The 57,270-nt window shown below is 64.0% G+C and carries 50 protein-coding genes (2 of these 50 cut by a window edge); 22 read left to right on the top strand and 28 right to left on the bottom strand.

Annotated elements, in window-relative coordinates; genetic code table 11:
• From FQU74_RS11050 to fsa, 3 genes are all read right to left on the bottom strand, one after another.
• A protein-coding gene (locus FQU74_RS11050; protein WP_146286520.1) for a tyrosine recombinase XerC crosses the window boundary here: on the bottom strand, window positions 1-785 show its 5' portion. Its footprint begins 148 nt before the window's first position; the window shows 785 of its 933 coding nt (coding positions 1-785); it begins with the start codon at window positions 783-785; its stop codon lies beyond the left edge, outside the window.
• A gap of 24 nt (window positions 786-809) precedes the next feature.
• The gene (locus FQU74_RS11045) at window positions 810-1,511 is read right to left on the bottom strand and encodes a DUF484 family protein (protein ID WP_146286519.1); all 702 of its coding nucleotides are present in this window, start codon (window positions 1,509-1,511) and stop codon (window positions 810-812) included.
• A 127-nt stretch (window positions 1,512-1,638) separates the two neighbouring features.
• Window positions 1,639-2,292 carry a fructose-6-phosphate aldolase gene (fsa, locus tag FQU74_RS11040; protein ID WP_146286518.1) on the bottom strand — a complete coding sequence of 218 codons (654 nt, stop codon included), beginning with the start codon at window positions 2,290-2,292 and terminating at the stop codon, window positions 1,639-1,641.
• Between the two features lie 81 nt (window positions 2,293-2,373).
• Between fsa and FQU74_RS11035 the strand changes: the two genes are divergently transcribed.
• From FQU74_RS11035 to FQU74_RS11015, 5 genes are all read left to right on the top strand, one after another.
• A complete protein-coding gene (locus FQU74_RS11035) occupies window positions 2,374-4,575 on the top strand; it encodes a primosomal protein N' (RefSeq protein ID WP_146286652.1) in 2,202 nt (733 codons plus the stop codon).
• Window positions 4,576-4,815: 240 nt separating this feature from the next.
• Window positions 4,816-6,066, top strand: coding sequence for an MFS transporter (locus tag FQU74_RS11030; RefSeq protein ID WP_146286517.1), 1,251 nt, complete (start codon window positions 4,816-4,818; stop codon window positions 6,064-6,066).
• Between the two features lie 96 nt (window positions 6,067-6,162).
• Window positions 6,163-6,795, top strand: a complete 633-nt coding sequence (gene msrA / locus FQU74_RS11025) for a peptide-methionine (S)-S-oxide reductase MsrA (RefSeq protein WP_146286651.1) — start codon at window positions 6,163-6,165, stop codon at window positions 6,793-6,795.
• Window positions 6,796-6,885: 90 nt separating this feature from the next.
• Window positions 6,886-7,758 carry a 50S ribosomal protein L11 methyltransferase gene (locus tag FQU74_RS11020; protein WP_146286516.1) on the top strand — a complete coding sequence of 291 codons (873 nt, stop codon included), beginning with the start codon at window positions 6,886-6,888 and terminating at the stop codon, window positions 7,756-7,758.
• A 130-nt stretch (window positions 7,759-7,888) separates the two neighbouring features.
• Window positions 7,889-8,230: a hypothetical protein gene (locus FQU74_RS11015; protein WP_146286515.1), complete on the top strand. Its 342-nt coding sequence runs from the start codon at window positions 7,889-7,891 to the stop codon at window positions 8,228-8,230.
• Between the two features lie 87 nt (window positions 8,231-8,317).
• Here the strand turns inward: FQU74_RS11015 and FQU74_RS11010 are convergent, their stop codons facing one another.
• Window positions 8,318-8,527, bottom strand: a complete 210-nt coding sequence (locus tag FQU74_RS11010; protein WP_146286514.1) for a DUF1127 domain-containing protein — start codon at window positions 8,525-8,527, stop codon at window positions 8,318-8,320.
• A 323-nt stretch (window positions 8,528-8,850) separates the two neighbouring features.
• Here FQU74_RS11010 and ruvC point away from each other — a divergent pair, with 323 nt between their 5' ends.
• Genes ruvC through ruvB form a run of 4 tightly spaced genes read left to right on the top strand, consistent with a single transcriptional unit; the run spans window position 8,851 to window position 12,065 of the window.
• Window positions 8,851-9,363 carry a crossover junction endodeoxyribonuclease RuvC gene (gene ruvC, locus FQU74_RS11005; RefSeq protein WP_146286513.1) on the top strand — a complete coding sequence of 171 codons (513 nt, stop codon included), beginning with the start codon at window positions 8,851-8,853 and terminating at the stop codon, window positions 9,361-9,363.
• On the top strand, window positions 9,360-10,031 hold the full coding sequence (ruvA, locus tag FQU74_RS11000) for a Holliday junction branch migration protein RuvA (protein WP_146286512.1): 672 nt from the start codon (window positions 9,360-9,362) through the stop codon (window positions 10,029-10,031). Before ruvC ends, ruvA begins: the two co-directional genes overlap by 4 nt.
• Window positions 10,032-10,074: 43 nt before the next feature.
• On the top strand, window positions 10,075-10,992 hold the full coding sequence (gene htpX, locus FQU74_RS10995; RefSeq protein ID WP_146286511.1) for a zinc metalloprotease HtpX: 918 nt from the start codon (window positions 10,075-10,077) through the stop codon (window positions 10,990-10,992).
• A gap of 44 nt (window positions 10,993-11,036) precedes the next feature.
• Window positions 11,037-12,065, top strand: a complete 1,029-nt coding sequence (gene ruvB, locus FQU74_RS10990) for a Holliday junction branch migration DNA helicase RuvB (RefSeq protein WP_146286510.1) — start codon at window positions 11,037-11,039, stop codon at window positions 12,063-12,065.
• Here the strand turns inward: ruvB and FQU74_RS10985 are convergent.
• The 12 genes from FQU74_RS10985 to xdhA all read right to left on the bottom strand — a co-directional run bounded on the left by FQU74_RS10985 (window position 12,062) and on the right by xdhA (window position 27,736).
• Window positions 12,062-12,898 carry a DMT family transporter gene (locus tag FQU74_RS10985; protein ID WP_146286509.1) on the bottom strand — a complete coding sequence of 279 codons (837 nt, stop codon included), beginning with the start codon at window positions 12,896-12,898 and terminating at the stop codon, window positions 12,062-12,064. The genes ruvB and FQU74_RS10985 overlap by 4 nt on opposite strands.
• Before the next feature lie 82 nt (window positions 12,899-12,980).
• A complete protein-coding gene (locus FQU74_RS10980; protein ID WP_146286508.1) occupies window positions 12,981-13,427 on the bottom strand; it encodes a methylated-DNA--[protein]-cysteine S-methyltransferase in 447 nt (148 codons plus the stop codon).
• A gap of 81 nt (window positions 13,428-13,508) precedes the next feature.
• Complete coding sequence (ileS, locus tag FQU74_RS10975) at window positions 13,509-16,454, bottom strand: isoleucine--tRNA ligase (RefSeq protein ID WP_146286507.1); 2,946 nt, start codon at window positions 16,452-16,454, stop codon at window positions 13,509-13,511.
• Between the two features lie 344 nt (window positions 16,455-16,798).
• Complete coding sequence (locus tag FQU74_RS10970) at window positions 16,799-17,602, bottom strand: glycoside hydrolase family 25 protein (RefSeq protein WP_146286506.1); 804 nt, start codon at window positions 17,600-17,602, stop codon at window positions 16,799-16,801.
• 118 nt (window positions 17,603-17,720) lie between these two features.
• Window positions 17,721-18,059 (bottom strand): carboxymuconolactone decarboxylase family protein, encoded by a 339-nt coding sequence (locus tag FQU74_RS10965; RefSeq protein WP_146286505.1) that lies wholly within the window; start codon window positions 18,057-18,059, stop codon window positions 17,721-17,723.
• Between the two features lie 136 nt (window positions 18,060-18,195).
• Window positions 18,196-19,281 (bottom strand): BMP family ABC transporter substrate-binding protein, encoded by a 1,086-nt coding sequence (locus FQU74_RS10960; protein ID WP_146286504.1) that lies wholly within the window; start codon window positions 19,279-19,281, stop codon window positions 18,196-18,198.
• 51 nt (window positions 19,282-19,332) lie between these two features.
• Window positions 19,333-20,262 carry an ABC transporter permease gene (locus FQU74_RS10955; protein WP_146286503.1) on the bottom strand — a complete coding sequence of 310 codons (930 nt, stop codon included), beginning with the start codon at window positions 20,260-20,262 and terminating at the stop codon, window positions 19,333-19,335.
• A complete protein-coding gene (locus FQU74_RS10950) occupies window positions 20,262-21,344 on the bottom strand; it encodes an ABC transporter permease (RefSeq protein ID WP_146286502.1) in 1,083 nt (360 codons plus the stop codon). Before FQU74_RS10950 ends, FQU74_RS10955 begins: the two co-directional genes overlap by 1 nt.
• 96 nt (window positions 21,345-21,440) lie before the next feature.
• The gene (locus FQU74_RS10945) at window positions 21,441-22,976 is read right to left on the bottom strand and encodes an ABC transporter ATP-binding protein (RefSeq protein WP_146286501.1); all 1,536 of its coding nucleotides are present in this window, start codon (window positions 22,974-22,976) and stop codon (window positions 21,441-21,443) included.
• On the bottom strand, window positions 22,973-23,911 hold the full coding sequence (gene xdhC / locus FQU74_RS10940) for a xanthine dehydrogenase accessory protein XdhC (protein WP_146286500.1): 939 nt from the start codon (window positions 23,909-23,911) through the stop codon (window positions 22,973-22,975). Before xdhC ends, FQU74_RS10945 begins: the two co-directional genes overlap by 4 nt.
• Window positions 23,904-26,336: a xanthine dehydrogenase molybdopterin binding subunit gene (gene xdhB, locus FQU74_RS10935; RefSeq protein WP_146286499.1), complete on the bottom strand. Its 2,433-nt coding sequence runs from the start codon at window positions 26,334-26,336 to the stop codon at window positions 23,904-23,906. Before xdhB ends, xdhC begins: the two co-directional genes overlap by 8 nt.
• Window positions 26,333-27,736 carry a xanthine dehydrogenase small subunit gene (gene xdhA, locus FQU74_RS10930; RefSeq protein ID WP_146286498.1) on the bottom strand — a complete coding sequence of 468 codons (1,404 nt, stop codon included), beginning with the start codon at window positions 27,734-27,736 and terminating at the stop codon, window positions 26,333-26,335. The genes xdhB and xdhA overlap by 4 nt, the downstream gene beginning before the upstream one ends.
• 223 nt (window positions 27,737-27,959) lie before the next feature.
• Between xdhA and FQU74_RS10925 the strand changes: the two genes are divergently transcribed.
• From FQU74_RS10925 to FQU74_RS10910, 4 genes are all read left to right on the top strand, one after another.
• Window positions 27,960-28,652, top strand: a complete 693-nt coding sequence (locus FQU74_RS10925; protein WP_146286497.1) for a hypothetical protein — start codon at window positions 27,960-27,962, stop codon at window positions 28,650-28,652.
• A gap of 47 nt (window positions 28,653-28,699) precedes the next feature.
• Window positions 28,700-32,203, top strand: coding sequence for a DNA polymerase III subunit alpha (gene dnaE, locus FQU74_RS10920; protein WP_146286496.1), 3,504 nt, complete (start codon window positions 28,700-28,702; stop codon window positions 32,201-32,203).
• A gap of 72 nt (window positions 32,204-32,275) precedes the next feature.
• Window positions 32,276-33,280, top strand: a complete 1,005-nt coding sequence (locus FQU74_RS10915; RefSeq protein WP_146286495.1) for a hypothetical protein — start codon at window positions 32,276-32,278, stop codon at window positions 33,278-33,280.
• A gap of 84 nt (window positions 33,281-33,364) precedes the next feature.
• Window positions 33,365-34,654 (top strand): O-acetylhomoserine aminocarboxypropyltransferase/cysteine synthase family protein, encoded by a 1,290-nt coding sequence (locus FQU74_RS10910; RefSeq protein WP_146286494.1) that lies wholly within the window; start codon window positions 33,365-33,367, stop codon window positions 34,652-34,654.
• 42 nt (window positions 34,655-34,696) lie between these two features.
• Here the strand turns inward: FQU74_RS10910 and FQU74_RS10905 are convergent, their stop codons facing one another.
• A complete protein-coding gene (locus tag FQU74_RS10905) occupies window positions 34,697-35,440 on the bottom strand; it encodes an SIMPL domain-containing protein (protein WP_373289012.1) in 744 nt (247 codons plus the stop codon).
• Between the two features lie 176 nt (window positions 35,441-35,616).
• Between FQU74_RS10905 and FQU74_RS10900 the strand changes: the two genes are divergently transcribed.
• Complete coding sequence (locus tag FQU74_RS10900; RefSeq protein WP_146286493.1) at window positions 35,617-38,601, top strand: hypothetical protein; 2,985 nt, start codon at window positions 35,617-35,619, stop codon at window positions 38,599-38,601.
• Window positions 38,602-38,694: 93 nt separating this feature from the next.
• Window positions 38,695-40,551, top strand: coding sequence for a cation:proton antiporter domain-containing protein (locus tag FQU74_RS10895; RefSeq protein WP_146286492.1), 1,857 nt, complete (start codon window positions 38,695-38,697; stop codon window positions 40,549-40,551).
• Window position 40,552: 1 nt separating this feature from the next.
• On the opposite strand, the gene cobT is transcribed toward FQU74_RS10895, so the two are convergent.
• On the bottom strand, window positions 40,553-41,563 hold the full coding sequence (gene cobT / locus FQU74_RS10890; protein WP_146286491.1) for a nicotinate-nucleotide--dimethylbenzimidazole phosphoribosyltransferase: 1,011 nt from the start codon (window positions 41,561-41,563) through the stop codon (window positions 40,553-40,555).
• Between the two features lie 80 nt (window positions 41,564-41,643).
• Between cobT and cobS the strand changes: the two genes are divergently transcribed.
• Entirely contained in the window at window positions 41,644-42,435 is a 792-nt protein-coding gene (gene cobS, locus FQU74_RS10885) for an adenosylcobinamide-GDP ribazoletransferase (RefSeq protein WP_146286490.1), read from the top strand.
• Window positions 42,436-42,499: 64 nt separating this feature from the next.
• On the opposite strand, the gene FQU74_RS10880 is transcribed toward cobS, so the two are convergent.
• From FQU74_RS10880 to FQU74_RS10860, 5 genes are all read right to left on the bottom strand, one after another.
• Complete coding sequence (locus FQU74_RS10880; RefSeq protein WP_146286489.1) at window positions 42,500-43,009, bottom strand: CarD family transcriptional regulator; 510 nt, start codon at window positions 43,007-43,009, stop codon at window positions 42,500-42,502.
• A gap of 264 nt (window positions 43,010-43,273) precedes the next feature.
• Window positions 43,274-43,612, bottom strand: a complete 339-nt coding sequence (gene fdxA / locus FQU74_RS10875) for a ferredoxin FdxA (RefSeq protein WP_146286488.1) — start codon at window positions 43,610-43,612, stop codon at window positions 43,274-43,276.
• 73 nt (window positions 43,613-43,685) lie between these two features.
• Window positions 43,686-44,105: an RNA-binding S4 domain-containing protein gene (locus FQU74_RS10870; RefSeq protein WP_146286487.1), complete on the bottom strand. Its 420-nt coding sequence runs from the start codon at window positions 44,103-44,105 to the stop codon at window positions 43,686-43,688.
• Window positions 44,106-47,009, bottom strand: coding sequence for a helicase-related protein (locus tag FQU74_RS10865; RefSeq protein ID WP_146286486.1), 2,904 nt, complete (start codon window positions 47,007-47,009; stop codon window positions 44,106-44,108).
• A 12-nt stretch (window positions 47,010-47,021) separates the two neighbouring features.
• Window positions 47,022-47,594 (bottom strand): tetratricopeptide repeat protein, encoded by a 573-nt coding sequence (locus FQU74_RS10860; protein WP_229704365.1) that lies wholly within the window; start codon window positions 47,592-47,594, stop codon window positions 47,022-47,024.
• Window positions 47,595-47,678: 84 nt separating this feature from the next.
• On the opposite strand from FQU74_RS10860, the gene FQU74_RS10855 reads away from it, so the two are divergent.
• Window positions 47,679-47,963, top strand: a complete 285-nt coding sequence (locus tag FQU74_RS10855) for an SCP2 sterol-binding domain-containing protein (RefSeq protein ID WP_146286485.1) — start codon at window positions 47,679-47,681, stop codon at window positions 47,961-47,963.
• On the top strand, window positions 47,963-48,919 hold the full coding sequence (locus FQU74_RS10850; protein WP_146286484.1) for an alpha/beta fold hydrolase: 957 nt from the start codon (window positions 47,963-47,965) through the stop codon (window positions 48,917-48,919). The genes FQU74_RS10855 and FQU74_RS10850 overlap by 1 nt, the downstream gene beginning before the upstream one ends.
• A gap of 6 nt (window positions 48,920-48,925) precedes the next feature.
• On the opposite strand, the gene FQU74_RS10845 is transcribed toward FQU74_RS10850, so the two are convergent.
• From FQU74_RS10845 to FQU74_RS10830, 4 genes are all read right to left on the bottom strand, one after another.
• Window positions 48,926-49,651, bottom strand: a complete 726-nt coding sequence (locus tag FQU74_RS10845; RefSeq protein ID WP_146286648.1) for a proteasome-type protease — start codon at window positions 49,649-49,651, stop codon at window positions 48,926-48,928.
• 76 nt (window positions 49,652-49,727) lie between these two features.
• Window positions 49,728-50,555, bottom strand: coding sequence for a transglutaminase family protein (locus FQU74_RS10840; protein ID WP_146286483.1), 828 nt, complete (start codon window positions 50,553-50,555; stop codon window positions 49,728-49,730).
• Window positions 50,555-51,505 carry an alpha-E domain-containing protein gene (locus tag FQU74_RS10835; protein WP_146286482.1) on the bottom strand — a complete coding sequence of 317 codons (951 nt, stop codon included), beginning with the start codon at window positions 51,503-51,505 and terminating at the stop codon, window positions 50,555-50,557. Before FQU74_RS10835 ends, FQU74_RS10840 begins: the two co-directional genes overlap by 1 nt.
• A 4-nt stretch (window positions 51,506-51,509) precedes the next feature.
• Entirely contained in the window at window positions 51,510-52,901 is a 1,392-nt protein-coding gene (locus FQU74_RS10830; protein ID WP_170246235.1) for a circularly permuted type 2 ATP-grasp protein, read from the bottom strand.
• A gap of 346 nt (window positions 52,902-53,247) precedes the next feature.
• Here FQU74_RS10830 and FQU74_RS10825 point away from each other — a divergent pair, with 346 nt between their 5' ends.
• Together FQU74_RS10825 and FQU74_RS10820 are read left to right on the top strand one after the other, a co-directional pair.
• Complete coding sequence (locus FQU74_RS10825) at window positions 53,248-55,074, top strand: M3 family oligoendopeptidase (RefSeq protein WP_146286480.1); 1,827 nt, start codon at window positions 53,248-53,250, stop codon at window positions 55,072-55,074.
• A gap of 43 nt (window positions 55,075-55,117) precedes the next feature.
• Window positions 55,118-55,546, top strand: a complete 429-nt coding sequence (locus tag FQU74_RS10820) for a CBS domain-containing protein (RefSeq protein ID WP_146286479.1) — start codon at window positions 55,118-55,120, stop codon at window positions 55,544-55,546.
• A 4-nt stretch (window positions 55,547-55,550) separates the two neighbouring features.
• Here the strand turns inward: FQU74_RS10820 and FQU74_RS10815 are convergent, their stop codons facing one another.
• The gene (locus FQU74_RS10815; RefSeq protein WP_146286478.1) at window positions 55,551-56,213 is read right to left on the bottom strand and encodes a TerC family protein; all 663 of its coding nucleotides are present in this window, start codon (window positions 56,211-56,213) and stop codon (window positions 55,551-55,553) included.
• A 100-nt stretch (window positions 56,214-56,313) separates the two neighbouring features.
• Here FQU74_RS10815 and FQU74_RS10810 point away from each other — a divergent pair, with 100 nt between their 5' ends.
• Window positions 56,314-57,093, top strand: a complete 780-nt coding sequence (locus FQU74_RS10810) for a 23S rRNA (adenine(2030)-N(6))-methyltransferase RlmJ (protein WP_146286477.1) — start codon at window positions 56,314-56,316, stop codon at window positions 57,091-57,093.
• A 55-nt stretch (window positions 57,094-57,148) separates the two neighbouring features.
• Window positions 57,149-57,270 carry the 5' end (the start) of a tellurite resistance TerB family protein gene (locus FQU74_RS10805; protein WP_146286476.1) on the top strand. 319 nt of this gene lie beyond the right edge of the window, so 122 of the gene's 441 nt are visible here — the first part of the coding sequence; its start codon is at window positions 57,149-57,151; the stop codon falls past the right edge of the window.

Below are 57,270 nucleotides of genomic sequence, written 5' to 3'. Positions count from 1 at the left end.
GTCGCAAAGCTGTGGCGCAGGGCATGTGGCGTTGCAGTCGCGGGCAGACCCAGCCGGTTGCGCGTCCGCTCCATCGCGGCCGCGATGATGCGCGGGTTCAGCGCGCCACCGCGCGCGCCCCGGAAGAGCGCGCCGTCGGACGCAAGATCAAAGGGGCACAGCGCAACATAGCGCGCCACGGCCTCACGCGCGACAGGAAGCGCGGGCACAAGCCGCTCTTTCCCGCCCTTGCCGCGAATGCGCAGCACTTCGGGCAGCGGATGGTCGGCCCCTGTCAGGCCAAGCGCCTCGGATATCCGCAGACCGCACCCATAGAGCAGCGTCACCACAGCTGTATCACGTGCTGCGATCCAGGGCTCGCGCGCGTCGTCGCCCACGCTGTCGAGCACATCTGCAGCACCCTCCACCGTAAGCGGGCGGGGCAGCTTTTTCTGAAAGCGCGGGGCACGGGCCGAAAGGACCGCCGTCGCATCGCCCCCCTGCCGATCCGAGAGCCAGGCGGTAAACCCCTTGACTGCCGACAGCGCCCGCGCCACCGACCGGGGCTGCACGCCGCGCGCCCGTTCATGCGCCATCCATGCGCGCAGATCGGACACAGGCACCTCGGCCAATGCGCGCAACCCTTCGGTTCCACCGCGATGGTTTGACAGAAAGGCCAGCCATCCGCGCACGTCGGTTGCATAGGCGTCGATCGTCTTCTGCGCCCGCCCGTCCAGTGCCCGCAGATGCGAGAGCCATTCCGCCAGCGCCGCGCGCGCGGCCGGAGAAATCGCCAGATCGCTCATGCAAAAACGCTCATGCCAGATCGCTTACGAAAGCCAGCGCCGCATGGTGCGTTCGAACACCCCGGCGAAGAAAGACAAAAGATCGGTGCCATGCGTGGGCTTGAAATGCCAAGGATCGGTCGACCCCATCGCCAGCAGCCCCGGCAAGCGCCCCTGCCCGAAATCGAGCCGCATCAGTGCCTCGGAGCGGATTGCGTCAGCCTCGCCGAACACCAGGACCGACGGGGCGATGGTCTGGCGCAGCGTCACCTGCCGCAGGCTGATGTTGCGACCGCCGCTGATGTATTCCGCGATGAACCCCGGCTCGGCCACACACAGCACCTCACCCAGCCGGCGCAACGCGGGATCGGCCGCCCCTTGCACCGACTCCAGCACAAGGCGGATACTGTCCACCCGCAGGGTCTGCGCCACCTCGCCCGAAAGGCTGGTCAGGAAATCCTCAAACCCCAGCGGATCCAGCATCTGCAGGATCGCGCGATGCACCTGATTGGTGCCGGCGAGATTTTCATAGGCGGCCGCAATCACCGTGCGGTGGGTATCCTCCAGCCGCTCCAGCCGGGTTTCCAACCGCTCCATCGCGATTCCGCGCAGGTCGATGACATTCTCGCCGATCATCCTGTCGTTGGCCGAGATAAGCGCGCGCATCAGGTCGCTGTCCTCGAGGATCATCTCGGGCTTCTCAAGGATGCGGTCGCGCAGGTCCGGCTCGATTTTGCTCTGGCCCATTGAACTCCGGCCCATTGTTGATTGTTGACGCAGAGTAGCAGGCAAACCAGCCAAATGTCGCGCAGAAATGCCGCAATGAAAAAGCGGCCCGCGGATTTCCGCAGGCCGCCTGAAAGGATTTGCCGGATCAGACGATCTTCTGGCCGGTCTTTGCCCAGTCCTTCATGAACTGATCAAGCCCCTTGTCGGTCAGCGGGTGGCTGGCCAGCGCCTTGATCACGGCGGGCGGCGCAGTCATGACGTCGGCCCCAACCAGCGCGCATTGGGTGACGTGGTTGGCCGAGCGGATCGAGGCGGCGAGGATCTGCGTGTCGAAGCCGTAGTTGTCATAGACCTGACGGATGTCGGAGATCAGGTCCATGCCATCGAGGTTGATGTCATCCAGACGGCCCACGAAGGGCGAGATGAAGGTCGCGCCAGCCTTGGCCGCGATCAGCGCCTGATTGACGCTGAAGCACAGCGTCACGTTGACCATCTTGCCCTCGCCCGACAGCACCTTGCAGGTCTTGAGGCCGTCCCAGGTCAGCGGCACCTTCACGGTGATGTTGGGCGCGATCTCGGCCAGCTTGCGGCCTTCGGCGATCATCTCGTCAGCGGTCAGGGCCACGACCTCGGCCGAGACGGGGCCCGAAACGATCGAACAGATCTCTTTCGTCACCTCAAGAATGTCGCGGCCCGATTTCAGAATCAGCGACGGGTTGGTGGTGACGCCATCGACCATGCCGAGATCATTGAGTTCGGCAATGGCGGCCACATCGGCGGTATCGACGAAGAATTTCATCGTGCGGGTCCTCTTGGGGTTGCGGGCGCTCTCGGGGCCGTATTAGCCCAAAGGGGCGGCAGGGGAAAGAGAGGCGTGACGGTGGAGCGGGTCTTTGCAGAGGGCGAACGGGTCGGCGTGCTGCTGACCGAACCCTTGGGGCGCGCTCTGACGGGCGTGCTGGACTATCGCGCGCCCGAAGGCGGCTGCGGCACCGGCGACTTTGTGGAAGTGCCGCTCGGACCGCGCCGGATGCTGGGCGTGGTCTGGGGTCCGGGGGATGGCAGCTTTGACGAAAACCGTCTGCGCAGCGTGACCCGCGTTCTTGATGCCCGCCCGATGCGGGCCGAGTTGCGCCAGTTCCTGACACGGGCCGCCGACTATACGATGACGCCCCTGCCCGCGATGCTGCGCCTTGCCACCCGCGCGCCGGGACTGGGAGAGCCGCCGGGCCAGCGCCGGGTCTACCGGCTGTCGGGTCCGGTGCCGAACCGGTTGACCGATGCGCGGCTGCGCGTGATCGAGGCGCTGCGCGGCTTTGGTGGCGCGGCGGTGACGCTGGGCGAGTTGACGGACGCGGCCGACTGTTCGGCCTCGGTGGTCAAGGGGCTTGTCACCGCTGGCGTGCTGGCCGAGGTCGAGGCCCCGCGCGATCTGCCCTACCCGGATCTGACGCCCACCGGCAGCACGACCCTGCTGGGCGATCAGGTCACGGCGGCGCAGGCGCTGGTGAAGGCGGTCGCCCAGGGTGGGTATGGCACGACGCTTCTGAAAGGCGTGACCGGATCGGGCAAGACCGAGGTCTATCTTGAGGCCGTCGCCGAATGCTTGCGGAACGGGCGCCAAGCCCTTGTCCTGCTTCCTGAAATCGCGCTGACGGCAGAGTTCCTGACCCGCGTCGAGGCCCGCTTCGGCGCGCGCCCTGCGGAATGGCATTCGGGCGCGACACAGACCGAACGTCGCCGCCTGTGGAAGATGGTCTCCGAGGGTCGCGCTCAGATGGTCGTCGGCGCGCGCTCGGCGCTGTTCCTGCCGTTCCAGCAGCTTGGCCTGATCGTCGTCGACGAGGAGCACGACACCTCTTACAAGCAAGAGGAAGGGGCCTTTTACAACGCCCGCGACATGGCAGTCTTGCGCGCGTCGATCTGCGGGGCGCAGGTGGTGCTGGCCTCGGCCACGCCCAGCCTTGAAAGCTGGGTCAATGCCGATCAGGGGCGGTATACGCGGCTCGATCTGGGTGCGCGCTACGGCAGCGCCGAACTGCCCGAGATGCGCGCCATCGACATGCGCGCCGAGCGCCTTGCCAGCAATCGCTGGATCTCTGATCCGCTCGCCGCGGCTGTGCAGGCGCGACAGGCGGCAGGTGAGCAGTCGCTTCTGTTCCTGAACCGCCGGGGCTATGCGCCTGTCACGCTCTGCCGGGCCTGCGGCGAACAGGTGGGCTGCGATGCCTGCGACGCGCGGATGGTCGAACACCGTTTCCTTGGCCGTCTGGTCTGTCACCAATGCGGCGCGACAAAACCTGTGCCGGTCGCCTGCCCATCCTGCGGGGTGGAAGGGCGCATGGCCCCGGTCGGCCCCGGCGTGGAGCGGCTAGCAGAAGAGGTGGCTGAACGCTTCCCCGAGGCGCGGCTGGCGATCCTGTCGTCAGACCTTTTCGGTTCGGCCCGCGCCTTGAAGGAACGCATCGAAGAGATCGCGGCAGGCGGGGCCGACATCATCATCGGCACCCAGATCGTCGCCAAGGGGCACAACTTCCCGCTGCTGACACTGGTCGGCGTCATCGACGCCGATCTGGGCCTGCAAGGCAGCGACATGCGCGCGGCCGAGCGCACCTTTCAGCTGATGCGGCAGGTCGCCGGGCGTGCGGGGCGCACCGGCGAACGGCGGGGGCTTGCCCTTTTGCAGACCTGCCAGCCAGAGCATCCGGTCATCCGCTCTATCCTCGGCGGCGACGAAGAGGCGTTCTGGAAGGCCGAGGCCGCCGAACGCCGCGCCGCTGGCGTGCCGCCCTTTGGCCGGATGGCCGGGATCATCCTTTCAGGCCCCGATGTGGCGCAGGTCTTTGACTATGGCGCGGAGCTTGCCCGCCGCGACGGCCCGTTGCGCCGGGTGGGCGCCATGCTGTACGGCCCGGCCCCCGCTCCGATCGCACGCATCCGGGGCCGACATCGCGTGCGGCTGCTGATCAAGGCCGACCGGCAGACCACGCTACAGCCCGCGATTGCCGAGTGGCTGGGTCAGCTGCGCCCGCCTGCGAACCTGCGTGTCGCGGTCGACATCGATCCGCAGAGCTTTTTCTGACTTCGGAGCCGGAATTGGGGGGCTGTCTGCCCCCCAAAGGCCTTCGGCCTTTCCCCCCGAGGATATTTGCGAAAGGAAAGAGCCTGCACGCACATCCCGCCTGCTTTCCTTTTCCAAATATCCTCAGGGGGTGAGGCGCGGCACGCGCCGAGGGGGCGCGAGCGCCCCCTTCCCGGCCGAATTGTTCCCGCAACAATTCCGCTCTCGCCCCTCGCCCGGTCCGGGCGTAGAACCTTGCGCATGTTCACGCGCACACTTCCCATTGCCGAGGCCCGGCATCTGCCCCGCTGGCGTCAGCCCACCACGCTGCTGTTCCTGATGGCGGTGGCGATGCCGCTGGCCTTTGCCACCTGGTCGGCGCTTCTGAACAACTTTGTCATCGAGGCAGCGGGGTTTACCGGCGTCGAGATCGGTTGGCTGCATACGGTGCGCGAGATCCCCGGCTTGCTGGCTGTGGGTGTTCTGCTTTTCCTTCTGGTCATCCGCGAGCAGGTCATGGCGGGCCTTATGCTTATCCTGCTGGGCAGCGCGACGGCGGTTACGGCCTGGTTCCCGACATTTGGCGGCATCCTGATCGTGACGTTCATCTCGTCGGTCGGGTTTCACTACTACGAAAGCTGCAACCAGTCGCTGCAACTCCAATGGCTGGCCAAGACCGATGCGCCCAGGATTCTTGGAAAACTGGTGGCGGCGGGGTCAATTGCCTCGCTGGTGGCCTATGGGTTGATCGTGCTCTTCTGGAAGACCTTCGATCTTTCGTTCAACTTTGTCTTCATGGCCTCGGGCGGGCTTTGCGTGCTGATCGCGATCTTTGCACTGCTCGCCTTTCCGCAGTTTGAGGCTGAACACAAACAGCGCAAGTCCATCGTCCTGCGCCGGCGCTACTGGCTTTATTACCTGTTCGAAATGCTGAACGGCGCGCGCCGGCAGATCTTCGTCGTCTTTGCGGCCTTCATGATGGTGGAACACTACGGCTACGCCGTGCATCAAGTGACGGCGCTGATGCTGATCACATTCGTCGCCAATATGGTGACGGCGCCAGCCATTGGCCGGTTTGTCGCGCGCTTTGGCGAGCAGAAAGCCATGCTGATCGAGTTCACAGGACTTTTCTTCGTCTTTGTGGGCTATGGCTGCCTGTTCTGGTTTGCCCTGCCCGGATGGGTCGCGGCAGCGCTCTATGTCGCGAACAACATCTTTTTCGCCATCAGTTTTTCGCACAAGACCTACTTCCAGAAGATCGCCGATCCGACCGATATGGCGACATCGGCCGCCGTTTCCTTCACGATCAACCACATCGCGGCGGTCTTCCTGCCGGCGGGCTTGGGCTACATCTGGGCCACGTCGCCGGACTATGTCTTCATCCTGGCTGCGGGCATCGCCTTTGCGCAAATCCTGCTGGCGCTTCTGGTGCCGCGCAACCCAAGCGCGGGCAACGAGACCCGCCTGCGCGAGATGCGGGGCCCCGGCCCTATCCTGACACCGGCCGAGTGATCCGGGGCCGAGTGATCTGGCGCTCTGACGGGCGCGCCCTATATTCAGAACTCAATAAAGGAGGCGCGCGTGTTCGGCTTTTTCTCAACTGACAAGATGCGGATGGTTTCGCCCGAGGATGCCCTGCCCGGCCGGGCAGAACCGATGCCGGTGACCGAGCCGCATTTCATCTCTGGGCTCGACCTCAAGTCCCCCGTCCCTGCGGGGTTTGCCGAGGCAATGTTCGGCATGGGGTGCTTCTGGGGCGTCGAACGCAAGTTCTGGCAGCACAAGGGCGTCTGGCTGACCATGGTGGGCTATGCGGGCGGCTACACGCCCAACCCCACCTACAAGGAGACCTGCACCCAGCTGACCGGGCATAATGAGGTGGTACGGGTGATCTATGACCCGTCGCTGGTGTCATATGAAGAACTTCTGAAGCTCTTCTGGGAGAATCACGACCCGACGCAGGGCATGCGGCAGGGCAACGACGTGGGATCAACCTACCGCTCGGGCATCTATACCTATAGCCCCGAACAGCAATCGGCCGCCGAGGCGTCGAAAGCGGCCTATCAGGCGGCGCTGACGTCCGCCGGGCGCGGGACGATCACAACCGAAATCCTGCCCGTCCCGACCTTCTACTTCGCCGAAGACTATCATCAGCAGTATCTGGCGAAGAACCCCAACGGCTATTGCGGGATCGGCGGCACCGGCGTCACCTGCCCCATCGGTCTGGGCGTACGCGCCTGACGTTCGGGTTGACCGCCGCTTGACCGCCGCTTGACCGCCGCGCGCGCGAGGGCTATCGCGGCAGGTAACCCCACGCCGAGGAGCTCTGCGATGCCAACCTATTCCGCCCTGACCACCCTGATGGGGGAAGATGCCGCGCAGGCCCTGGCGGATGCGGTCGAAAAGATGGACCCGGCGCCGGTGGGCGTCGGCGTCTTTGAGATCGAGGATGATTCCGGCCTTTGGGAGGTCGGCGCCTATTTCGTTGAAAAGCCCAATGAGGTGATCCTCGACGTTCTGGCACTGGCGTTTGAGGCCAAGCCCTTTGCGATGTCGGAACTGCCCGAGATCGACTGGGTCGCCCATGTCCGCCGCGAACTGGCGCCAGTCGAGGCCGGGCGCTTCTTCGTCTATGGCAGCCATGACGCCGACAAGGTGCCCGAGGGCCGCATCGCCCTGCAGATCGAGGCGACGGTCGCCTTCGGTACGGGCCATCATGGAACCACGCTGGGCTGCCTGCGGGCCTTCGATCGACTTTTCGAGGCGGGCGTCCGCCCCGCAAAGGTCGCCGATATCGGTTGCGGCACAGCGGTGCTTGCGCTGGCGGCGGCATCGGTGCTGCCCGATGCGCTGATCCTCGCCTCTGATATCGACCGCGTCGCCGTGGATGTGGCCGAGGCGAATGTGGCCATCAACGGGCTGGAAGGTCGGGTCGCATGCCTTGAGGCTGCGGGCTTTGATCACCCACGGATTGCCGCGGCCGCCCCGTTCGATCTGGTTTTCGCCAATATCCTTAAGGGGCCGCTGATCGAACTGGCCCCGCCAATGGCTGACCATGTTGCGCCGGGTGGGCGGGCGATTCTCTCGGGTCTTCTCGTCGTGCAGGCCGAGGCGGTCACCGACGCCTATCTTGCCGCAGGATTCTCGCTGGATGCACGCGAAGACATTGGTGAATGGTCGACTCTGGTCATGCTAAGGGCCTGAAATACGGCCGAAACAAGACCATCGCCACATTATTGCCATATTTCAGCCTTACCTGTTTACGCAAGGGCTCCCTTTGTGTTGGGTGCCCGATTGTTCAGGCCATTTGGCCGTATCGATTGGGTTGGTTGACATGTCACAAGATAATCTCTCGGAATTTTATGATCGCGTCGCCCGGCTGGAGAATGCTCGCAGCCGTGGTTTGGGTTTTGAGGCGAATGGAACGCTGGGTCGGTCGCACTACTACCGCCCTGTCCGTCGTCGCCTGCGCCTTGTCGCGCCGCTGATGATCGTCATCTTCGGCTTCATGGCAGTAAAAGTCGCCCTGCATTATCAGGTCGGCGACAGCCTCTATCAGGAACGCGTGGAGCATATGCTCAGCGGCCAGGGACTTGAATGGCTGGGGGGCGTGTTCATGCAGGCTGACCCGATCACGGTCTGGTTCTCGGAACAGGTGCAGCGTCTGGTCGGCTGACCGGATCATCACAAAAGCAGAAAGGCCGCATCCAACTGGAGGCGGCCTTCGGCATGTTCGGGATATCCCGATATGGCAGAGATTCGATTACCCCTTGGTGCCGATGCGGTAGATGTCACCACGGCAAAGACCGATATCGTCCAGTTCACGGTCCGACAGTTTTTCCAGGGCCGCACGGGTGACGCGTGCGTCATTCCATTCGGAAACTGCGGCAAAGATCGTCCCGACGAACTGGACGACGCGGTAGGTGGTGATGGCGCCAAACGGCGCGGTGCGGCTCGTTTCATAAGCGGCCATGATGTGTTCCTCGTTTCAAAACTGCTTAGACAGAAGGCATTTCTGTCTGGTGAGCGTTAGATAGTCGGGCAGAAGATGAACGGCAACGCACGCCATCGCATTGCGCAGTTGCAGAAAACGCATGGCTCGCAGGCTAGAAAACAACGGGTTTGCAAGTTTTCTGCACATGCACGGCGGGCAGGTGTCGCCAATTCCGCGCAATGCGTCGGAATCGGGGGGGCGGGGCGGGGGCAACGTCCGAATTGGATTTCCGCTTGGCCGATGTTCTTGCTTCGTGCTAGTTTCGCACAAAACTAGAACATCCAGGCACGGGCAGGAACAAGATGCGGGTGATAGGAATCGATCCGGGGTTGCGCAACCTTGGCTGGGGCGTGATCGCGGTCAATGGTGCCCGTATTACGCATGTCGCCAACGGGATCTGCCATTCCGACGCCGGCGACGGCAATCTGGCCCGGCGCCTTTGCAGCCTGCACACCCAATTGACCGAGGTATTTCGCGAGCACCTGCCAGAAACGGCAGCCGTTGAGCATACCTTCGTCAACAAGGACGCGGTCGCCACGCTGAAGCTGGGGCAAGCCCGTGGTATCGCGCTATTGGTGCCCGCCCAGTTTGGGCTGGAGGTCGGGGAGTATGCGCCGAACGCGGTGAAAAAGACCGTGGTGGGCGTGGGCCATGCCGCCAAGGTGCAGATTGACCACATGGTGCGCCTGCATCTGCCGGGGGTTCGGATAGCAGGCCCCGATGCGGCCGATGCCCTTGCGGTTGCGATATGTCATGCGCATCACTGTCAATCGAGCGGTCGGTTGCAGGCTGCGTTGCAAAGGGCGGCGGAATGATTGGCAAGATTTCCGGACGGATCGACTATCGCGCGGCGGACCATGTTCTGATCGACGTGCGCGGTGTGGGCTACATTGTTCATGTCAGCGACCGCACCCTTGCCGCCCTGCCCGGCGTTGGAGAGGCCTGCGCGCTTTACACCGAACTCGTGGTGCGCGAGGACCTGCTGCAGCTCTATGGATTTCCGACCCTGCTGGAAAAGGAATGGCACCGCTTGCTGACGACTGTGCAGGGCGTAGGCGCCAAGGCCGCGATGTCGATCCTCGGCGCGCTTGGGGCCGAAGGGGCGGGCCGGGCGATCACGCTGGGTGATGCACGCGCGATACAGGCGGCCCCCGGCATCGGCCCCAAGATCGCGCAGCGCGTGGTGATGGAGCTGAAAGCGAAAGCGCCCGCCGTCATGGCGATGGGGGGCAGCCTGATGGCCGAACCCGCGCTGGACGCGGTGATCGAGACGCCCGCGGCGTCGAAGGCCACCCCGCGCAAGACCGCCCCGACGGCCGCGCGCGCCAATCACAGCGCAGATGCGCTGTCGGCGCTGTTGAACCTGGGCTATTCGCAATCCGATGCGGCACAGGCGGTGGCCACCATCGCAGGCGAGGCGCCCGAGGCAGAGACGCCAGAATTGATCCGCCGGGCGCTGAAACTGCTGATGCCGAAGGGTTGAGCCTGCGCTATCCTCTGCCCATATCCACCGGCGGAGGTGTGGCATGAGCGGATATTTCAAGACAGCCCTGCTGATGGCTGCGATGACCGGCCTGTTCATGGCGGTGGGTGGCTTGATAGGCGGATCGAACGGCGCGCTGATCGCATTGGTCATCGCCGCCGTGATGAACCTGATGACGTGGTGGAACAGCGACCGCGCGGTTCTGTCCATGACCGGCGCGCGGCTGGTCAGCGAGGCGACAGCACCCGAATATGTGAGGCTGGTCTACCGGCTTGCTGATGGTGCGGGCATGCCCCGGCCTGCGGTCTATGTGATCGACAGCGATCAACCGAACGCCTTTGCAACCGGCAGGAACCCGGCGAATGCGGCGGTGGCGGCCTCGACCGGCCTCCTCCAACGTCTGACGCCCGAGGAAATCGCGGGCGTCATGGCGCATGAGCTGGCACATATCCGCAACCATGACACGCTGATCATGACGATCACTGCCACCATGGCGGGCGCTATCGGTATGCTGGGGAACTTTGCCTTTTTCTTTGGCGGCCGAAACCGTGAAGGCGGCGTGCTGGGCACGCTTCTGGTGATGATCTTCGCCCCGATGGCCGCGGCGATCGTGCAGATGGCGATCTCGCGCAGCCGAGAATACGAGGCCGACCGTATGGGCGCAGAGATCTGCGGTCAGCCGCTGTGGCTTGCCTCGGCACTGCGCAAGATCGACCATTTCGCCAAGGGTATCGACAATCGGCAGGCCGAGGCCAATCCGGCGCTGGCCCATATGTTCATCATCAACCCGCTGCACGCCCATCGTCGGGATGCGCTGTTTTCGACCCACCCCGCGACCGAGAACCGCATCGCAGCCCTTGTCGCCATGGCAGGGCAAGACATGCCGCAGCCGGGTCTGTCGGAAAACGATCGATCCGTCGCCCGATCCTCTATCCCCCGGTCAGGTCGTCGGCTGCGCTGATCCCTGCCCTTGCCAAACGGCCCGCGTTCGGGGATTGTTCCGCCATGACGCAATCCGAACCCGCCCTTCGCCCCGAACGCCTGCCGGAAGATACCGACCGCGCGCTGCGCCCGCAGGCGCTATCGGATTTTGTCGGACAGGCCGAGGCACGGGCCAATCTGCGCATCTTCATCGAAAGCGCCCGGATGCGGGGCGAGGCGATGGATCACACGCTGTTCCATGGCCCTCCCGGTCTGGGAAAGACGACGCTCGCGCAGATCATGGCGCGGGAACTGGGCGTCGGGTTCCGCATGACCTCCGGCCCGGTTCTGGCAAAGCCTGGCGATCTGGCGGCGATCCTGACCAATCTTGAACCACGCGATGTGCTTTTCATCGACGAGATCCACCGCCTGTCCCCCGTCGTGGAAGAGGTGCTTTATCCGGCGATGGAGGATTTCGCCCTGGATCTGGTGATCGGGGAAGGCCCGGCCGCGCGCACTGTGCGGATTGACCTGCAGCCCTTTACTCTGGTGGGCGCCACAACCCGGCTTGGCCTGCTGACGACACCGTTGCGGGACCGTTTCGGGATTCCGACGAGGCTTCAGTTCTACACCGAGGATGAGCTTGACCATATCGTGACCCGCGGCGCCCGCCTTCTGGGGATCGATCCCCTGCCCGATGGCACGCGCGAGATTGCGCGCCGCGCCCGTGGCACGCCACGTATCGCCGGGCGACTGCTGCGCCGCGTCGTCGATTTCGTCACGGTTGAGGGCGACGGTCGGCTTACCCGCGAAATTGCCGACCGCGCGCTGACCCGCATGGGGGTCGATAACCTCGGTCTTGATGGAGCTGACCGGCGCTACATGCTGCTCTTGGCCGAGAACTATGGCGGCGGGCCGGTGGGGGTGGAAACCATTGCCGCAGCCCTGTCGGAAAGCCGTGACGCGATTGAGGAGGTGATCGAGCCCTACCTTCTGCAGCAGGGATTGATCCAGCGCACGCCGCGCGGACGGATGCTGGCCGCAAAAGCCTGGCGCCATATCGGGATCGACCCGCCCTCGGCCCCGGCGCAAGGCGGGCTGTTCGACCTTTAAAGCCGCGTCACGATGATGCCGACCACGATCAGTCCCGATGCGATGGCCTTGTCGCGGGTCATCCTTTCGCCAAAGACGAGCCAGCCGATCAGCACGGCAAACAGGATCGAGGTCTCGCGCAGCGCCGCCACCACCGCGATCGGCGCGACCGTCATCGCCCAGATCGAGATGGCATAGGCGCCGTAAGAGGCGAGCGAGGCAAAGCTGCCAACCACCCAGACCTTTGGCTGCATCGGCACCACGCCCCACCCGCGCCACATCAGGCTGCCGATGGTGAAGATCAGCCCGTCTGCCACGAACACCCAGGCGACATAGGCAATCGCATCGCCCGACACACGCGCGCCCAACCCGTCCAGTAGCGTATAGGTCGCCGTCGCGGCAGCCGACCCAAGCGCGAAGGGGATGAGATGGCGGCTCTCGTTGTCGGTAAAGACCCCGCGCGCCATCAGCGCGATACCGCAGGCCAACAGCGCGATGCCGGCGTATTGCGGACCGGACACATCGTCAGCCAGAAACGCTGCCCCGATCAATGCCACGGCAAGGGGCGCGGCTCCGCGTGCCAACGGATAGACCCGGCTCAGATCGCCCCGATCATAGGCGAATACCAGAAAGGATTTGTAGAAAAAATGGGTGCATCCCGCAGCGATCACCCAGGGCCAGGCCTCGGTGTTCATCGCCGGGCGCGGCAGGGCGATGGCCAATCCGATTGGCACCTCGGCGACCGACAGGACCACCATGGCGCCAATGCGCGAGGTGCCGACCTTGATCAGCGCGTTCCACAGCGCATGCAGGAAGGCCGCGCCCAGAACCGCCAGAAGTATCCAGATGCTCAATCGCTGCCCCTGCCCGCCTTTGCCCAAGCGTTAGGCTTGGCCGGGCGTGACTGCAATCCCGTTTGCGACGGAAACCGGCGTTTCAGATCAATAGGCCTGCCGCACCTTCAAAGCGCAGCAGCGCGACCTTGGTCTCGACACCACCGGGCGCAGAGAAACCGCCCAGCGTATTGCGCCCAAGAACGCGGTGGCACGGGATCAGGATCGGCAGTGGATTGGCCCCGCAGGCCTGCCCCACGGCCTGCGGGGGCGCCCCGATCTGCCGCGCGATCTCGCCGTAGGTGCGCGTCTCACCCAAAGGGATAGCGGCCATTGCGTGTCGCACCTGGGCATGGATTCCCTGCCCCCAATCCAGCGGCAGATCAAACGCCGCGCGCTTGCCGTCAAAGTACTCGGCCAGTTGATGCAACCCCTCGGCCACCAGAGGCGAAGGCGCAACCCGACCCGGCGCCCAGTCGAGGGCGATCAGCACGCCATCTCGTTCACGCAGAGAAACCGGGCCGAAGGGGGTGTGCAAGGTTGCGTCCATGGAGGCCAACATCGCATGGGTGCCGCGCAAACGCAAAAGGGGCGCACCTCAGGCGCGCCCCTTTGCAAACTCTATACCGGCTCAGCCCAGTGCGTCGTTGCAGCGAGCGCAGGTGTGCGGGTGCTTGTGGCTGCCCACATCCGGCAGGATCTGCCAGCACCGCGCGCATTTCTCGCCCTCGGCGGTTTCGAAGACCACGGCCACACCCGGAACTTCCGGCAGGCGGAACGCCTCGTTCGGGGCCGGATCCGCCGTCACCTGAATGGCCGAGGTGATGCAGACCTGCGCGAAATCGACTGATTTCAGCGCCGCCAGCATTGCGGCGTCCTCCACATGCACCACCGGCGCGGCCTCGAGGCTGGCGCCGATCACCTTGGCGGTGCGCTGCACCTCAAGCGCGGCCGTCACCACGCGGCGGGCCTGACGGATCTGCGCCCATTTTGCCGCCAGTGGCTCATTCAGCCAGTCCTTCGGCGTGTCGGGCATGTCCTGCAGGTGGATCGACGAGCTATCGCCCGGGAAACGCTCCAGCCAGACCTCTTCCATGGTGAAGACGAGGATCGGTGCAAGCCATGCCGTCAGGCGGTGGAACAGGATGTCCAGCACCGTCCGCGCGGCGCGGCGGCGGGTCGAGTCGGGGCTGTCGCAGTAGAGAACATCCTTGCGGATGTCGAAGTAGACCGCCGACAGGTCGACCGTGCAGAAGGTGAAAAGCCGCTGGAACACGCCCTGGAAGTCATAGGCCGCATAGCCTTTGCGCACCTCGGTATCCAGTTCAGCGAGACGGTGCAGCACCCATTGCTCCAACTCGGGCATCTCTGCCACGGGCAGGCGCTCGGCCTCGGCAAAGCCTGCAAGGTTGCCGAGGATGTAGCGCATGGTATTGCGCAGCCGGCGATAGCTGTCGGCAACGCCCTTCAGGATTTCCTTCCCGATGCGCAGGTCCACGGTGTAGTCCGACAGCGCCACCCACAGGCGCAGGATATCGGCGCCGTATTCGTCAATCACCTGCTGCGGCGCCACGGTATTGCCGAGAGATTTGGACATCTTCATGCCCTTCTCATCCAGCGTGAAGCCGTGGGTCAGTACACCCCGATAGGGTGCACGGCCCTTGGTGCCGCAGGCCTGCAGAAGCGAGGAATGGAACCAGCCGCGGTGCTGGTCCGTGCCCTCAAGGTAGAGGTCAGCCAAGCCGTCCGCAGACCCGTCCGGCCGGTCCCGCAGCACGAAGGCGTGGGTCGAACCACTGTCGAACCACACATCGAGCACATCGAAGACCTGTTCATAATCTTGCGGATTCACGATGCCGGACAGCATCTTTTCCTTGAATCCTTGCACATACCAAACATCCGCGCCTTCAGCCTCAAAGGCGGCGAGGATGCGGGCATTCACCTCTGCATTGCGCAGCAGGAAGTCCGGGTCGGTGGGCTTGGCACCGCGTTTGGTAAAGCAGGTCAGCGGCACGCCCCATGCCCGCTGGCGCGACAGCACCCAGTCGGGCCGCGCCTCGATCATTGAATGCAAACGGTTGCGGCCAGAGACGGGCGTGAACTGCACCAGCTGGTTGATCGAGTTCAGAGCGCGGGTGCGGATCGTGTCGCCATAGGTGCCCATGCCATCATCGATCTTTCGGTCGATCGCGGCAAACCATTGCGGCGTGTTGCGGAAGATCAGAGGCGCCTTCGACCGCCAAGAATGCGGGTAGCTGTGCTTGAGCTTGCCCTTGGCAAAGAGCGCCCCCGCCCCGTGCATCGCCTTGATGTTCGAGACGTTGGCCGGGCCTTCCTTGCCCTCCGCCGTGATGATCGCCTGCCCGCCAAACAGCGGCAGGTCGGTGCGATAGCTGCCGTCCGCCTCGACGTTGTAGGTCATCGGCAGGCCGAACTTCAGGCCAAGCTGATAGTCGTCATCCCCGTGCGAGGGCGCGGTATGCACAAAGCCCGTGCCCGCATCATCGGTGACATGATCGCCCGGCAGCATGGGCACGTCAAAGTCCCACTCGCCGTTGCCGCCCTCGATCCCGCGATAGGGGTGGGCAAGGGTCATGGAATTGAGGGCATCTCCGTTGACCGGCCGTCCTTCATCCCAGCTCTCGATCTTCGCAGCCGCCTTTACGGTATCGGCGAGCTTCTCCGCAACGATGATGCGTTCGCCAACGTTTGCCAGCGAGCCATCAGCGACAGCCGTCACGGTGAAGACACTGTATTCGATGCCGTTACCATGACCATGAGCAACCGCACGGTTCTGCGGGATGGTCCAGGGAGTCGTTGTCCAGATCACTACCGATGAGCCTACAAGGGTGCCACCAGCCTCAGCAGCGAACGAGTCGACACCCACCGCAACAACCGGGAAACGCACCCAAACCATATGGCTCGTGTGGTCGTGATACTCCACCTCGGCCTCGGCCAGCGCGGTTTTCTCGACCGGCGACCACATGACGGGTTTGGAGCCCTGATAGAGCGTGCCGTTCATCAGGAACTTCATGAACTCGTCGGCGATCACCGCCTCGGCATGGTAGTCCATGGTCAGGTACGGGTCGGCCCAGTTGCCGGTAACGCCAAGGCGCTTGAACTCCTCGCGCTGGATGTCGATCCAGCCCTCGGCGAACTTGCGGCATTCCTGACGGAAGGCCACGACATCGACGTCGTCCTTGTTCAGCCCCTTGGCACGGTACTGCTCCTCGATCTTCCATTCGATCGGAAGGCCATGGCAGTCCCATCCGGGAACATAGCGCGCGTCATGGCCCAGCATCTGCTGACTACGCACGATGAAGTCCTTGAGGATCTTGTTCAGCGCGTGCCCGATATGCAGGTGCCCGTTCGCGTAGGGCGGGCCATCGTGGAGGGTAAAGGGCTTGCGCGTGCCGTCCTTGGCCTTCTCGCGCAGGCGATCATAGATGCCGATCTCATTCCAGCGGTTCAGCCAGCCCGGCTCGCGCTGCGGCAGGCCCGCGCGCATCGGGAATTCGGTTTCGGGCAGGAAGACAGGGTATTTCGGGTCGGCGGTTTCCAGCGTGTCGGCGCACATCGTAAAGGCGTCCTTCGGATATGTCGGGAGTAGGCGGCGTATCTGCGCCGCATAATGGATCGTAACCCGGCCGCTCGTCAGCGCGCCGGGCCGCTAATTCGATGGACGAATGCGCGACTGGTCATCATGGCTGCCTTATACGCAAGGCCCGCGTGCGGGTCCAGACGCCAGCGCCGGATTTGCACTGTCGACGGGGGCTGTCCGCCCCCGCGCGCCTGCGGCGCTTCCCCCGAGGATATTTGGGAAAGGAAACGCGCGAGTGTGCGGGCTTTCCTTTCGGAAATATCCTCGGGGGGTGAGGCGAGTTTCTCGCCGAGGGGGGCAGACAGCCCCCCTACCCTCGCTCAAGGCTGGGCGCGGCGCGACAGCCAGTCAGCCCAGGCCGTTTCGTTGCCGGCAAAGACATTGATATCCACATCGCCCGCGATGCCCGGGATCTGGCCGGTCGAGGTATACTGCCAGAAGGCCCAGTGCTGGCCCGGATAGCGGTCGGACGGGTGCGCCGCGACCGAGCGAAGCCAGAAGTCCACGCCAGACAGCTTGTACATCTGGTTGTCTTCATAAAAGTCCACGGTGGTATAGAGGATCGGCGCCGTGCCGTAATGTTCCGTGAACATCCGGATCAGCACCTGTGCGTCGGCGCGGATCACTTCGGGGGCACGGCGGATGGTGCAGGTGGGGCTGGTCGGCGTCCACTCCATGTCAATGACCGGCGGTAGGTCACCGGAACGCCGCGGAACCTGCTTGAAGAACCAGCGTGCCTGCTCTTCGGGGGACCGGCAGTGATAGAAGAAGTGATAGGCGCCACGCCGTACGCCGGCTGCATCGGCGCCGCGCCAGTGCGAACGGAACATCTCGTCCACCCGGTCGCCGCCCTCGGTTGCCTTGATGAATGCGAAGTTGACGCCGCTTGCCCGCGCCGATTTCCAGTCAATCGAGGTCTGGAACCGCGCGACATCAATCCCGTGTACCGGATGGCTGCGTGTAACCGAGACGAGTTCGGGATGGGGGTCCGAATCCGAGAAGTTCGGGCGCACGATCTCACCGGGCGGGACGCTGACAAAGGCGGCCCGGTCAACACGATCCCCCCCGCCACCACAGGCCGAAAGCATCAGGGTGGCGATCAGGGCGGGGATGGTCAGGCGCATCTTGTCCTCAGGCTCGTGCAGTCAGACGCATCGTCGCCGATGCCGCCTGACTTGTCACGGCCCATTCTTGCGACATGGGCACCGGCAGCAGGAAACCGCGAATGCCACTTCGGAACGATCAGGCGCCTGTGAGTTCGTCCCAGCAGGCCAGCGCGTGGGCTGCATACATCACGGCCGGGCCACCGCCCATCTGGATCGACATCGAAAGCACGTCGCCCAGTTCTTCCCGCGTGCCGCCCGCCTTCATCAGCGCCTCGACGTGGAAGTTGATGCAGGGCTCGCAACGTTGCGAAATCGCGATGCCGAGCGCCACATATTCCTTTTCCTTGATGCCAAGCGGGCCGTTGTCCTTGGCCGCCTTTGACAGCGCACCAAATCCTGCCATCGCATCGGGGATGAGCTTGTTCATCACGCGCAATTCGTTGCGCATGTCCACGATCTTGTCCTTGTAGGCCATGTTCATCTCCTTGATCTTGCCGGGCTGTTCTGGCACGTGTCGGCAAGAGTTTCAATTCATATTCGCATATATGAATTGAATGGAGGTGAATGAAGGCCCGCCGGGTGGACGGGCCTTCTGGTTCGTTCCGGTCAGATTACTTCGGGATTTCGCCCGAGATGCCCTCGACGTAGAAGTTCATGCCGAGAAGGTCGCCATCAGGCGCAGTCGCGCCTTCGGCGAGCCAAGGGCTGCCGTCCTGCTTGTTGATCGGGCCGGTGAACGGGTGATAGGTGCCTGCCCCGATCGAATCGCGCAGCGCCTCGGCCTCGGCTTTCACGTCGGCCGGGATCGCGTCGGTGATTTCACCGATCAGCACTTCGCCACCCGCGATGCCTTCCCAGGCATCGGCCTGGGCGTAGGTGCCATCAAGCAGCGCGCCGACGCGCTTCACGTAATAGGGACCCCAGTTGTCGATGATCGACGACACGCGCGGGCTGGGCTTGTAGTCAGCCATGTCGCTGGCCTGACCAAAGCCGATGACCTTGCCGCCGGTCTTGGCGGCCTCGGCCAGCGGGGCGGTCGAATCGGTGTGGCTTGCAATCACGTCAACGCCCTGATCGATCAGGGCCTTGGCGGCATCGGCCTCTTTTGCCGGGTCGAACCAGGTGAAGGCCCAGACGACCGACAGCTCGACATCCGGGTTCACCTTCTTGGCATGCAGGTAATACGAGTTAATACCCATGACGACTTCGGGGATCGGGAACGAGCCGATGTAGCCGATCTTGTTCGACTTGGTCATCTTGCCCGCGATATGGCCCTGAACGGCACGGCCTTCATAGAAGCGCGCGTTATAGGTCGAGACGTTGGGCGCCTCGCGCTTGAAGCCGGTCGCATGTTCGAACTTCACGTTCGGGAACTTCTTGGCCACGGCATTGGTCGCGTCCATGTAACCGAAGGAGGTGGTGAAGATGATGTCGCAGCCGCCAAGTGCCATCTGGGTCAGCACGCGCTCGGCGTCAGCACCCTCGGGTACATTTTCCTGCCATGCAATCTCGACCTTGTCGCCAAAGGTCTTTTGCACATCGAGCGCGCCCTGATGGTGCTGGAAGGTCCAGCCGCCGTCACCGATGGGGCCGACATAGACGAAACAGGCCTTCGTCTTGTCCTGCGCCAGTGCGGCGCCGCCAAAGGCCATCGACAGGCCCAGTGCGGCCGTGGCCAGAAGCTGTCTGCGTTTCATTCGTATTCTCCCTGTAGGGGCACTCAGCCCCGGTTGATGATTGGCCGCGCCTTATCGCGCAGCGTGGAAATTCTGTCCCAGGCAGGCCGGTGCGTTCAGCGAAGCCCGTCCGCGGCCCGAGGACATGACCACCAGCACCAGAATGGTTATCAGATAGGGCGACATCGACAAGTACTCGACCGGGATCGGCACCTGCGCTGCTTGCAGGTTCAGCTGCAATTGGGTGATACCGCCGAAAAGCCAGGCGCCAAGAAGCGCGCGCCACGGCCGCCAGCTGGCGAAGACCACGATCGCAAGTGCAATCCAACCCGCGCCTGCGGTGATTCCGTCCACCCATTGCGGCACCCGTACGAGGCTCAGATAGGCCCCGCCCAGACCCGCCATCGCCCCACCGAACAGGATCGCCAGCAGCCGGATGCGTTGCACCTTGTACCCTAGCGCATGCGCCGCGTCATGGCTTTCGCCCACCGCACGCAGGATCAGCCCGCCACGTGTGAACTTGAGAAATGCCCAGACCGCAGCCACGATCGCGACTGAGAGATAGACGAAGGGATCGTGCGAAAACAAGACCTTGCCGAAGAACGGGATGTCAGCGAGCGGCCCAAAGGGGACGCTGCCGGTCAGGGGCGGCTTGATCCCGACGTAGCCCTGCCCGAGCAAGGAAGACAGGCCCAGCCCGAACAACGTCAGCGCCAGCCCCGAGGCCACCTGATTGGCCTGCATGACCTGCGTGAGAAGAGCAAACAGCAGGCTCAGGATCGCGCCGCCGGCTGCCCCACCGATAAAGCCCAAGGCGGGGCTTCCGCTTTCGACTGCGGTGATGAAGCCGCAGATTGCCCCCATGATCATCATCCCCTCGACACCGAGGTTCAGAACGCCAGCCCGCTCGACCACCAGCTCGCCGATCGCGGCAAGCAGGATCGGGACAGAGGCCACCATCAGCGCTGAAATCAGCAGGGCCGGATCAATGCTACCGAACATCAGCGCGCCTCCACTTGGGCCAGACGGATACGGAAATTGGTGAGAAGGTCACAGGCCAGCAGGAAGAACAGAAGCATCCCCTGGAAGGCCTGGATCGCCGCCGAGGGCAGACCAAGGTTGGTCGAGGCCATCTCGCCGCCAATGTAGGTCAGCGCCATCAGAAGTCCGGCCAGCAGGATGCCTATCGGATTCAGGCGTCCAAGGAAGGCCACGATAATCGCGGTGAAACCGTATCCCACGTTGAAGTCGATCGAGATCTGCCCGGCCGGACCCGTCACCTCGAACAGCCCAGCCATCCCGGCCAAGGCGCCTGCGACCCCCATGCAGAAGAGAACCAGCCGCTCGGGCTTTACCCCCGCATAACGCGCCGCGCGTGGTGCCTGCCCCGCCAGCTTGATCTGGAAGCCAAGGATGTGGCGCTGCAACAGCACATAGGCGGCAACCACCGTCGCGAGCGCCGCAACACCACCCCAGTGCAGACCCGAGCCTGCGATCAGTTCGGGGTTGGCCGCCGCCGGGTAGCTTGAAAAGTTGCGGCTGCCCGGAAAGCCTGCACCTTCTGGGTTCCTCAGGAAGCCGGTCGAGGCCATGGCGAGAATGGTCTGCGCCACATAGACCAGCATCAGCGAAACGAGGATCTCGTTGGTGTTGAAGCGCGTCTTCAGGATCGCCGGGATCATCGCCCAGGCCCATCCGCCAAGAGCGCCGGCAACGATCATCACCGGAAAGATCAGCCTGTTTTCGGTCGGATAGACCGCAAGACCCACCGCCGCGCCGATGACGGCGCCCATGATGTACTGCCCTTCGGCCCCGATGTTCCAGATGCCTGCACGGAAGCCGAGGCTCAGCCCCACCGCGATCAACACCAGCGGACCAGCCTTCACCAGAAGCTGCCCGCGCAGATACCAGGCGAATTCGCCGAACAGCGGGTCCCAGAAGATGGTGCGGATTGCCTCGAACGGGTTCTTGCCAAGTACGGCAAACATCACGCTGCCCGCAATCATGGTCAGCGCCACGGCCAGAACCGGCGTCGCCCGGCTCCAGAACACGGACGGCGTGGGGCGTTTCTCAAGTCTCAGCATTGGTGCGCCCCCCCTGCAGTGTTCATTGCGAAGTTTCCTTGTGCGCAAGGCGATTTGAGAGACAGGCGATGTGCCCGCCAGACATGTGCGAGGTGATCATGCACCATGATGCGCCACCTCCATCCCGTGAGCGCCGCCCATCATCAGCCCGATCTCTTCGATGCTCAGGCCTTCGACCGGGCGAGGCCGCGTCATCCGCCCCTCGTTCAGCGCGGCAAAGGTATCGGCAATCTCCAGAAGCTCATCGAGATCCTGGCTGATGACGACGACGGCTGCGCCTGCGGCCGCGCGGTCAAGGATGGCCTGCCGGATTGACGCTGCCGCGGCTGCGTCCACACCCCAGGTGGGCTGGTTGATCACGATTACCTCGGGGTCTTGCATCAGCTCGCGACCGATCACGAACTTCTGCAAGTTGCCTCCGGACAATGCGCGGGCCGCAACATGTGTACCGGGCGTGCGCACGTCGAAACCCTCGATGATGGCGCGGGCGAAGCTTTCGGTCCCTGCCCAGTCGATAAAGCCATTCCGGGTCAACCCCTTGCGCACCGCACCTGACAGCAACGCATTCTCCGTGAGCGACATGTTCGGCGCCGCCGCGTGCCCCAGCCGTTCTTCCGGCGCAGCCACAAGACCGGCCTTGCGCCGCTCAACCGGGCCCAGATCGCCAACCGGATGGGAATGGATGCGGATACGGTCAGGCTCGGTTGTAATCTCGCCCGAAAGCGCCAGCAAAAGCTCGTCCTGCCCGTTGCCAGCCACCCCGGCAATCCCAAGAACCTCGCCCTTCGAGACAGCGAAGCTGATGCCCTTGAGACTGGTGCCGAAGGGGATCGGCGAGGCCAGCGACAGGTCAGAGACGCCAAGCGCCACCTCGCCCTTCTCGCCAGCCCGGCGTTCGGGCGGGGTCAGCGTGGCCCCGACCATCATTTCCGCCAATTCTCGCGCGGTTTTTTCGCGCGGCGTGCAGGTCGCAACCACCTTGCCACGCCGCAGGATCGTTGCCTCGTCACACAGGCTGCGGATCTCTTCCAGCTTGTGCGAGATGTAGAGGATCGATGTGCCTTCGGCCTTCAGCTTGCGAAGGGTTTCGAACAGGATCTCCACCTCTTGCGGGGTCAGAACGCTGGTCGGCTCATCCATGATAAGTAGTTTTGGCGACTGCAGCAGACAACGGATGATTTCTACGCGCTGACGCTCGCCCGCCGAAAGGTCGCCCACCATACGGCCCGGATCAAGGGGCAGCCCGTATTCCTCGGACACCGCCCGAATACGCGCCGCGAGTTCGCGCATGGGCGGCGGGTTTTCCATCCCGAGTGCGACGTTCTCGGCCACATCCAGCGCCTCGAACAGGCTAAAATGCTGGAAAACCATGGCGACACCGGCCGTTCGCGCCATGCTGGGTTTTGCCGGGGCATAAGCCTCGCCACGCCAGACCATATGGCCCGAGTCAGGCTTGATCAGCCCGTAGATCATCTTGACCAAGGTCGACTTGCCTGCGCCGTTTTCGCCAAGCAACGCGTGCACTTCGCCCTCGCGGATCGAAAAGGATACGTCGCTATTGGCGATGACACCCGGATAGGCCTTGGTCACTCCATCGATGCGCAGAAGCTCCGCGCCAGCATTTGCGTTCATCCCGCTATCTCCCCGCGGTTTTTTTCTTTTTCGTTCTGCGTCAGCAAAGCCGTTGCCACACCAAGTGCGATGGCCTGCGGATGTTTTCCAAGGCGTTTGTCGCCAATCGGACAGGCAATGCGCGCCACGTCCTGCGGCAAATGCCCCAGACCGTGCAGACGTGCCCGGAAACGCGCCGATTTTGTTGCCGAGCCGATCACGCCAAGGCGGCCAAATCCGTGCGCGAGTATCCGGTGGCACAGTTCCAGATCCATCGCGTGCGAGTAGGTCATCACCAGATGCTCGGCCCCGAGCGGCGCATGCGCGACCAGCGCGGTCGGGTCGGCCACGGGCACCGCCGTCACCCCCGCCGGGATCACTTCGGGAAACCGCTCTGGCGCCGTGTCGATCCAGGTGATCGCAAGATCAGGCAGGGGCGCGAGCACCGAAACCAGCGCCCGCCCGACGTGACCCGCCCCCCAGATCCAGATCTGCCGGGTGGGACTGATGACAGGTTCGACGAACCAGCCCTGCACCAGTTGCGCAACCGGCGCCACGCCCTGCCCGCGACGCATCGCGATCAGCCGTTTGACGGCAAGTGGCATGTCGCCTGCGCCGCGCACCGGACGCGCCAGCACATCCTCTGGCACCGAGGCACCGGCCACGAAGACCTCGGACAATAGTGCCACCGCCCCGCCGCAGCACTGCCCGATGCCCGGACCAAGCGGCACCCGGTCAAACCGCTGTGCCTGCCCCGTCGTCAGCATCTCTCGCGCCCAACCGGTGGCCAGATGCTCCAGCGCGCCGCCGCCGATGGTGCCCGATTGGCCGTTTTCCCAGACCAGCATCGACGCCCCCACCTCGCGCGGGGAAGAGCCCTGTACCTCGGCGATCACGACACGCACCACGCGGCCATGCGCGGCCAGCGCGGCCAAAAGCTCCTGCCGATCAAACATGACCCTGCTGCCTCCGCACCGCCCAGAGAACGCGTTCGGCCGTCGCGGGCGCATCCAGCGCCGGATAGACAGAGCCGTCGCCACAGGCCGCAACCGCATCGGACAGCGCCATCAGTGCCGAGATGCCCAGCATGAAGGGCGGCTCGCCCACAGCTTTGGACCTGCCCACTGTATCTTCCGGATTTACGCGGCCCCAAAGCGCCACGTTGAACACCGGGGGCCGATCAGAACAGGCCGGGATCTTGTAGGTCGACGGGGCATGGGTCATCAGACGCCCCTTGCCATCCCAGACCAGCTCTTCTGTCGTCAGCCAGCCCGCGCCCTGCACGTAAGCGCCTTCGACCTGCCCGATATCGATCGCCGGGTTCAGGCTGGCACCGGTGTCATGCAGGATGTCGGTGCGCAGGATGCGGTTCTCTCCCGTCAAAGTATCGATGACCACCTCGGTCACCGCGGCCCCGTAGGCAAAATAGAGGAACGGCCGCCCCTGCCCCTTGACCCGGTCCCAGCTGATCTTGGGTGTCGCATAGAACCCGGTCGATGAGAGCGAGATGCGCGCCTGATAGGCCCAGCTGACAACCTGGGCAAAGTCATAGCTCTCGCCCGCAACCTTGATCTGGCCGTCCTCGAACCGGACCGTCGCCGCATCTGCCTGATGCCGGTCGGCTATGAACCCCGCAAGGCGGTCGCGGATCGTGATGCAGGCCGCCTGCGTCGCCATTCCGTTCATGTCAGACCCGCTGGAGGCCGCCGTGGCCGAGGTATTGGGCACCTTGGCCGTATCCGTGGCGGTGATCTTCACCTGGCCGACATCGACCCCGAAGACCGAGGCCGCCACCTGCGCCACCTTCAGGAACAGCCCCTGCCCCATCTCGGTCCCGCCGTGGTTCAACCGGATAGAGCCGTCCTGATAGACATGGACCAACGCGCCAGCCTGATTGAGCCAGGTCAGGGTGAACGAGATCCCGAACTTCACCGGCGTCAGGGCGATCCCGCGCTTCAGGATTGGCGAGCCCGCATTCCAGCGCGCGATTTCGGTCCGGCGCGCCTGATAGTCCGAGGTCCGCTCCAGTTCATCCAGCATCCCGCGCAGCACAAAGTCCTGAACCGGCATGCCGTAATGTGTGGTCTGCACCTCGGCCTTTGGCGAATGTGCCGCGCCATAGCGATGGCCCGTCCCCGGTGCCTCTGCCTTTGCAGCGAACCCTTCGGCTTTCACTTTGGCCAAAGCACTTTCGGGGAGAACGCCAGAGGCCTGAGCGGCAGACGCCCCCCCCTCTGCCATCTCAGCGTAGAAGTTCCGCCGCCGCACCGTGACCGGATCAAGCTTCAGGGTATGGGCAATGTGGTCGACCACGCGCTCGATCCCGACCACCCCCTGCGGCCCGCCAAAGCCGCGATAGGCGGTGTTCGACTGGGTGTTGGTGCGCAGCCGATGCGACTCGATCCGCACATTTCCAAGGAAATAGGCGTTGTCGGCATGCAGCATCGCCCGGTCTGCCACCGGCAGCGACAGGTCTTGCGACCAGCCGCAGCGGATCAGGTGCTGAAACTCGATCCCAAGGATCTTGCCTTGCGCATCAAAGCCCGCGCGATAACGAACCCGCAGGTCGTGGCGCTTGCCGGTGATGACCATGTCGTCATCGCGATCATAGCGCATCTTGCAGGGCCGCCCCGTGGCACGAGCGGCCATGGCGCAGGCAATCGCGAGATGGTTGCCCTGGCTCTCCTTGCCGCCAAAGCCGCCGCCCATGCGGCGCACCTCGACCCGGACCGCGCTCATCGGCAGGTGCAGGGCGTGGGCCACCTTGTGCTGGATCTCGGTCGGGTGCTGGGTGGAGCTGTAGACCACCATATCGCCGCCCTCTTGCGGCAGCGCCGCGGCGACCTGGCCTTCAAGGTAGAAGTGCTCTTGCCCGCCGACCTCGAAATCGGCCTCGACCACATGCGGGGCCGTGGCAATGGCCGAGGCGGCATCGCCACGGCTCCAGATCACCGGGCCGCCCTCAAAGCGGCTGTTTGCCGCAAGCGCCTGATCCCGCGTCAGCAGTGCGGGGCGTTCAGCATAGGTGATGCGTCCAAGCCGGGCTGCGCGCCGGGCCGCCAGATGGCTTTCGGCCACGACCAGAAACACCGGCTGGCCGACGAAATGCACCTCACCCGTCGCCAGAAGCGGCTCGTCCCCAAGGCTGGGCGAGCAATCCGGCATCTCGGGCCAGTCCTCGGCCGAAAAGACCGCAACCACACCCTCGGCCGCGCGCACGGCGGCAAGATCGATCGCGGTGATCTCGCCATGTGCACAGCTCGACTGACCAAATGCCAGATGGAGGGCACCTGCGGGCAGCGGGATGTCATCGGTATAGCGGGCCTCGCCCGTCACATGCAGGGGGGCTGCGTCATGCGGAAGGGGTTTGCCGATGCTCATGCGCGAACCTCCAGCACGTCAGCGGCAACGCCCGACAGATCATGGAAATAGCGGATCGCCATATTGCCCGCAGCCTCCAGCCGATACGCCGCACTCGCACGCATATCGGTCAGCGGCGTGAAGTCCTGTGACGCGGCGGCTTTCGCAGCCTCGAAGGCGGCAAGCGCAAAGGGCTGGCCGACAAGCGCGGACTCCATCGCGGATGCGCGCTTGGGAATGCCCGCCATACCGCCAAAGGCGATGCGGGCGGCCGTGATGATCCCATCCTGGACGGTCACATTGAACGCGCCGAGCACCGCAGAGATATCCTGATCAAAGCGCTTGGACAGCTTGTAGCAGCGCAGCCCCGGTGCCGCCCCGGGAATGGTCACTGCCTCGACAAACTCGCCCGGCTGGCGGTCCTGCTTGTGGTAGTCGAGGAAGAAATCCTCAAGCGCGATCTCGCGCCGCGCATTGCCCTTGCGCAGATGCAGGCGGGCATCCATCGCGATCAGCGCAGGCGGGCCATCCCCGATGGGCGAGCCATTGGCGATGTTGCCCCCGATGGTTGCGGCATTGCGCACCTGTTCGGACGCAAAGCGCGTCAGCATCGCGGCGAAATGCGGGTGCGGACCGGCCATTGCCGCACGCAGATCGGTGAGCGTGACACCCGCGCCGATCCGAAGGGTGCCGTCTGCCCCGGCCGTAATCTGGCGCAGATCGGAGATGCCGTTCAGAAACGCGACCTTGGGCAAGTCTTTCAGCTGCTTGGTGACCCAGAGGCCGACATCGGTCGCCCCCGCGATCAGCGTGGCGTCGGTGTTATGGGCATACCAATCAGCAAGTGCATCCGACGTCGTGGGGCGGAAAGCCCCGGTGAGGCTGCCTGCCTCCCCGGACCCCTCCGGGGATATTTGGGAAAAGGAAAGATCAGGATCAGTCATCCAGGCCGGCACCGCCATTGCCTCGGCAGCCTTGGCGGCGCGGACAATGGGCGCATAGCCGGTGCAGCGGCAGAGGTTGCCGGCCAGAACAACATCATGGTCCTGGCGACCTTGCGTATGGGCTGCCGCCATCGAGGTCACGAATCCCGGCGTGCAAAAGCCGCACTGGCTGCCATGATGGTCGACGAGCGCCTGCTGGACCGGGTGCAACTGGCCATCGGGCCCGGCAACACCTTCAACAGTGCGGACGGATTTTCCATCGAGTTGCGGCAGGAACAGGATACAGGCATTCATGGCCCGCGGCCCGGCCTGATCCGTCACAATCACCGTGCAGGCGCCGCAATCCCCTTCGTTGCAGCCCTCTTTCGTGCCGGTGAGGCGCTTGTCTTCGCGCAGAAAATCCAAAAGGGTGCGCGTGGGAGAAATCTCGCCAAGCCGCACCGGCGTCCCGTTCAGCAGAAACGCGATCCCGGTCATTAACAGTCCCGCCGCGTTACTCCCCTTGGCCTTGGTGGGCTCCCTCCGATGCGGCGTAAGAGGGGACCGGCCTTGTTCTGGTTGATGATAGGAGAAACCCAAGCCGCCCCCAAGGCAAGCAGAACCTTTGCGCGATCCACGAAAGGAGTTAATGGATTTGCCGAAGAATAGGGCGTCGCCTGCCCGGAAAGTAGGCGGTTTTCGGGAACTGCGATGCCTTGAGATGTCGCTTGATTCCGGTACGACGTATATGGAGCCTGCGGAACGCACAACAGGAGTTAGTCTCATGGAAAGTAATGAGGCATCAGCCGAGCAGCAACCCTACTATGCCCCGCCGTGGATCGCGCGCCTGCCCTGGCCTGTGAGGGCTGCCTGTTTTGTCGTCTTGATGCTTACTCCGTTGCTGGCCGTTCTGGTGTTGTTCAATCGCGGGAAATGGCTGCCCACGCAGGCATGGCTGGAGGCATCCGGCACGGTCGCGATGCTGGCGTCATTGGCATGGGCAGCAATGATGCTCGTTGTGGTCGTTATGGCCACTCCGCCGGTGCAGCATTGGAAAGATCAAAGCGCGCGCGACGCGGCAATCACCAAGAAGGTGTTGTGGATGGTCCTGTTAGGCTTGATGTTCCATCCGGGCATCATGAACATTGTGCGCCTCGGCGTTCCGGCGATCCATGCAGCTTTCCACGGAGAGCAGGTGGCGCACAAGTTCGTTGTGAATGATCCAGATTACGGGCACACCAAATTCTGTAAAGACGCGGTCAGCTTGCAGGATATGCCGTCTTTCGCCGAGCTCTGCCGGGTGCCCGACGGCTATCGCGAAAAGCTGCGTCCCGGCATGACGATCATCGTTGAAGGCAAGGGTAGCTGGATGGGAGTCGCGCCTGAACAGCTGAGGATTGACGATGGCGGCTGACGCCTTGGCGCTTTTGCCCATCGCGCCGCTCCGCTACTCTGCCCCCCATGTCAGATCCCGTCCGATTCATTCACCTGCGCGTCCATACCGAATACTCGCTGCTGGAAGGCGCGGTGCCGGTCAAGAAACTCGTGGGGCTCTGCGCCGCGCAGAACATGCCTGCGGTGGCGGTCACCGACACCAACGCGATGTTCGCGGCGCTGGAGTTTTCGACCATCGCGGCCGGGGCCGGGGTGCAACCGATTGTCGGCTGCCAGTTCAGCCTGATGCACGATCCGGCCCGGCTGGGTGAAAAGCCGCGACCGCCTGCGGCGATCGTGCTGCTCGCACAGTCCCAGGCGGGGTATCTGAACCTGATGCGGCTTTCGACCTGCCTTTACGTCGAGAAAAAGGGGCAGCTGCCGCATCTGACGCTGGAAGATCTTGAGGCCCATGCCGCAGGGCTGATCTGCCTGACAGGCGGGGCCGAGGGGCCGGTGGGCAAGTTTCTGCAAACCGGCAACCGTGCGCGGGCCGAGGCGCTGATCGACCGTCTGGCCGCGATCTTTTCGGACCGGCTCTATATCGAGGTGCAGCGCCATCCGGGCGAAGGCGGCAGGCTGATGGCGGCCGAGGCAGCAACCGAGCGCGGCTTTGTCGAGATCGCCTATGACAAGGGGCTGCCGCTCGTTGCCACCAACGACGTCTACTTCCCCAAGGCCGAGATGTATGAGGCGCATGACGCGCTGATCTGCATCGCCGAGGGGGCCTATGTCGATCAGGCCGAACCGCGCAGGCGCCTTACCCCGCAGCATTACTTCAAGTCCGAGGCAGAGATGTGCGCGCTGTTCGCCGATCTGCCCGAAGCGCTGGAAAACACGGTCGAGATTGCGCGGCGCTGCGCCTACAAGGCGGCAAAGATAGCTCCTCTGCTGCCGCGCTTTGCCGACAACGAGGTTGAAGAGCTACGCCGCCAGAGCTGGGAGGGGTTGCGCGCGCGGCTTGCCGTGATCCCCCACGCAGCCCCGGTCGAGGAATACGAGGCCCGGCTTCAGTTCGAGTTGGACATCATCGAGAAGATGGGCTTTCCGGGCTACTTCCTCATCGTGTCCGATTTCATCAAATGGGCCAAGGAACACAATATCCCCGTGGGCCCGGGCCGGGGCTCGGGCGCGGGCAGCCTTGTGGCCTATGCGTTGACGATCACCGACCTAGATCCCCTGCGCTATGCGCTTCTGTTCGAGCGGTTCCTGAACCCTGAACGTGTGTCGATGCCCGACTTCGATATCGACTTCTGCATGGATCGCCGGGAAGAGGTGATCAGATATGTGCAGGGCAAGTACGGGCGCGACAAGGTGGGTCAGATCATCACCTTTGGGGCGCTTCTGTCCAAGGCCGCGGTGCGCGACGTGGGCCGGGTGCTGCAGATGCCCTATGGGCAGGTGGACCGGCTGTCGAAGATGATCCCGGTCGAGGGGGTGAAACCCGTCTCGATCCAGAAGGCGCTGGCCGACGAGCCGCGCCTGCGTGAAGCCGCCAAGGCGGAAGAGGTGGTGGACCGGCTGCTGAACTACGGCATGCAGATTGAGGGCCTGCTTCGGAACGCCTCGACCCATGCTGCGGGCGTGGTGATCGGGGACCGGCCGCTGGACCAGTTGGTGCCGCTCTATCAGGACCCGCGGTCGGACATGCCCGCCACCCAGTTCAACATGAAATGGGTTGAGGCTGCGGGCCTTGTGAAGTTCGACTTTCTGGGCCTGAAGACGCTGACCGTGATCCAGAACGCCATCGACCTGATCCGCAGCGGTGGGCGACAGTTGCACGAGGCGGCGGATGGCACGCGGCTTTACGATCCCAAGCCGGGGGCAGAGAATGACATCGGACACATCCCGCTCGATGACAAGGCCACCTATGAGCTTTATGCGCAGGCCAAGACGGTCGCGGTGTTCCAGGTTGAAAGCTCTGGCATGATGGATGCGCTGCGGCGCATGAAGCCCACCTGCATCGAAGATATCGTGGCTCTGGTGGCGCTTTATCGTCCGGGGCCGATGGAGAACATCCCCGTCTATTGCGAGGTCAAGCACGGGCTGCGGCCGCTGGAATCGCTCCACCCCACCATCGACCCGATCCTGGCCGAAACCCAGGGCATCATCGTCTATCAGGAACAGGTGATGCAGATCGCGCAGGTCATGGCAGGCTACAGCCTTGGCGGCGCCGACCTTCTGCGCCGCGCCATGGGCAAGAAGATCGCCGAAGAAATGGCGAAAGAGCGTCCCAAGTTCATCCAGGGCGCCAAGGCCACGCACGGCATCGACGAGAAGAAGGCAGGCGAAGTCTTTGACCTGCTCGAGAAATTCGCGAACTACGGCTTCAACAAGTCGCACGCGGCGGCCTATGCGGTGGTCAGCTATCAGACCGGCTGGCTGAAGGCCAACCACCCGGTCGAATTCATGGCTGCCGTCATGAACTGCGATATCCACCTGACCGACAAACTGGCGATCTATAAACGCGAGGTCGACAAGCTGGGCATCGCGACCGTGCCCCCGTGCGTGAACCGCAGCCTTGCCACCTTCAGCGTGAAGGACGGCCGTGTCGTCTATGCCCTTGGGGCGCTGAAGAACGTGGGCGTCGACGCCATGCGCCTGATCGTCGAGGCGCGACGGGCCGAGGGGGGCGAGCGGCCCTTCGCCACCCTGTTCGACTTTGCCCGCCGGGTTGATCTGAAGCGCGTCGGCAAGCGCCCGCTGGAGATGCTGGCGCGGGCGGGATGTTTCGACACTCTCGACCCCAACCGCGCGCGGGTGTTCGATGCGCTGGATGCGCTGGTGGCCTATTCGGCGGCTGTGCATGAAGCGCAGGGCTCAAGTCAGGTCAGCCTCTTTGGTGCGGCGGGGTCCGATATCCCCGAGCCACGCCTGCCCAACCGCAACGACTGGTTGCCGGTCGAACGGCTGGGACAGGAACATCAGGCGATCGGCTTTTACCTTTCCGGCCATCCGCTGGACGACTACATGGGGCCCTTGAAGCGCAAGAAGGTGATGGCGCTGACCGAGCTTGCCGCCGCCTGCGAGCGTGGACCGGTGGTGGGTAAGATCGCAGGATCGGTCAGCAGCCGGCAAGAGCGGAAATCCGCAAAGGGCAACCGCTTTGCCTTTGTGCAACTCTCTGATCCGACAGGGCTTTACGAGGTGACGGTCTTTTCCGACACGCTGGAGCAGGCGCGCGATTTCCTTGAGCCGGGCATGAATGTCGTCCTGACCGTCGAGGCCAATCTGGAGGGCGATACGCTGAAGCTTTTGGCCCGCGCCGCGCAGCCCATCGACAGCGTCGCGGCCGAGGCAGGCGGCATGAACCTGCGCATCCACCTTGACCGGCCCGAGGCCGTAGGCTCGGTTGCGACGCTTCTGGGCGGAAAGGCTACGGGGCGCAACAAGGCCCAGATCATCCTGACAGTGCCCGATGACACGGGGCGCGAGATCGACCTGACCTTGCCCGATCTTTACCCAGTGACGCCGCAGATCAAAGGGGCGATCAAGGCCATGCAGGGTGTTCTGATGGTTGAAGAGGTCTAGGCCCCGCATTTCCGCGCGCGGCCAATTGCCATTCCCGATGCGCCACCTATAGTCCGCTCCGCAGGAACGGAAATGCACGACAAGATGACCACCGCAGGACGACCCTTCAACATCATGGCCGTCGTGCAGGCGGGACGTCTGGAATACGAGGCCGTGATCCTCGCGGCGTCCCTGCGCCACAGCGCGCCGAACTTTGCAGGCAAGCTTTATCTGGCCGAACCCCAGCCCGGTCCGCGATGGTCGTCGGACCCGCGGATCAGCGACCCTGCGGTGCGCGGACTTCTGGCCGATCTTGGCGCCGAGATCCTGCCCTTTGAAAACCGGGTCTTCGGGGAAAGCTACCCCCACGGCAACAAGATCGAGGCGCTGACCGCGCTGCCCGATGCGCCATTCCTGTTTCTGGATACCGATACGTTGATCACGGGCGATATCGGCGCGGTGCCCTTTGATTTCGCCCGCCCCTCGGCCTCGATGCGGCGCGAGGCGACATGGCCGATCATCGAGCTTTACGGTCCGGGTTATAGCGCGACGTGGAAGTCGCTTTATGATCGCTTCGGGCTGGATTTCGAAAGCTCGCTCGATCTTTCGCAGCCTGATGAGTACTTCAGGCGGTATCTCTATCTGAATGCGGGCTGGTTCTACCATGAAAGCGCACATGCGTTTGGCATGCGCTTTCTGGATTACGCCCGCACCATCCGCGATGACCCACCGTGGGAGCTGGAGTGCCAGCAGCTTTACCCGTGGCTTGACCAGATCGCGTTGCCCCTTGTCATCCGCTCGTTTGGTGGTGGGCGCCCTGGCCCCGAACTGGACGGGCTCGATGGCGACGTGACGTGCCACTATCACTACCTGTCGATGATCTATGCCCGCGAAAGCGATCAGGCGGTCGCCGCACTGGAAGCAAGCTGTGCCCCGCGCGAGATCAAGCAGGTCCTCAAGGCATGGGAGCCCGCGCGGCGCCTGATCTATCAGCCGCAGGGGCAAAAGGCGCGCGCGCTCTTTGATCGATCCGACCTGCCCAGACAGGACCGTTTCTTCCGGAAAACACTGAAGAAAAACGGATTCTGGTATCGATAGGGGCGCAAAGGTCGCAGGGGAAATCGGGGGCTTCACCCGACGCCACAGCCAGCCTAAGCTGCGCCCATGTTACGGGAGGACAGGATGACCGACAAACCCTTGGGCTTTGATACGCTTGCCATTCACGCAGGCACTGCACCCGACCCGGCCACGGGCGCGCGGCAGGTGCCGATCTACCAGACCACCGCCTATGTCTTCAAGGATGCCGACCACGCGGCGCGGCTCTTCAACCTGCAAGAGGTGGGTTACATCTATTCGCGCCTGACCAACCCCACGGTCGCGGCGCTTGCCAACCGCGTCGCGGCGCTCGAAGGCGGCGCGGGTGCCATCTGCTGCTCGTCCGGACACGCCGCGCAGATCATGGCGCTGTTCCCGCTGATGCAGCCGGGCTGCAATGTCGTGGCCTCGACCCGGCTTTATGGCGGCACGATCCAGCAATTCTCCAACACGATCCGCAAGTTCGGTTGGTCGGCCACCTTCGTCGACTTCGACGACCCGACGGCGATCAAGGCGGCCATCGACGAAAACACCCGCGCGCTGTTCTGCGAGACCATCGCCAATCCGGGTGGGGTCATCACCGATCTGGATGCTGTCGCCAAGGTTGCGGACGCCGCAGGCCTGCCCCTGATCGTGGACAACACGACCGCGACGCCTTGGCTGTGCAAGCCGATCGAACATGGCGCGACGCTGGTGGTGCATTCCGCCACCAAATATCTGACGGGCAACGGCACCGTCACGGGTGGCGTCGTGGTGGATTCAGGCAAATTTGATTGGTCGGCCAGCGGCAAGTTCCCCTCGCTCGCCGCCCCCGAGCCGGCCTACCACGGTTTGAACTTCCATGCGGCACTGGGCGGGATGGCCTTCACCTTCCACTCGATCGCCGTCGGTCTTCGCGATCTGGGCATGACCATGAACCCGCAGGGCGCGCATTACACCTTGATGGGGATCGAGACGTTGGGCCTGCGGATGCAGCGCCATGTCGAAAACGCCCAGAAGGTTGCCGAATGGCTTGAGGCCGATCCACGGGTCGAGTTCGTGAGCTTCGCAGGGCTCAAGTCCTCGCCTTGGCATGGGCGCGTCAAGCAGATCACGCCCAAGGGAGCGGGGGCGCTGTTCACCTTTGCGGTAAAGGGCGGCTATGACGCCTGCGTCAAGCTGGTCGATAATGTGAAGCTGTTCAGCCATGTGGCCAACCTTGGCGACACGCGGTCGCTGATCATCCACCCGGCTTCGACCACCCATCGCCAGCTTGACGAGGCGGCGCAGATCCGCGCGGGGGCGGCGCCGAATGTGGTGCGCCTGTCGATCGGGATCGAGGACGTCGCGGACATCATCGCCGATCTGGATCAGGCGTTGGGCAAGGCCACCGCCTGAATGCAAAAAATGGGGGGCGCGGATCGCGCCCCCTGTTCGCGCTTACTGCGCGATTTCCCAGACGATCGTCACATTCGCGGTGGTCGCGACTTCACCCGCTGCAACCGGCACGGGGGCCCCGGCTACGGCCTCGGCCGCCATGCGGAAGGCAGGCATCGGCATCGGAGCGCCCATCGTTTCACTGATCGAGCGGATCGCGCCCAGTTTGACGCCTGCGGCCTCGGCCAGAAGCTCGGCGCGGGCGCGGGCATCGGCAACCGCACGACGACGGGCCTCATCCTGCGCCGGGCGCGGTTCTTGCAGGCCGAATTCCACCCCGTTCAATTGGTTGGCGCCATCCTGGACAGCGGCATCGAGCACGGACCCAAGGCCATCCAGGGCACGCACCCGCACGGTGACCCCGTTGTTGGCGATAAAGCCCGAGATCTTCGGCGCCTCGCCCGAGCTGTTGTGCTGCCAGTTCGGGTTGACCGACAGGCCCGTGGTCTGCACATCGCGTTGCTCGATCCCGGCAGAGCCGAGACGCTCCAGCACCTTGGCGATCTCGGCCGAATTGGCACCAAGCGCCTCGGCGGCAGTTGCGCCCTCGGTGGTCACGCCAAGGCTGACGGTTGCCATGTCGGGGGCCTGATCTACGCGGCCCTCACCGGTGACAGTGATCACCATCGCCTCTGCCATGACGGCCCCCTCTTGCGCGACCGCAGCCGACAGCGGCATCGACAGCGCCAAGGCCACCGCCGCGCCCTTCAGCATTCCTGCCACTGTCGATTTTCCAAGTGCCTGCATTTGAACTTCCTTTCGTGAACTGCTGCGAACTTCTACCCTTATGACGTGTCATGGAAGCGGTTCCTTGGCGGCATCACGGGTGTTTTTCTTTCTTTCGGCGGAAAGCTGCTATACTGCGACGGGCACAGGGGCCGATAGACTCCCCGCCCCACCTTCAGACGTGCTAGACCTGTGCAATGAAACCGAATTTCGCGCTCCAATTCCTGAATGACAGCATCAGCCTGCTGCATCGGACGGCCCGTGGCTGGCTAGAGATCGGTTCAACCCCGATTGACGCGCCTGATCTGGCGGACGCCCTTGGCTATCTGCGCCGTTCGGCGCTTGGTCTGGCGCCGCATGGGGTGGCCACAAAGCTGGTCATACCTGAGGATCAGATCCTCTATCTTCAGCTCAGCGCGCCCGGCCCGACCGACAGCCATCGCGATATGCAGATCCGCGCGGCGCTGGAAGGCCGAACCCCCTATGAGATCGACGATCTGGTGTTCGACTGGTCCGGGGATGGTCCCATGGTCCAGGTCGCCGTGGTCGCCCGTGAGACGCTGCGCGAGGCCGAGGCTTTTGCGCTGGAATATCGGCTGAACCCCGCGTCCTTCGTGGCGCTTCCCGACCCCGCCCGATTTGACGGAGAGCCGTGGTTCGGCCCCACTGATCATGCCGCTAACCTGCTGCAGGAAGGCGAGATCGTCGAACGGGATGCCGAGGCGATCAATATCGTCAGCCGTGATCCGCAGCATCGCGAACCGCGCCACGTGGCCCCGCCGGTCGAAGCAGCACCCGAACCCTTGCCCGAGGTGCTGACGGTTGCCGAAGCCCCTGCACCCGATCCAGAGACCGCACTGGCAGATGAGCCGGCCACGCTTGACGATATCCTGGCAGAACGGGTGGAGGCAGTGGCGGCCCCTGTTCTGGAAGAGGCTGCGCCGGTTGCCGCAGACGCGGCGGTCGCCGAATTGCCTGAACCTGAAACGCCCGAGCCTGAGGCGCCCGAGCCTGAGGCGCCTGAACCGGTCGTGCCAGAGATCCCGCTGCCGCTGGTTGAACCGCCCGCCGAACCGCTGCCCGAGATTGAACCCGATCTGCCCGAACCCGAGATCCCCGCAGAGCCCGAGTTTGTGCCCGCGCCCGTGCCGCAGCCCGAGATCGAGCCTTGGGAAGAACCTTGGGAAGGGGCGACCCTTCTGCCACTCGATCCGATCCCGGATGAGGAGGTGGAACTCACGCCTCGGCCACTGGTCGCGGAAACGCAGCCGGTCTCCGTCATCTCTCCGACGATTGCCGAGGATGTGCCGCCCCCGCCCCCCGGCCCTGCATTCGCCAGTCGGCGGACTGCCGATGAACGACCGGCAGAACGGTCCGGCCCCGCACGGCGCCTGCCCGCCGCGCCGCTGACGCCTCCCGCCCTTGCTGCCTCGGCCGCGCTGGCGCGAAGCTATGACCCGGGCGCCGCGAGCGACGACGAGGTGCCGCCGCCGGTCGCCCCCGCATTCCGTCAGGCGCTTGCTGCAAGTCGCGCCAAGCTCGAAGGCGCCCCGGCGCCAGAGGCCCCGGTTGCCCGCCCGCCCCGCACGGCCAAATCCGCCGGACCTGTCACGGCCCCCGGCATCACCGGCCCCGGTGCCCGCGCAGGTCGCTCGTCGCGCAGCAGCAAGACATCGACACGCGTTGACGTGCAGGAAGTGGCCCAGACCCTCGTCGCGCCGCCGCCCGAGCCGGACTCGTTCCGCCATGCCCGCCCCGCTGGCCGTGGCCGCCCGCGCTATCTGGGCCTGATCCTGATGGGTCTCTTGCTGCTGGCGCTCGCAGGGGTTGCCGCATGGTCGTCAATCGCGCTCTCGCGACGCGGCACGACCGACACCACCGCAGTGGCCGATGCCACGCTCGATTCCAGCGAACCAGTCGCCTCGGCGGAAGATATCCCCCCGGCGGAGGATGAAGCGCTTGCCGATGGCCAGCTGCCCGCGCCAGAGGCCGCCCCTGCCCTGGACGTTGCGGACAACACCGTGCAGCCCGAAGCTGCCGATACGGCCGCCAGCACGCCCTTGGCCACGCCCGAGGCGCAGGACGAGATCATCGTCTCGACCCAGGATGCCCCGCCGCAGCCGACCGACGCGTTGTCGCTTGAGACGACCGAGGTCGCCGCCGATGCGCTGCCTGGTGCACCGATGCCGCCGCCCCCCTTTGGCACACTGTACGAATTCGATGCTGACGGGCTGATCAAGCCCACGCCCGATGGGATTGTCACGCCCGAGGGTGTTCGTCTTGTTGCAGGACGCCCTGCCCTTGTGCCCCCGCCCCGCCCGGAAAGCATTGCCGCGCGTGCGGCACCTGTGACCCCGGCCCCGACGCCAGACGCAGCCGGTGCTGCAGCCGCCGAAGGCGCCGTGCGCGTCGAGCCCTACACCGATCCGGCGACGCAAGGTCTGCGCCCGCGCCCGCGGCCCGAAGGACTCGCGCCCGCCGCCGAAGATGCTGCCGTGCCTGCCGAAACTGAGGGCACACGCGTCGTCAGCCTCGTCCCTAGATCACGGCCTGCCAGCATCGTGAAGATGGCCGAACAGATGCGGCTCGACGAAGAGGCGCGCAAGGTCGCCGAGGCTGCATCCCTGTCGGCAACCGCCGCTGCCGAGGCCCTGGCAACTGCCACTCCGACCCCGCCCGCGCAGGCAGCGCTTCAGGCGACTGGTCCGGTGCCGGGCGGTCTCGGCATCTCGCGCATGCCGCCCGACAAGCCGCGCAACTTTGATCGCCGGGTTCAAACCGCGCTGGCTGCTGCTTTGGTTACGGCAACCAAGCCCACGCAAGTTGCCGCAGCGCAGCCGGCGCCCGAGCCGAAAAAGGCCGTTGCCCAACCGACGACCGCTGAACCCGGTGCCGACGATGAACCTGATCAGGGCACAGTTTCACTTCGGTCATCGAATTCGTCTTCAGTTGCCAAGAACGCGACCTTTGCCAATGCGATCAATCTGGGCCGCACCAATCTGATCGGCGTCTATGGCACGCCATCGCGCCGCTATGCGCTGATCCGGACCGGATCGGGCAGCTACAAGAAAGTTCGCGTGGGCGACTCGCTCGATGGCGGCAAGGTGGCCGCGATCACCGATAGCGAGGTCCGCTATCAGAAAGGTGGCCGTATGGTCGCCCTTTCCATGCCCAAGGGCTAAAGCCCCGGCGACTTACACGAAACGTTTCAGACCGAATTGCAGTGTGACCAGCGCCCGGTTGCGCCGGCTGCCGCAGTCTGGAATTGTCGTTGCATGGAAAGCCTTCTCCTTCAGGCCACATGGTATCTGGGCGCGGCCATCGTCATCGTTCCGCTGACGGTACGGGCGGGGCTTGGGTCGGTGCTGGGCTATCTGATGGCGGGCCTTCTGCTCGGCCCCGCCCTGGGCCTGACGGGCGCCGAAACAGACGACCTGCGCCACTTTGCCGAATTCGGCGTGGTGGTCATGCTGTTCCTGATCGGGCTTGAGCTGAACCCGCGCACATTGTGGGAAATGCGGAGCCGGCTGTTGGGGCTTGGCGGGCTGCAGGTCCTGCTGACAGCCTCGGCAATCGCCGCGATCCTGCTGCTGATCGGCGAAGATTGGCGGGTTGCCGTCACACTCGGAGGCGCACTGGCGCTGTCGTCTACGGCCATCGTCCTGCAAACCCTGTCGGAAAAGAACCTGCTGCGCACTCCCGGCGGACGGTCGAGCTTTGCGGTTCTTCTGGCGCAAGATATCGCCGTCGTTCCGATGCTGGCGCTGATCCCGCTGCTGGCGACGCGCAAGGTCGCGGATGCCCATACCGATGTCGGTGCGGCCGAGCCGTTGCTCACGCTGGTTGAATCCCTGCCCGGCTGGGCAGTGACCGGGATTACCCTGGGAATCGTGGCGGCGATCATCCTTGCCGGGCACTTTCTGTCCGGCCCGGTGTTCCGCTTTGTCCACGCCGCCCGCCTGCCCGAGATGAGCACATTCATCTCGCTTCTGATCGTAATCGGCATCGCTTTCCTGATGATGCTCGTGGGCCTGTCGCCCGCACTTGGCACCTTTATTGGCGGGGTGGTTCTGGCAAACTCGGAATTCCGCCATCAGATCGAGGTCGAATTGAAGCCCTTCAAGGGCATCCTCATGGGCCTCTTTTTCATGACGGTTGGCGCCAGCATCAACCTGCTGGAATTCGCCGAGCAACCGCTTCGTCTCTTTGCCCTGACGATCACCTTGATGATGGCCAAGGCTGCAATCCTTGTGGGGTTGGCCACTGTCTTTGGCTTGCGGGGGCGTGACCGGTCGCTTTTTGCCTTTTCACTGGCCCAGGGGGGCGAGTTCGGCTTCCTGATTGTCAGCTTCTCGGTGACACAGGCGATCCTGCCGCAGGATCAGGCACAGCGCGCGCTGCTGGTCATCAGCATGTCCATGCTGCTGACGCCACTGCTGTTCGTGGCGCAAGAGCGTCTTGCCCGCTGGCAGGCGAAACGCCAGACCGAGGCGCCACCGGACGAGATCGACGAGCGTGGCGCCGTCATCATCGCAGGCATCGGGCGTTTCGGTCAGGTGGTGAACCGCATGGTGCGATCGGCGGGGATGCAGACCGTCGTGCTGGATTCTGACCCCACCGCAATTGCCCGCATGGCGCGCTTTGGCATCCGCAGCTTCTTTGGCGATCCCTCACGCCACGACCTTTTGCTGGGCGCAGGGTTGATGGAGGCGCAAGTGCTGGTCGTAGCGGTAGACTCACCAGACAACATCACCAAGATCGTTCAATTCGCTCGCAAGGTGCGCCCTGATATTCACATCGTTGCCCGTGCCTATGACCGCGTGCATGTGTTCGAGCTGTACCGCGCCGGGGCCGATGACATCGTGCGCGAAACCTTCGACAGCTCGGTTCGCGCAGGGCGCTATGTGCTGGAGAACATGGGGCTTACGGATTACGAAGCCGCCAAGCTGAGCCAGACCTACTTCCGCGTGGACCGCGCCGCCATGCGTGAGCTTGCCGAACTTTGGGAGCCCGGCAAGCCTGTCCACCTGAATGATGCCTATGTGGCACGCGCGCGCCAGTTGGACGATGACCTGCGCACCGCCATGCTGGATGACCCCGACGAAGGGGCAGCATCAAAGGCCGCCCAGTAGGTCAGGCCCCGGAAACCCCAGCTTCGGCGAAGGTGGCCATGCCCGAATGGCAAGCAATCGCCGCCTTCAGCACATTGATCGCCAATGCCGCGCCTGAGCCTTCGCCAAGCCGCAGGCCCAGCTCCAGCATCGGCTGCTTGCCAAGCTTCGACAGAAGCGCGCGGTGCGAGGCCTCGGCGCTGGCATGGCCTGCGATACAGTGATCGAGCGCCCCTTCGGCCGCCATGGCCAATGTCGCTGCCGCCGCCGTGCAGATGAACCCGTCGAGGATGACCGGGATCCGCGCGGCATGGGCGGCGGCGATCGCGCCCGCCATCGCGGCAATTTCGCGCCCGCCCAGACAGCGCAGCACCTCCAGCGGGTCGCGATCGGGGTTGGCGGCCAGTCCTTCGGCCACAACCTGCGTCTTGATCGACAGGCCCCTGTCATCGACACCGGTGCCCCTGCCCGTCCATTCGCCGGGTTGCCCGCCGAACAGCGCGCAGGCAATCGCCGCGGCGGGCGTGGTATTGCCGATCCCCATCTCGCCCACGACCAGCAAGTCGGATGATGGATCGACGGCGTGCCACCCGACGGACAGTGCCGCAACCACCTCGGCCTCGGTCATGGCGGGGCCTTGGGTGAAATCGGCGGTCGGGCGGTCAAGGTCCAGCTCATGCACCGAAAGCGTCGCACCAGCCGCGCGCGCCAGCTGGTTGATCGCAGCCCCGCCCGCCCGGAAGTTCGCCACCATCTGCACAGTCACCTCGGCCGGAAAGGCCGAGACGCCGCGCGCGGCAACGCCGTGATTGCCTGCAAAGACGATAACCTGCGGGCGTTCCAATGCCGGGCGCGCGACACCACGCCATCCTGCGTACCAGATTGCCATATCTTCCAGACGGCCCAACGCACCCGGCGGCTTGGTCAGCTGGCTGTTGCGCTCTTCGGCAGCCGCGGTCGCGGCGGGATCGGCCGACGGCAGGGCTTGCAGCAGGGCACGGAAATCGGAAAGGGTCGCAAACGGCGCGGGCATGGGCGGTCCTTGATTGAACGGCTGTCTCGTCTTCGCTACCGAGGTTGCGGCGTGAAGACCATCCCGGAAAGGGCATTCAGATGCACAAGACCGACCTGAGCGACAGCCTGTCGCGCCTTTGCCGGGCGGTGCAAGGCGGGACGGCCTTGCGCGACCTGCGCGCGGGGCTTGCGCTGCTCTCGCGTCTTCCGCTGCCTGCGCCCAAGGACTTTCCCACGCCCCCCGCCGTCTGGGCCTGGCCGTTGGTGGGCCTGATTCTGGGTGCGCTATCGGCTCTTGCGGGATGGCTGGCCTTTGCCCTTGGTACGCCCGCGGGTTTTGCCGCGGCGGCGCTGCTGGCGGCGCATGCTCTTGTCACCGGCGCGATGCACGAGGATGGGCTTGCCGACACCGCTGACGGGCTTTGGGGCGGATGGGACAAGGCGCGACGGCTGGAGATCATGAAGGACAGCCATATCGGCAGCTACGGCGTCATGGCGCTGATCCTCGTCACGCTCGGCAGGTGGAGTGCCGTCACTGCATTGATCGCGGGCGGGCACTGGATGGCGCTTGTTGCGGCGGCCACGATCAGCCGGGCGCCGATGGCCGCGATGTTGTCGCTGATGCCCAACGCACGGGGCGCGGGGCTAAGCCAGAGCGTTGGACAACCCGCGCCCCCGGCGGCGGGTCAGGCGGTGCTGGTCGCGCTGCTGTTGGCGCTGCTCTGTTCGGGATTTGATGCGATCGCCATGACTGCCTCGGCCGGCCTCGCCGCGCTGGCGCTTTGGCGCGTAGCCATGGTCAAGATCGGCGGGCAAACCGGTGACATTCTGGGCGCCAGTCAGCAGCTTTCCGAGCTTGCCGCGCTTGGGGCGGCTGCGGCAATCCTCTGACGGGGCGCGTGTAATGGAAAAAGCCGCCCAAATGGGCGGCTTTTGTTCATGATCGGATGGCAGATCAGGCCGCGCGCGAGGTCAGCACCGAATCTACGGTCTTTTGCGCCTGTGCCTCATCTGCACCCGACACGGCAGCAACCTCACGGGTCAGCCGCTCAAGTGCCGCTTCATACAGCTGACGCTCGGAGTAGGACTGTTCACGCTGATCATCCGTGCGGTGCAAGTCGCGCACCACTTCGGCGATCGACAGAAGGTCGCCCGAGTTGATCTTCTGCTCATATTCTTGCGCGCGGCGCGACCACATGGCGCGCTTGACCCGGGCCTTACCCTTCAGGGTGTCCAGCGCCTTGTTCACGATATCGGGTGTCGACAGCTGACGCATGCCGACTTCGGTCGCCTTGTGCGTCGGCACACGCAGCGTCATCTTGTCTTTCTCGAAATGGATGACGAACAGTTCCAGCTTGAATCCGGCGATTTCCTGTTCTTCGATCGAGACGATCTTGCCCACGCCATGGGCCGGATAAACGACGAATTCGTCAGGGCGGAACTCGGGCTTCTTGGTCTTGGTCATTCCAGCGGCTTCCTCATGCGCAAGACGGCCTGTGCTATTGCGACGACAAAGCCCCAGTCCGGCACGTTTGCACCGGGTTCAAGGGGCCGAGACTCACATTAAAAACCGTCTCAGGCGAGCAGTCCTGAGGCGGCATTCAGGCATTCATGCTGTGTTTATGACGCCTTCATAACACAGAATCACCCTGATTCCAACCACAGCAACGCAGACCCGCACCATGACCGGGTTGCACCCTGTGCATGGGCACGCGCAAGGCGGGCCCGATCAGCTTCCCTGCCCAGGATTGGGCGAGAAGTATTTCTCAAGCTTGTCTTTCTCGCCGTCGCGTTCCTGATAGCCCGGAAGTGGATCCTGCTTCTGGGTAATCACCGGCCACAGTTCGGCATACTTCCGATTGAACTCGACCCACTTGTCCATATCGGGCTCAGTATCGGGGCGGATCGCATCAGCCGGGCATTCCGGTTCGCACACGCCGCAGTCGATGCATTCATCCGGATGGATGACCAGAGTGTTCTCACCCTCATAGAAGCAATCCACCGGACATACCTCGACGCAGTCGGTGTATTTGCAGGCGATGCAGTTGTCGGTCACCACATAGGTCATGGGAAGGGTCCCGGTCTTTCTTGATCTGGCGCTTAGCTAGTGCATGGTTCCGGCGCATTCAAGCACAGAAAACCTAACGCAAATTGCCGTATCTTCCATCGGCAGTCGATTCAGAAACATCGTTCCAGCCATCTTGGTCCGATGTGGGCCGGTTTTCTTCGTTTTCTGCATCTGCCGGATTCGATTGTGGGTCGAGATCGAAATAAAGCCCGGAGGCTTCGTAGGCCGGGCCACGGCGCTGACCTGGGGCCAAGACGCGGATCAACCGGATTCGGCCACCCTGCGGAAATGTCAGCGTATCCCCCTCGCCCACCTGATGGCCGGGCTTCAGGCAGCGATTGCCATTCAGGCGCAGATGCCCCTCGGCGATCATCTCGCAGGCCTGCGGGCGCGACCGGAAGAATCGCGCCTGCCACAACCATTTGTCCAGCCGGATGGTGGCGCGGGCAACAGGTGCCTGCCGGGCCTGACCATCAGAACGATACTTCGCCAATCAGACCTTGCCCTTCAGTGCCAGCAACGCCGCAAACGGGTTGTCAGGGTCGATGGGCTTTTCGGCCTTGGGCGGGCGCGCCTCAAAGTTCTTGGGCTTGTGGCCGTCCTTGCGGTCATCCCGACGGTCGAACTTGCCGCCCTTGCGCTGATCGTCGCGGCGCCCCTCGGGCTTGCCGCCCGGCTTGCCATCAGTGCGGGGACGATCCTCACGCGGCTTGCCACCCTCGCGCGGACCGCGATTCGGGCGCTCGGCCTTTGCCTCACCCTCGGCACCTTCGCGGCGCGGGCCACGACCGCCCTCGCGGTTGCCACCCTCACGGCGGGGGCCACGGTTGGCATCATGGCGCGGGCGCGGCGCCCAGGTGAAGGTATAGAACACCTCCATTTCGGGCGCGGCCGCCTCGGTCGCATCGGCGCCTTCCGCAGTCGACGCCTCGGCCACGGGTTCTTCGACCGGGGCCAGAACCGAAACTTCTTCGGGGATCGGGGCAGTGCTTGTCGTGTCGGCCACCGGCGCCTCGGCCCGGCGCACCTTCGCGCGCTCAGCCTTTTCGCCCTTGTAGCCCAAACCGCCCATCAGATCGGCGAACTGCTCCAGCGTCATGCCGGTGATCGAGAGCATATCCGGCGTCGCCTCAAAGCCTGCACGGCTGTCCTTGGCGCGCAAAAGATCTGCCAGACGCTCCAGCATGTCGATGCGGATCGCCCGCGTACCGGCGGGGCGGTAGCCCGCCAGCGTGTAATGCTCTTTCGGCACTTCGACGATGTTCGGGATCGTCACGAGGCCGGGCGGCGGGCTTTCGGGGAACTCTTGCAGACCGTTGGCCAGCGACCAAAGCACCAGCCGCAGCCGGGTGGGCGCGGGCTTCAGCAGGATCGGCATGAAGATCGTGTACTGGCCGAAACGCACCCCATGCTTGCGCAGGGACGAACGCGCCTCCTGATCCAGCGCCTTCACATCCTCGGCCACGCTTTCGCGGGTGACGATGCCCAGCCCTTCGACCAGACGGAATGCAAAGCCGCGGGCCAGACCCTGCAGCGCCTCGTCGCGGCCAAGGGCCAAAAGCGGTTCGAAATGCGCGGCGATCTTGCGGTCAATGAAGTGCTGCAGACGACGGCGCACCTTGTCGGCGACCTCGGTCCCTGCTTCTTCGTCGACGAAGGCCTCGACCTGCGGCTTCAGAGGTTCAGCCCCCGCCACCAGCTTGCCCACCGCCGAGCCGCCCCACATCAGGCCGCCCTGTTCGGTGAAGTCCATTTCGGTATCGGGCGAGTTGTAGAACTTGTCCGCCCGCAGGTGGAACTCGGGGCGCAGCGCCTGAACGGCCGCCTGCCGCACGACACGCGCCTCCTCGCCCGTTGCCGAGGCATCCTGACGGAACCGGAACCCTTCGAGACGGCCGACGAATTCGCCTTCGACCATCACCTCACCCTTGTCGTTCACCTCAGCCACAAGGCTCTCCTTCTGTTTCAACCGGCGCATCAGCACAGACGTGCGCCGATCGACAAATCTCTGCGTCAGCCGCGCGTGCAGCGCATCCGACAGGCGGTCTTCTACAGCGCGCGTTTCCTCGCGCCAATGGGATTCATCCTCGACCCAGCCTTTGCGCTGCGCAACGTAAGTCCAAGTGCGGATATAGGCCAGACGTTTCGATATCGCGTCAATATCTCCGTCAGAGCGATCAATCCGCGCAACAGCTTTCGCCATCCAGTCGGCAGGAATATGGCCGCTTTGCAGGAAATCGAACAAGCGGTGCAGAAGATGCACATGTTCCGCGCCAATCGAGGAACGGAAATCGGGAATCCGGCAGACATCCCACAAAAGCCGCACCGCTTGGGGACCGCGCAGGCGGTTTGCCATGTCGGGAAGCTGCCATAGTGCTTTCAGCGACAGAAGATCGTCAGCCTCGCGCGTGCGCATCAGCCATTCATTCGTCGTCGGCGCCTCAAGCGAGGCGATCAGCCGCTCGACGCTGCCGAAGTCGAGTGCGTCGTTACGCCACATGAGCTTTCGCACCGGGGCAAAGCGGTGCTCCTCGATCGCCTCGACCAGATCCTCGTCCAGCGGGCGCGCCTCGCCCGTCACACCAAACGAGCCCGGCTCAAGGTGTCGGCCCGCGCGCCCGGCGATCTGGCCCATCTCATGCGGGAACAGGGGTCGCATCCGGCGTCCGTCAAACTTGTGGGTGCTGGAGAAGGCAACGTGCTTGATGTCGAGGTTCAACCCCATCCCGATAGCATCGGTGGCCACCAGATAATCCACCTCGCCATTCTGATAGAGGGCGACCTGCGCATTGCGGGTTCGTGGCGACAGCGCCCCCATGACCACCGCGCAGCCCCCCTTCTGGCGGCGGATCAACTCGGCGATGGCATAGACGTCATCGACCGAGAACCCGACGATTGCCGAGCGTGCGGGCATCCGACTGATCTTTTTCGACCCCGTATAGGACAGGGTCGAGAATCGGTCGCGGCGCACAAACTGCGTGCCAGGCACCAGTGCGGCGATGGCCGGGCGCATCGAATCGGACCCGAGAAACATCGTCTCGACCAGACCCCGCGCATGCAGCAGGCGGTCGGTGAAAACATGCCCCCGGTCCGGATCGCCACAAAGCTGGATCTCATCGATCGCGAGGAAATCAGCGCCGATATCGGTGGGCATCGCCTCGACCGTGCAGACCCAGTACTGGGTGCGTTCGGGCACGATACGCTCTTCACCCGTGACAAGCGCTACAACCGAAGGACCACGCGCCTTGACGATGCGGTCATAGACCTCGCGCGCCAGAAGACGCAGCGGCAGGCCGATCACCCCGGTCCGATGGCCGAGCATCCGTTCGATGGCATAATGCGTCTTGCCGGTGTTCGTCGGACCGAGCACCGCCGTCACGCGTGAGTTGAAAGCCATGGGTCTGCCGATTCAGATATCCTGCCCGGCGATCTTGGTTTCCAGGCGTTTCACAGCCTCGTCTATCCCCTTCAGATGGGGATGTATAGCAAGGGCCGCCCGATAGACCTCGAGCGCGGGCTCAGGCTGGTCAATCGCCTCGAGAATCGCCCCGAACCCGGCAAGCGCGCCAAAGTGCCGGGGGTTGAGTGCAAGCGTGTGCTGGATGTCCGCCACCGACTGCCCGTAGCGCCCCATATGGTAAAAGGCGATAGCCCTTGCATTCCAGCCTTCGGCAAAGTCCGGGGCGTGGTCGGTCAGCGCGGTGAAGTGTTCGATCGCCGCCTCATAGTCGCCCTGCCCCATCGCCTTGCGGCCACGCTCCAGCAACAGGTCCATGGCGGCCGAGCCGGACCGGGACCACAGCCGCCAGATCTCGGATTCGATGCGGCCAGATGCCGCCTCGTCCGCGCCCTTCAACGCGCCAAACAGCCGGTCAAGCTCGGCCGAATCCTCGGCGGGTCCCGCCCAGACACCTGGTGCCGGGAGGGCTGCGGCCAGAAATGCCGCGACGACAAACTTGCGTATCAACTGTGCGGGCTTCATGTATCGAAGTGTATCCCAGAGTCGCAAAATTGCCATAACCCTCTGGTCACAATCCGGACAGCAAACGACAAGCAGGAGAATATCATGAGCGACGTCATCAATGCAGCGGTCGAGGCGCTGTCGGCCAAGCTTCCGACCTTTGACGCCCCGGCCAAGTTCGTCATTCCGGGCGAAGGCACGATCATTGTCGACCAATCGGGCGTGCGCGCCGCCGATGAAGAGGCCGATGTGACGCTGACGGCCTCGGCCGAAGTGTTTCAGGCGATCCTGCAGGGCGAGATGAACCCGACGATGGCCTTCATGACCGGCAAGCTGTCGGTTGACGGCAATATGGGTCTGGCAATGCAACTGGGGGCTGCCCTCGGCTGATGCAGGCTGCGCCCTTCTATACCGATGCCGCGCGTGGCCCCGACGGGGGTCATGCCGTCTGGTGGACAACGCCTGACGGCACGCGGCTTCGGCTGGCGCATTGGCCGACGGTCGCTGACCGGGTGTTGGGTACGGTTCTGCTGTTTCCCGGCCGGTCGGAATATGCCGAGAAATACGGCCCCGCCGCCGCCGCGCTGACCTCGGCGGGGTGGCATGTGGTCACGATCGACTGGCGTGGTCAGGGGTTGGCGTCGCGCCGCCATCCAGACCCGATGCTGGGCCATGTCGATGATTTTCAGGAATATCAGGCCGATGTCGCGGCTCTGATGCAGTTTGTGGCAGCCCTTGGCCTGCCCGAGCCCTTCCAGATTCTCAGCCATTCGATGGGCGGGTGCATCGCGCTCAGATCGCTGATGGGCGGGCTTGCCGTGCGATCGGCAGTGTTTTCCGCGCCGATGTGGGGCATCAAGCTTTTTCCCACTGTGGAACCTGTTGCCGTCAACCTTGCAAGCCTGATGCATCGGTCCGGACAAGGGTTCCGGCTGACGCCGACCACCTCGCGCGCAAGCTATGTCCTGCATGCGGGCTTTCGCTGGAACATGCTGACGCGCGACCCCGAGATGTGGCACTGGATGCGCCAGCACCTGACGCAACACCCCGATCTGGCGCTTGGCGGTCCGTCGCTCACCTGGCTGCATGCCGCGTTCAACGAGATGCATGCCCTAGCCCGGATGCCCAGCCCGACGCTGGCGGCGTTGACCGTGATCGGATCATCCGAACGCATTATCTGCCCGCGTGCCGTGCGCAAACGGATGGCGCAGTGGACCGGCGGGCAGCTCGATATCTACCCGCGCTGCGAGCATGAGGTGATGATGGAGGTGCCGCTGCATCGCGAGCGGTTCCACAGCGCCGTGATCGAGCACTTCCGCCAGACGGCAGAGATGCGCGCTGCCTGAACGCCGTCAGATCACGATCTGGCCAAAGCCGTCACGAAGTGCCGCCGACCATGCCTCGCTCATCGCGCGGAACTGCGGGTCGCCCGCCTCGATCCGCCGGCGCAGCGTGACCTTGCAGGCGTCCTTTTCGATTACCACCAGATCGAGCGGCATACCGACCGAGAGGTTCGAACGCAGGGTCGAATCCATGCTCAGTAGCACCGCCTTCTGCGCATCTGCCAAAGAGGTCTCGGGCCGCACCACGCGGTCAAGTATGGGCTTGCCGTATTTGTGCTCGCCGATTTGCAGGAACGGGGTGTCTTCGGTCGCCTCGATGAAGTTGCCCTCGGGGTAGATCAGGAAAACCCGCATCGCCCCGCCCCGGCGCTGCCCGGCCACGATCATGCTGGCCGAGGCGCTTTGCTTCATCACGCTCAGCTTTTCACCGATCTCGACACGAACTTCGGCCAGCATGTTGCCGACGATCTCGGCCACCTTCAGCATGGTGGGCGCCTTCATGATCGAGGTCTCGCCGTCCGACTCCTCGTCCTCGATCGCCTCGCGCAGGCGCGCTATCGTGGTTTGGGTCACGCTCAGGCTTCCGGCGGTAAGGATTGCCACCACCCGCTCGCCCGGATCTTCGAAGCAGAACATCTTGCGATAGGTCGAAATGTTGTCGAGCCCCGCGTTGGTGCGGGTGTCAGACAAGAGAACCATGCCTTCGTTCAACAGAAGGCCCACGCAATAGGTCATGTTCGTTTCCGTAGCGATGATGCGGATCAAACAGTATTGCTGCACTGCGACATCCGCAACAGCACTGCCACAAGGTTTATTGCTGTGTCTGTCCCTGCGTGGCCTCTGGCGCCACCACGACCCGGACATTCATCGTCTCGCTACCAGGTCCGCGGGCAATCCCCCGGATCGGTGCCGCGTCCAGCGCATCGAGACCCGAACCCAGCCGGATGTAGCGTTCATCCGGGCAGCAGCGATTCGCGGGATCAAATCCCACCCAGCCCAGACCAACGATCCACAGCTCAGCCCAGGCATGGGCCGCCTCATGCGGCTGGCCCTCTGCATCAGCAAAGAGATAGCCCGAGACATAGCGCGCCGGAATTCCGCGATGCCGCGCCATCGCGATCAGAGCATGGGCATGGTCCTGACAGACCCCTTTCCCCTGTGCCAGCGCCTCGGCCGCGGTGGTGTGGGCCTCTGTCGTGCCGGGAGCATAGGCGATGGCATCAGCCACCGCGCCAGACAGACGATGCGCGGCGTCGAGCGGACCCGAGGCGTCGTCGGCAGCAGACGACAACTCGATCAGGGCAGCATCTGCCCAGGTGGGGGTGGTCTCCCTCAGATAGACCTCGGGGCGCACAATCTCTCGGTGGCCACGCAGAACGCCGGTCAGATCGCGCGTCTCGACCACGCCCTTGACGTGGACCACGATCTCGCTGACCGGGCCTGCAACAGACCAGGCCTGAACGCGATCCCCCGCCCCGTCGCGGAATACACCGCCGGGACAGCCATCGGTGACGGTCACCTGCCAGTCGACGACGGTCTGCCCCTCAAACACCGTGGGGGTCAACCGATGGCTCTGCACAACGCCCCGCACGGGCTGGTCATAGCTGTATCGGGTCACGTGATCGACGATCAGGCGCATCAGCGAACATCCCCGCTCAGGTAGCATTCATGCATCAGGGTACCGAGTTCGATCGATTCGCCAATGAACCGCGTCAGGAATTCGTGCAAACCCTCGTCAAAGATCGCATCGGTGCTGGTCGTTTCAAGCTCGGACAGCATGATCGCCGCCTTGGACTGCGCGGTGGTGGTGCGCCCATAGGCCTTTGCCAGACGCCCCAGATGGTTCGTCATCCCCGCCACACAGGTGATCAGCGCGCGAGGGTTCTGCGGATTGAGGATCAGGAAGTGCGCGATCTTGGCCGCGGTCACATCGCCCCCATAGGCCCAATGGAAGGCCCGCTGCGCCCCCATGGCCCGCAAAAGCGTCGTCCACTGATAATTGTCGAGACCAGAGCCCACGAATTCGAGGCTTGGCAGCAGCACATAGTACTTCACGTCCAGCAGACGTGCGGTGTTGTCGCCACGCTCAAGATAGTAGCCGATGTTCAGGAAATTGTAGCCGTCGTTGCGCAGAAGCGTGGCATCGATCGCACCCCGCACCATCGCCGTGTGACGCATGACCCAATCCGTCAGGCGCGACAGCTCCAGTTCGGATCTCGGCGTCCGCTCCAGCTGGCGCAATTCCTGAAACGCGGTGTTCAGCGCATCCCAGACCTGGCTTGTCAGCGCCGTGCGGACGATGCGCCCGTTCTCGCGCGCGGCGGTGATGCAGCTCGCCACGCTGGAGGGGTTGTCGCGATCAAAGAAGAGCCAGCTTTCCAGATTGCGCTGCACCGGGTTGCCATACTTGCGCGCGAAGCCATCGGCCGTGCCCGAAGACTGCAGAAGGCTGTCCCATTCACTGCGATAGCCGTGGGCCGAGGGCAACAGCGTGATGCGCGAGCCCACTTCAAGCAAGCGGGCGGCGATGTCGGCCCGCTCCATGTAGCGGGCGATCCAGTAGAGGTTGTCTGCGGTTCTGCTCAGCATGCTCTTACTCCGCCAGCACCCAGGTATCCTTGACGCCCCCGCCCTGCGACGAGTTCACCACAAGGCTGCCCTCGGTCAGCGCCACGCGGGTCAGCCCACCGGGTACAAGGTCGATCTGTTCGCCGACAAGGCAATAGGGGCGCAGGTCAACATGGCGTGGCGCGATGCCTTCGGCCACGAAGGTCGGCGTGGTCGAAAGCGCCAGTGTCGGCTGGGCGATGTAGTTGTCGGGGTCTTTCTCGATCTTGGCGCGGAAGGCCTCGATCTGCTCGCGCGTGGATTTGGGACCGACGAGCATGCCGTAGCCACCCGAGCCATGCACCTCTTTCACCACCAGTTCGGGCAGGCGCTCCAGCACATACTTCAGATCGTCCGCCTTGGCGCATTGCCAGGTCGGCACGTTTTGCAGGATTGGCTCTTCGCCCAGATAAAAGCGCACCATCTCGGGCACATAGGTATAGACGGCCTTGTCGTCGGCAACGCCTGCGCCGGGCGCCGAACAGATCGACACGCCCCCGGAGCGGTAGACATCCATAAGCCCCGGAACCCCCAGCATGCTGTCCGGGCGGAAGCAGAGCGGATCGATGAAGGCATCGTCGATGCGCCGATAGATCACATCGACACGCTTCGGGCCCTCGGTCGTGCGCATCCAGACGTATTCGCCTTCGACAAACAGGTCCTGCCCCTCGACCAGTTCTACGCCCATGAGGTCCGCAAGGAAGCTGTGCTCATAGTAGGCGCTGTTGAAATGGCCGGGCGTCAGGATGACGATGCAGGGATCGCCCTTGCATTTCGCGGGCGCCACGCTGGCCAGCGTCCGCCGAAGGCGGTCGGAATAGCTGTCTACCGGCTGGATCCGGTTCGCCCGGAACAGTTCTGGAAACATCCGCATCATGATTTCGCGGTTTTCCAGCATATAACTGACGCCCGAGGGCGTGCGGCAGTTGTCCTCCAGCACGAAAAAGTCGTCAGGCCCCGTGCGGACCAGGTCAATTCCCACGATATGCGAATAAACCCCTTTGGGCGGCACAAAGCCCACCACAGCCTTTTCATAGGCCTCGTTCTGATAGACCAGATTGGCGGGGATTCGCCCGGCCTTCACGATCTCTCCCCGGCCATAGACATCGACCAGAAACGCGTTCAGCGCCCGTGCGCGCTGCTTGATGCCGCGTTCAAGCCGCGCCCATTCCGCCCCGGTAAAGACGCGGGGGAACATATCGAACGGGATAAGCCGGTCTGGGTCGCCGCCTTCGCCATAGACGGCGAAGGTGATGCCGATCCGACGAAACAGCGCCTCCGCCTCGGCCTGCTTCATCTGCCGGAACTCGGCCGGCATTGTCTTCATCCAGTCTTCAAGTCGGGCGTAAGGCGTGCGCACCGCGCCGGAATGGTACATCTCGTTGAAATAGTCAGCCACCTGAACCACCCCTCGGCCTAAGTTCGGACCTCGAATAAGCCGAGTTAATCAGCCCGTTTCAGCAAGGGGAAGCGAGATGCTGCAGATTGTGCAACTGCGCAAAATCATGCGCCCAAAATCTAATCTTCAGATTAATTTTTAATCACATGCATCGACTTGATCTGGCCCAGCCCCCTGAGGGATCGGGCCGCGCATCCGATGCCGGCGCTTACCCCCCTCCAACGCCCTCGGTGCCCGCGAATAATACCGGAACCACCGGCTGCGGAGGGTTGCGCTTGGGCGGGGCGCAAACCTAGATGATGCGAAACAACTGCCGAGGTCCGCCATGCCCCTTCCCCTGCCCGCCCCCGTCTTTGATGCCAATGCCACGGGTGCCAGCCTCGGCGGTCTGCCAGAGTGGGACCTGACCGATCTCTACCCCGCGCCGGACGCGCCGGAATACGACCGCGACATGGCGTGGCTGGAGAAAGCCTGCGCCGATTTCGCCGCCGCCTATGAAGGCAAGCTCGCGTCGCTTGATGCCGCAGCACTTCTGAAATGCGTGCAAGAGTATGAGGCGATTGACGTGACCGCCGGGCGCATCATGTCCTACGCGGGCTTGCGCTACTATCAGAACACGATGGACAGCGAGCGCGCCAAGTTCATGGCCGATGCGCAGGATCAGGTGACCACCTTCACCACGCCGCTGGTGTTCTTCAGCCTTGAATTCAACCGGATCGAGGACGCGCATCTGGAGGCGCTCTTGGCCGCGAATGCCGATCTTGCCCGCTACAAGCCGGTATTTGACCGCATGCGCGCCATGCGTCCGCACCAGCTTTCGGATGAGCTGGAGCGTTTCCTGCATGACGAGAGCGTCGTGGGCGCCAGCGCGTGGAACAAGCTTTTTGACGAGACGATGGCCGGGCTGATGTTCAAGGTCGCGGGTGAGGAAGAGGAGTTGAACCTCGAATCCACCCTGAACCTGCTGACCGATTCCGACCGCACCAAGCGTGAGGCGGCAGCGCGGGCCCTGGCCGAGGTGTTCGACCGCAACATCAAGCTCTTTGCCCGCGTACACAACACGCTCGCCAAGGAAAAGGAAATCCACGACCGCTGGCGCAAGATGCCCACGCCGCAGCATGGGCGCCACCTGTCGAACCATGTGGAGCCCGAGGTCGTGCAGGCGCTGCGGGATGCCGTGGTTGCAGCCTATCCCAAGCTCTCGCACCGGTATTACCGGCTGAAGGCCAAATGGATGGGCCTCGACAAGCTGCAGGTCTGGGACCGCAACGCCCCACTGCCAATCGAGCAGCCGAAAACCGTCGGGTGGGAGGACGCCCGCAAGACGGTCTCGGAAGCCTATGCCGCCTTTTCGCCCCAGCTTGCGCAATTGGCCGAGCCGTTCTTCACCAAGGGCTGGATCGACGCAGGCGTGAAGCCCGGCAAGGCGCCAGGTGCCTTTGCGCACCCGACCGTGACGACGGTGCATCCCTATGTGATGCTGAACTACCTCGGCAAGCCGCGCGACGTGATGACCCTTGCCCATGAGCTTGGCCATGGTGTGCACCAGCGTCTTGCCGCCGCACAGGGGGAGCTTTTGTCCTCCACCCCGCTGACGCTGGCAGAAACCGCTAGCGTCTTCGGGGAGATGCTGACCTTCCGCAAACTGCTCGACGGCGCCAAGAGCCCGGCCGAGCGCAAGACCCTGCTTGCCGGCAAGGTCGAGGACATGATCAACACGGTCGTGCGCCAGATCGCCTTCTACGATTTCGAATGCAAACTGCACGCCGCGCGCGCCGAAGGCGAGTTGACGCCTGACGACATCAACGCCCTTTGGATGAGCGTTCAGGCCCAAAGCCTTGGCGATGCGTTCGAGTTCATGGACGGGTACGAGACCTTCTGGGCCTATATCCCGCATTTCGTCCATTCGCCTTTCTACGTCTATGCATATGCCTTTGGCGACGGATTGGTGAATGCGCTTTATGCGGTCTACGCCAGCGGCTTGCCGGGATTCGAGGAGAAGTATTTCGACCTGCTGAAGGCGGGCGGATCGAAGCACCACAAAGAGCTTCTGGCCCCCTTTGGCCTCGATGCCAGCGACCCCGGTTTCTGGGACAAGGGCCTGTCGATGATCGCAGGCTTCATTGACGAGCTTGAGGCGATGGAGGCGTAACGCCAACGTCCGCACTCACCCATGCAAAGACAGGAGGCAAGCCATGTTCATACGATCGGTGCGTGAAGCCATCGGGGATCGACCACTGGCATCAGTTCAGTCTGGAACCACGATCCGTGAGGCTGCCCATGTGCTGGAACAGTTCAATGTGGGCGCGCTTGCCGTGCTCGCTGGCGAGCAGCTCGTCGGTATCCTTTCCGAGCGTGATGTGATCCAGCGCTGCATCGCCCATGATGCCGATCCCGCCACCACCCGAGTGGACGAGGCGATGACGGCAGACCCCGTGACGGTCGGTGCCGACGCAGGCCTTTCCGATGCTATCGGAAAGTTCGCCGAGGGCGGCTATCGCCACTTGCCGGTCATGCAGGGCGGGCACTGCATCGGCATTCTGTCCGTGCGCGATGTGCCTGCCGAATACCGGATGATGTACGAACGCTTTCAGGAAATGCGCGCACGGCCAGCGGGGGCGTGACGCCCTAGCCCAGCCACGCCACCAGCAGGGGGCGCACCTCATGCGCCCCTTCCCAGATCATCTTCAGCGCGACATAGAAGATGATGGCAAGCCCCACATAGGCGATCCAGCGATAGCGGTTCAAAAGGCGTGCGATGAAGCTCGCCGCCAGCCCCATCAGGCCGATCGACAGGATCAGCCCGATCACCAGCACCGAAGTATGTTCGCGCGCCGCACCCGCCACGGCCAATACGTTATCAAGGCTCATCGAAACGTCGGCAATCACGATCTGGGTTGCGGCCTGCACAAAGGTCTTGCGCGGCGCCCCGGCAGCGATCTGGCCATCTGCGTCCAGATCCTCGCCGCTCAGCGCCTCTTGCGCGGCGAGTTCATCGGAATGGGCGGTCCGCAACTCGCGCCACATCTTCCAGCAAACCCAGAGGAGAAGGATGCCGCCTGCAAGGAGAAGCCCCACGATCTCCAGCAACTGCGTCGTGACGGCGGCAAAGGCAATGCGCATGATCGTCGCGGCGATGATCCCCAGAAAGATCGCGCGGGCGCGCTGCTCTTTCGGCAGACCCGCCGCTGCAAGGCCGATGACGATGGCATTGTCGCCTGCAAGCGCGAGGTCGATGCCAACAACCTGCAACAGCGCCGTGAACCCGGCCGGCGTGAAAACCTCTAGCATCGCACCCTCGAAACGCTTTTCTCGTTGATTATCACCTTGTCGGTGCGCCGCAAGTGCGCGCCCCCTTGATTTCGGCCCCAGGCCCGCGATACGCGGTCGCATGCTGTCCTATCAACACATCTATCACGCGGGCAATCTTGCCGATGTCCAGAAGCACGCTTTGCTCTGCGTGATGCTGGATTACCTGACGCGCAAAGACAAACCGCTCAGCTATATCGAGAGCCACGCCGGCCGCGGCCTCTATGACCTGGGCAGCGCCGAAGCGTTGAAGACGGGTGAGGCTGACAGTGGCGTCGCGCATCTGGAACAGGCTTTTCCCGCCGATCATCCCTATCGCCGGCGCCTGGCCGAAGTGCGCGCGCGGTTCGGCGAGCGGGCGTATCCGGGCTCGCCCCTGCTGGCTGCGCTATCACTGCGCGATGGCGACGTGATGCATCTGGCCGAGCTGCACCCGCAAGAATATGCGGCACTGGCCGAGACGATGGCCCCTTGGGGGGCACATCTGCACCGCCGCGACGGGTTCGAGGTGGCGCTCGCCCTGACCCCGCCGCTGCCCCGACGCGGGCTTTTGCTGATCGACCCCTCCTACGAGGTGAAAGAGGATTACGCCCAGATCCCGCGCCACATCTCTGCCGTCGCACGCAAGTGGAACGTGGGCATCATCGCGCTGTGGTATCCGATCCTGACTTCGGGCGCGCATCTGCCGATGCTGGCAGCGCTTGAGCGTGACCACCCTGACCATTTGCGCCATGAGGTGCGCTTCCCCCCCGTGCGCGAGGGGCATCGCATGGTGGGATCGGGCATGTTCATCGTGAACCCGCCATGGGGCCTTGCGGATGCAGCGGCAGAAATCTCCACGATCTTTGGCAAACTGCGCTGATCCGCCCGCGCTCCCGTGATTGGACAGCCCCCGCGTCACATCCTAATGTGGCGCCATGTTCGATCAGTTCCTGCGCCGCCTGCTGGCCCCGACCCCTGCCCCATTGAACGCCGACGAGGCGCATCTTGCGCTTGCCGCACTCATGGTGCGCGTGGCGCGGGCCGACAACCACTATTC

It is taken from the genome of Gemmobacter aquaticus, from assembly GCF_007859075.1.
In the GTDB taxonomy this organism is placed as follows: domain Bacteria; phylum Pseudomonadota; class Alphaproteobacteria; order Rhodobacterales; family Rhodobacteraceae; genus Gemmobacter; species Gemmobacter aquaticus.
The sequence above is the reverse complement of the archived record's forward strand: the minus strand, read 5'-3'. Positions and strand labels throughout refer to the sequence as shown.

Coding starts and splice junctions, on each gene's coding strand:
- FQU74_RS11045 (WP_146286519.1), bottom strand. CDS start 1,511: ATGGGCCAGAGCAAAATCGAGCCGGACCTGCGCGACCGCATCCTTGAG.
- fsa (WP_146286518.1), bottom strand. CDS start 2,292: ATGAAATTCTTCGTCGATACCGCCGATGTGGCCGCCATTGCCGAACTC.
- FQU74_RS11030 (WP_146286517.1), top strand. CDS start 4,816: ATGTTCACGCGCACACTTCCCATTGCCGAGGCCCGGCATCTGCCCCGC.
- msrA (WP_146286651.1), top strand. CDS start 6,163: ATGCGGATGGTTTCGCCCGAGGATGCCCTGCCCGGCCGGGCAGAACCG.
- FQU74_RS11020 (WP_146286516.1), top strand. CDS start 6,886: ATGCCAACCTATTCCGCCCTGACCACCCTGATGGGGGAAGATGCCGCG.
- FQU74_RS11015 (WP_146286515.1), top strand. CDS start 7,889: ATGTCACAAGATAATCTCTCGGAATTTTATGATCGCGTCGCCCGGCTG.
- FQU74_RS11010 (WP_146286514.1), bottom strand. CDS start 8,527: ATGGCCGCTTATGAAACGAGCCGCACCGCGCCGTTTGGCGCCATCACC.
- ruvC (WP_146286513.1), top strand. CDS start 8,851: ATGCGGGTGATAGGAATCGATCCGGGGTTGCGCAACCTTGGCTGGGGC.
- ruvA (WP_146286512.1), top strand. CDS start 9,360: ATGATTGGCAAGATTTCCGGACGGATCGACTATCGCGCGGCGGACCAT.
- htpX (WP_146286511.1), top strand. CDS start 10,075: ATGAGCGGATATTTCAAGACAGCCCTGCTGATGGCTGCGATGACCGGC.
- ruvB (WP_146286510.1), top strand. CDS start 11,037: ATGACGCAATCCGAACCCGCCCTTCGCCCCGAACGCCTGCCGGAAGAT.
- FQU74_RS10980 (WP_146286508.1), bottom strand. CDS start 13,427: ATGGACGCAACCTTGCACACCCCCTTCGGCCCGGTTTCTCTGCGTGAA.
- ileS (WP_146286507.1), bottom strand. CDS start 16,454: ATGTGCGCCGACACGCTGGAAACCGCCGACCCGAAATACCCTGTCTTC.
- FQU74_RS10970 (WP_146286506.1), bottom strand. CDS start 17,602: ATGCGCCTGACCATCCCCGCCCTGATCGCCACCCTGATGCTTTCGGCC.
- FQU74_RS10965 (WP_146286505.1), bottom strand. CDS start 18,059: ATGGCCTACAAGGACAAGATCGTGGACATGCGCAACGAATTGCGCGTG.
- FQU74_RS10960 (WP_146286504.1), bottom strand. CDS start 19,281: ATGAAACGCAGACAGCTTCTGGCCACGGCCGCACTGGGCCTGTCGATG.
- FQU74_RS10955 (WP_146286503.1), bottom strand. CDS start 20,262: ATGTTCGGTAGCATTGATCCGGCCCTGCTGATTTCAGCGCTGATGGTG.
- FQU74_RS10950 (WP_146286502.1), bottom strand. CDS start 21,344: ATGCTGAGACTTGAGAAACGCCCCACGCCGTCCGTGTTCTGGAGCCGG.
- FQU74_RS10945 (WP_146286501.1), bottom strand. CDS start 22,976: ATGAACGCAAATGCTGGCGCGGAGCTTCTGCGCATCGATGGAGTGACC.
- xdhC (WP_146286500.1), bottom strand. CDS start 23,911: ATGTTTGATCGGCAGGAGCTTTTGGCCGCGCTGGCCGCGCATGGCCGC.
- xdhB (WP_146286499.1), bottom strand. CDS start 26,336: ATGAGCATCGGCAAACCCCTTCCGCATGACGCAGCCCCCCTGCATGTG.
- xdhA (WP_146286498.1), bottom strand. CDS start 27,736: ATGACCGGGATCGCGTTTCTGCTGAACGGGACGCCGGTGCGGCTTGGC.
- FQU74_RS10925 (WP_146286497.1), top strand. CDS start 27,960: ATGTCGCTTGATTCCGGTACGACGTATATGGAGCCTGCGGAACGCACA.
- dnaE (WP_146286496.1), top strand. CDS start 28,700: ATGTCAGATCCCGTCCGATTCATTCACCTGCGCGTCCATACCGAATAC.
- FQU74_RS10915 (WP_146286495.1), top strand. CDS start 32,276: ATGCACGACAAGATGACCACCGCAGGACGACCCTTCAACATCATGGCC.
- FQU74_RS10910 (WP_146286494.1), top strand. CDS start 33,365: ATGACCGACAAACCCTTGGGCTTTGATACGCTTGCCATTCACGCAGGC.
- FQU74_RS10905 (WP_373289012.1), bottom strand. CDS start 35,440: ATGCAGGCACTTGGAAAATCGACAGTGGCAGGAATGCTGAAGGGCGCG.
- FQU74_RS10900 (WP_146286493.1), top strand. CDS start 35,617: ATGAAACCGAATTTCGCGCTCCAATTCCTGAATGACAGCATCAGCCTG.
- FQU74_RS10895 (WP_146286492.1), top strand. CDS start 38,695: ATGGAAAGCCTTCTCCTTCAGGCCACATGGTATCTGGGCGCGGCCATC.
- cobT (WP_146286491.1), bottom strand. CDS start 41,563: ATGCCCGCGCCGTTTGCGACCCTTTCCGATTTCCGTGCCCTGCTGCAA.
- cobS (WP_146286490.1), top strand. CDS start 41,644: ATGCACAAGACCGACCTGAGCGACAGCCTGTCGCGCCTTTGCCGGGCG.
- FQU74_RS10880 (WP_146286489.1), bottom strand. CDS start 43,009: ATGACCAAGACCAAGAAGCCCGAGTTCCGCCCTGACGAATTCGTCGTT.
- fdxA (WP_146286488.1), bottom strand. CDS start 43,612: ATGACCTATGTGGTGACCGACAACTGCATCGCCTGCAAATACACCGAC.
- FQU74_RS10865 (WP_146286486.1), bottom strand. CDS start 47,009: ATGGCTTTCAACTCACGCGTGACGGCGGTGCTCGGTCCGACGAACACC.
- FQU74_RS10860 (WP_229704365.1), bottom strand. CDS start 47,594: ATGAAGCCCGCACAGTTGATACGCAAGTTTGTCGTCGCGGCATTTCTG.
- FQU74_RS10855 (WP_146286485.1), top strand. CDS start 47,679: ATGAGCGACGTCATCAATGCAGCGGTCGAGGCGCTGTCGGCCAAGCTT.
- FQU74_RS10850 (WP_146286484.1), top strand. CDS start 47,963: ATGCAGGCTGCGCCCTTCTATACCGATGCCGCGCGTGGCCCCGACGGG.
- FQU74_RS10845 (WP_146286648.1), bottom strand. CDS start 49,651: ATGACCTATTGCGTGGGCCTTCTGTTGAACGAAGGCATGGTTCTCTTG.
- FQU74_RS10840 (WP_146286483.1), bottom strand. CDS start 50,555: ATGCGCCTGATCGTCGATCACGTGACCCGATACAGCTATGACCAGCCC.
- FQU74_RS10835 (WP_146286482.1), bottom strand. CDS start 51,505: ATGCTGAGCAGAACCGCAGACAACCTCTACTGGATCGCCCGCTACATG.
- FQU74_RS10830 (WP_170246235.1), bottom strand. CDS start 52,901: ATGTACCATTCCGGCGCGGTGCGCACGCCTTACGCCCGACTTGAAGAC.
- FQU74_RS10825 (WP_146286480.1), top strand. CDS start 53,248: ATGCCCCTTCCCCTGCCCGCCCCCGTCTTTGATGCCAATGCCACGGGT.
- FQU74_RS10820 (WP_146286479.1), top strand. CDS start 55,118: ATGTTCATACGATCGGTGCGTGAAGCCATCGGGGATCGACCACTGGCA.
- FQU74_RS10815 (WP_146286478.1), bottom strand. CDS start 56,213: ATGCTAGAGGTTTTCACGCCGGCCGGGTTCACGGCGCTGTTGCAGGTT.
- FQU74_RS10810 (WP_146286477.1), top strand. CDS start 56,314: ATGCTGTCCTATCAACACATCTATCACGCGGGCAATCTTGCCGATGTC.